Raw genomic sequence first — 53,632 nt, 5'->3', positions numbered from 1 at the left:
TCGCCCGACGCGGGCGACGCCGACGACCCTCTCTGGCGGCTCTGTGCGACAGTGCCCGACCTCGTTCTCGCGCCCTCCGAAACCGTCAAAACCCGCGTTCGGGAACTCGGTGCCGAGGACGACGCGGTTTGGGTCGTGCCCAACGCCATCGACGTGGACGCCATCCGCGCCATCGAACCCCGAGAGGTCGCCGACATCGTGTACTCGCGGCGACTCGACGCCGACGCCAACCTCGAAAGCCTCCTGCTGGCGCTCGCCGAACTCCGCGACCACGACTGGTCGGCGGTCGTTATCGGCGACGGTCCCGAACGCGAGGTCTACGAGCGACAAGTCCGGGACCTGCGAATCGAGGACCGCGTTTCCTTCGCGGGCGACCAGCCTCTCGAAAACCGACTCTCGGCGTTCAAAGGTGCCCACGTCTACGCCCAGACCGCCCGCCGGGAAGCCTTTCCCACCGACATGCTCCGGGCGCTGACCTGCGGGTGTGCTGGCGTGGTCGAGTACCACGTCGAGTCGAGCGCCCACGAACTGGTCGAACAGGAGGAGCGCGCGTTTCGGACCACCAGCGAGCAGGAACTCACCGACGCGCTTGTCACGGCCAGCGAGATGGAACGCCTCGATTTCAACGAGAACTTCTCGGAGTACGACGAGGAGGCCGTCCTCGACACCTACCTGACCGCCTACGACGAGGCCGGAGAGCGCATGAGTTGGGTCGAACCCGCCGCAGTCGCCGGTGGCCTCGTGCTGGTCGTGGCCGTCGTCGCGCTGTTGGTCGTCCTGCTGTGAAGCCCGCTCCGGCGTTCCCTTAGATAATTAACTCATTTCGAGCCTAGAAAAATATTAATGCCCCCGGCGAGTCCGTTAGTTTAGATTTCGCGTGACAGAACGAAACACTCGACGCAGTTTTCTAAAGGCCATCGGCGCGACTGCGACCGTCGGTGCGCTCGCAGACACCGCGGCGGCGTACCACACCCAAGACCCCTACGTTGACGACTTCCGACCCGCGGATTCGAGCAACTACACCAGCGCCTCGCGGGGCGCGGAAGCAATCGACTGGGTGGTCATCCACGTCGGCGAGGGCGATTACGGCGGCATGGTCGGGTGGTTCCAAGACCCGTCAGCGGACGTGAGCGCCCACTACGCCATCCGGAACTCCGACGGGTACGCATCCCAGATGGTCCACCACGAGGACAAGGCGTGGCACGCTGGCGGCCAGAACTACAACTACTACTCCATCGGCATCGAACACGGCGGCTACACCGACCAGACCCAGTTCACTGACGCCCTCTACAAGAAGTCGGCCAACATCGTGAGTTCGCTCTGCGACCAGTACAACATCCCGAAGAATCACCCCTCGGGCGTCGCGCCCTGCGACGCCAGCACCGACGGCGGTATCATCGGCCACCATCAGGTCCCCGAGTCCGACTGCGGACCCAACAACCACACCGACCCCGGTTCGACGTGGGACTGGGACTACTACATGGACCTCGTGGGCGGCACGAACAACGGCGGTGGCGGTGACGGCGGTACGTCCTACAGTTGGCCCACCTACTCCTACGGCGACCAAGCCGAAGCGGTCTACTCCATCCAGTACCTGCTGGAGGAGAACGGCTATCCCCTCGACTACCACGACGGCATCTACGGGACCGAAGTCGAAACCACCATCGAGCAGTTCCAGAGCGACCGCAACATCACCGTGGACGGCATCGTCGGCCCGGAGACGTGGAACGAACTCTACGTCGTCGTCTGGGACGCCGAGGACGACCCATGGTGGGCGACCTACGGCGCACAGCATCACCTCAACTACGGACAGGGCTACGACATCGCGGTGGACGGCTACTACGGCCCGGAGACCCGGAGCGCAATCGAGGACTTCCAGACCAGCGCCGGTCTCACCGTGGACGGCGTTGTCGGCCACGACACGTGGCAGGCGCTGATGGACATCTGAACTGAGAGGTCCAGCAGACACTCTTGGACCGTTTCATACAGTTCTTGGAAACAGAGAGGAACCCGAAGCAACAGAATTTCTTTCTCAAACACGGAATTAAGAGTCTATTCTTCGAACCGCTCGGGAGTGTCCGCCGCTTCCACCGCGTTCACCGCCGCGACGTTCTCCGCAACGTCGTGGACTCGAACGATGTCGGCCCCACGTTCGGCCGCAATCGCGGTCCCGGCGACTGTCGCCGCGGTTCTGTCGTCGTCCTCGCCGAGGAGGCCGAACATCGACTTGTGCGAATGCCCGACCAGTACGGGACACTCCAGCGCGTGGAACTCGTCGGTCCGGCCCAGTAGTTCGAAGCTCTCGGCGCTCGACTTGCCGAACCCGAGGCCGGGGTCCACGATGATTTGCTCGCGGTCGAGTCCGGCCTTCTCGGCCAGCAGGACGCGCTCCTCCAGTTCGTCGATTACGTCCTCCACCACGTCGTCGTAGTGAACGTCCCGGTCCGGAACCACCGGGGCGTCGATGCTGTGCATCACGACGATGGGCGCGTCGTACTCGGCCGCGACGAAGCGCATCTCGGGGTCTTCGAGGCCCGACACGTCGTTAAGAATGTCCGCGCCCGCTTCGAGGGCGGCCTCTGCGACCGGGGCCTTCCGGGTGTCGATGGAGACTAGCAGGTCGAGGTCCGAAATCTCCTCGATGACGGGCACCACGCGGTCGATTTCGTCCTCGACCGAAATCTCGTCCGCGCCGGGGCGAGTGGACTCGCCGCCAACGTCGATGATGTCCGCGCCTGCTTGGGCCATCTCCTCGGCGCGCGAGATTGCGTCCTCGACGGCCTCGTACCGGCCGCCGTCGTGGAAGGAGTCTGGCGTGACGTTCAGGATGCCCATGACCGCGGTGCCGTCCTCCCACGGGTAGCCACGGCGGTCGGGGTCGGTCTGGATGCCCAGCGCCTCGCGCACGTCGTCGGCGAACACCGAGAGACCGTAGGGTTGGCCGTCGAGTTTCCCGGCGAGGCGCTTGAACTGGGCCAGCGTGCCCATCAGCACCACGTCCACGTTCTCGTCGTCCTGCTCGTTGGTGCCCGAGACCGCACACTCCCCGCCGAGGCTCAGCATCTCCTCTTTGAGGTAGCGGGCCTGTCGGACCTGCACGCGGGTCTTCAGGACGCGGTGGACCGCCTTGCCGCGCATCCGCCAGACGCCGGGACTCGTCACGTCGGCACCCTCCAAGGCCTCGCGGGCGTCGTCCAGATTTCGGATGCGCTTGGGAATCTCGGCGCGGGTCCACCGGGTCCGGGCCTCGGCGACGGCGTAGAGCGAGCCCGTGACCACCACGAGGTCGTCAGATTCGGCGGCGTCGAGTGCGTTTTCGAGCGCGCCTTCGACCGCGTTCCGGGTCAGGACCTCGTTCGCTCCGGACTCCTCGAAGGCGCGGGCGACGACCTCCTCGTCCTCGGCCCGGTCGAGGTTCGGTTGGCAGGCGACAACTCGGTCGGGCGTCGGCAGGGCCTCGGCCATGCCGCGGAGGTCCTTGTCGTGCATCGCGCCGAAGACGAGGTGGAGGTCCGAAATCTCGTCCTCGAACTCCGCGAGGGTGTCGGCGAGGGCCTCGCACGCGCCGGGGTTGTGCGCCCCGTCGAGAACCACGACGGGGTCTCGGCCCATCACCTCGAATCGGCCGGGCCAGTCGGCCTTCCGGAGGCCTCGGGCCAGTTGCTCGTCGGTCACGTCGCTGACCTGCCGGGCCAGCGCGGCCGCCACGCCAGCGTTCCGGGCCTGAAACTCGCCGAGGAGCGGAATCGCCGTCTCGACCTCCCAGTCCGGCCCGGAGAGGGAGACGGCGGCCTCGGTGTGGTTGGTTCGCCCGCCGTACTCGACCTGCACGTCGGCGTCGTCGTCCTCGCCGACTCGGACGACCGCTCCGGCCTGCTCCGTCACGGCGTCCAGCGCCTCGCCGGTCGTCGCGGTGACGAGGGGTGCGTCCTCCGGCGCGACGTGGGCCTTGTCGGTGGCGATTTCCGCGATGGTCTCGCCGATGATGCCGGTGTGTTCGAGCGTGACGCTGGTGACTGCGCTGGCGACCGGATTCACGACGCTCGTGGCGTCGTACTTGCCGCCGATGCCGACCTCGAGGAGCGCCACGTCCACGTCCTCACAGCCGAAGTGCCAGAGCGCCAGTCCGGTCACGACCTCGAAGAAGGTGGGGGCCTCGCCGTCCGCCGCGCGGTCGTTGACGTACTCGCGGACCGACTCGACGTACTCGGCGAGGGCGGTCTTTGGAATCTTCCGGCCGTTCACCTGCACGCGCTCCCGAACGTCGTCGAAGTGCGGGGAAGTGTAGAGTCCGACATCGAGGCCGGCCTCTCGCAGGGCGCGCTCGGCCATCCGGGCCGTCGAACCCTTCCCGTTCGACCCCGCCACCTGCACGAAATCGACCTCCTCGTGAGGGTTTCCGAGGTGGGCGAGCAGGTCCGCGGTCGATTCCGTCCCCGGTTTGGGGCGGAACCGCCGCAGGTCGAACAGAAAGTTCGCCGCCTCGTGGTAGTCCATGTCTGCGTGAACTAACGCGGCGCGCTTTAGAGTGTCGGACCCTCACCGGAGGTGTAAAATATCCTTAGAAAAGAATTTTTAATTAATGTTTTATGGTGTGGGTGGAGGTGACAAAGAATGTTCCTGTTCAGCATCTCGCCGATGGATTGCTTCTGCAACGACGACGGCTGTTACTGCGAAATGTAACCGACCGTTACGCTTTGCGGTTTCCGAACTGGAGCCGTTTTCTGGACCCGACGAGACCGGAGGAGACCGATTAACAACGAATATCCTTTGCCTGAGAATCGTACCTGTTTCTTTAAGATATCTGTCGGTGTCTCTCCGGCGGCGACGAGTCGCCGTCTCACCACTCGAACTCGCGTTCCCGACTGTTCCGGTCGGTCCGCTCGTACTCGCGCCGGACCCGCTGGTCGCTCATGCTGTCGTCGGCCATCAGGTCTTGCAAGCGGCGTTCGTACTCCAGCTCGGTGATGTCGCCCTCGACGTACTCCCGTTTCAACTGGTCGATGCGGTCCTCGGTCGTGGGTTCGAGGCGCTCGGACAGTCGGAGTTCCCGCGCTTCGGACGAGTACCGCTCCACCAACCGGGCCAAGCGCGCGAGGCGATTACTCCGGGGGACCGAGGCGCTCCGGACCGCCGTGACGACGAGGCCGACCAGCAGGAACAGCGAGAGCATCCCGACCAGCGCCGACGCGACCAGATACGGCGCGACGGCGCTCAGGACGGCGAAGACCAGCGAGGCCCCCGCAGGCGGCCCAGCGAGCGTCGAGAGGCCAGCGACGAGGCCGAACCCGACGAGACCGACGAGCGCGAACAGCGAGAGCGCGAATCCGCTGGCGAGGAGTTTGACCTTCGGGTCGTCTGCGAGTCCCATCACCGGTTCGTTGGCGGCGGTCGCACTTGAATCTCGTCTTCCGAGAGGCGACCGCCGAGAGTCGGATGGGGCCGGTGGCGTGACTCGGAACTCGGTCGCTCCCGACCACGCGAGGGGCACACAGTCCGCGAGCGAGTATCTGTCTGGCCTATCTCTCGTCGAGGACGGTCGTTACCGTCTCGACGGGATTCTCGACAGGCGTGTAGAAGTCGCCGCTGTTCTCCCGGTAGTATTCGCGGTACTCGCGCCCGACATCGGCGAGTCTCACCGACGACCACTCGCCGAGGTCCGTCTCGCCCGGCGGTTCGGCACCGTGGTCGTAGGTGACGCGAACGTTCTCGTCCGGCGTGTAGGATTTGGCCATGTGTTTCGGCCCGAACACCGCGTGGGCGAACGACCCAGTTTCGACGGCCGTCGAGTCGTCCCACGTCGTCAGAATCAGCGGGGCCGAGTGAATCACGTCCCGCCCGATGTCGATGACGTACACCTGCCCGCCGTGGTCCACTTTCGCGGCGATGTACTCTAACCCGGACCGCACGCAGTCAGTCGGTACCGACACGACGAGAACCGAACAGCGTGACGGCGATAAAATTTCCGCTGTCCGAACCGTCCTCAGAAACGAGTTCTGACGACTCTCTCGCTCAGTCGTCCCGGAAACGCCGGAAGACAAACCGCGTCTTCCGAGCTTCAGACGACTCCTTCCCTGCGGTCAGTCGTCCCGGAAACGCCGGAAGACAAACCGCGTCTTCCGAGCTTCAGACGACTCCTTCCCTGCGGTCAGTCGTGTCTAAAGCACCGACTCCCAGTAAAGACCATCGCCATGTCGTGTTCGTCGGCGGCCTCGATTACGTCGTCGTCGTTGACCGAGCCGCCCGGCTGGATGACCGCCTCGATGCCCGCCTCGGCGGCGGCCTCGATGGCGTCCGGGAAGGGGAAGAAGGCGTCCGAGGCCATGACCGCACCCTCGGCAGACTTGCCCTCGGCGTCTTTCTCGGCCTTCATCTTCGCAATCTCGACCGCATCGACGCGGGAGACCTGCCCCGCGCCGACCCCGACTGTCTCGGTGCCGTCGGCGAACAGGATGGCGTTGGACTTGACGTGCTTGATGGTCTGCCACGCGAACAGCAGGGAGTCGAGTTGGTCGTCGGTCGGTTCTCGCTCGGTCACGACCTCCAACTCGTCGCGAGTCGGGGCCTGTAGGTCGCGCTCTTGGACGAGTCGGCCGCCAACGAGGTCCTTCTCGGTCGTGGTCTCGGAAATCTCGCCGAAGTCCTCCTCGTCGCCAACGTCCAGCACTCGCAGGTTGTCCTTCTCGAACAGCGTGTCGAGGGCGGAATCGGTGTAGCCCGGCGCGACGACGACCTCCTTGAACGAGTCGATGACCTGCTCGGCGGTGTCCTCGTCGCACTCCCGGTTGAGGGCCACGATGCCGCCGAACGCGCTCTTGGGGTCGGTCGAGAGCGCCCGGTCGTAGGCCTCGGCGAGGGTATCCGCGGAAGCGCAACCGGCGGGGTTGGTGTGCTTGATGACCGCCGCAGACGGCCGGTCGAACTCCTTGACGAGGTTGAGCGCGGCGTCGGCGTCGTTGTAGTTGTTGTACCCCATCCCCTTCGCGCCCTCGTTGCGTTGCGGGGCGTCCACGACGCTGGCCTCCTCGCAGGTCGCGTCCCCGTAGAGCGCGGCGTCCTGATGGGGGTTCTCGCCGTACCGCAGGTCGGCAGTCCGGTCCGAACTCTCGACCGTCCGGGCAGGGAATTCGCCGCCCTCGTCGGCCTCGACGCGGACCTCGGACCGGTCGGCGGCGATTTCGAGGGTCTCCTCGGCGAACCACTTCACGGCGCGGGGGTAGGCTTTGAACTCGCCTTCGTAGAGGACCCGCTCTTTCAAATCGGCCTCGTCGTCGTCCTCGTAGACCGGAATCGGCTCTTGGGTGACGATGGGGCCGGCATCAACCTCGGCTTCCACGACTTCGCCCTCGTCGTCCGTCGCGTCCGTCACGACGTGGACCGTACACCCAGTGGTTTTGACGCCCGCGTCGAGGACCTGCTCGTGAACGTCCATGCCGGGGAAGGCTGGCAGGAGCGCCGGGTGGACGTTCAGGGTCGGCGGCATCTCGCCGAGGAAGGTATCCGAGAGGATGCGCATGTAGCCGTCGAGACACACGAGGTCGAAGTCGTAGTCGGCGAGGGCCGACACTACGCGCTGTTCGTGGTCGCGCCGGGACTCGTCCTCGTCGAGCTCCACGACTTCGGTGGGAATTCCGCGCTTCTGGGCCTTCTCAAGCACTGGCGCGTCGGCATCGTTGGTCAGGACGACACCGAGTTCTGCGCCGCCGGGGGTCCGGTCGGCGAGGTGCATCAGGTTTCGTCCGCGGTTGCTGGCGAGTCCAGCGATTCGGGTCATGTTCGAAACCGCGTCGTCTCGGCAAAAAGGCATTGCGGTTACGACCGAGGAGATATGCAAAAACGAGCATACTTCGCCGGCTCAAACCCATCTAACTCGCCGGAGTATGCACGACCGTGACGACTCGGACCGACACGCTTTTGCCGCGCGCCCCGGCAGATTCGGACATGAACTCCCTCTATGCGGTGTCGCCGCTCGACGGTCGGTACGCGGGTCGGACCGAACCCCTGCGAGAGTACGCCAGCGAGGCCGCCCTGATTCGGGCGCGGGTGCAGGTCGAAGTGGAGTATCTGATTTCGCTGGCCGACCTTGACGTGACGCCCCTCGAACTGGATGCGGGCGACCGCGAGGAGCTACGGTCCCTCTACGAAACCTTCGACGAGGAGGACGCCGAGATAGTCAAACGAATCGAAACCGAGGGCTACGGCGACTACTCGGCGACCAACCACGACGTGAAGGCGGTCGAGTACTTCGTCCGCGAGGGGCTTCCCGAGGACTTGGACGGGTCTGCCTCGTGGATTCACTTCGCGCTGACCAGCGAGGACGTGAACAACCTCGCGTACCGCCTGCTGGTGAAAGGCGCAGTCGAGGAGGTCCTGCTCCCCGAACTCCAGTCGATTCGGGAGGGCCTCTCGGACCTCGCCCGCGAGTACCGGGACGTGCCAATGCTCGCCCGGACCCACGGCCAGCCAGCGACCCCGACCACCTTCGGCAAGGAGATGGCCGTCTTCGCCTCCCGACTCGGACGCTCGATTGGTCGCGTGAAATCGGCCCGCGACGGATTGCAGGGCAAGCTTGCGGGGGCCTCCGGTACCTACGCGGCCCACGTCGCGGCCTACCCCGACGTGGACTGGCGAGCCTTCTCGCGGGAGTTCGTGGAAGGGTTGGGGCTGGAGCAAGCGCCCCTGACCACGCAGGTCAACCCCTGCGACGACCTCGCGGAACTGTTCGACGCGCTCCGGGGCGCGAACAACGTCCTACTGGATTTGGACCGCGACGCGTGGCGCTACGTCAGCGACCGGTATCTGGGACAGGAGGCCGCCGAGGGCGAAACCGGGTCCTCGACCATGCCCCACAAGGTCAACCCCATCGACTTCGAGAACAGCGAGGGCAACCTCTCGAAGGCCAACTCGGACTTGGTGTTCTTGGGCGATTACGTGACCGAATCTCGGCTTCAGCGCGACCTCTCGGACTCGACGGTCAAGCGAAACATCGGGTCCGCGTTCGCCTACTGCCTGCTCGGTTACGTCAAACTGCAGGCCGGTCTCGGCAAGGTCGTGCCGAACGAGCAGGTCATGCGCGAGGAGTTGGAGGAGACCCCCGAAATCATCGGCGAGGCGGTCCAGACCATCCTCCGGCGCGAGGGCCACGACGACGCCTACGAGCGAGTCAAGGACCTGACCCGCGGCCAGCGCGTGACCTTGGACGACTTCCGGGACCTGTTCGCGGACCTCGACGTGGACGAGGCCACCCGCGAGGAGTTGCTGGACCTCACGCCCGCCGGGTACACCGGCATCGCGGGCGAGATGGTGTCCTCGCTGGACGAGGCGGAGTAAAATCAGCAATCGCCGCACGAACCACCGACGGTCACGGTGCGGCGGGACTGCGTTCGTTCGAACCGCTTTCGTTCGGTAGCGACAGCGTGACCGCGATTTCGATTTCGTCGTAGGGCACGACCGGTCGCTTGGCGCGGCCGTTCTGTTCGAGGACGACGATTTCGTACTCCTCCAGTAGCGTCACGTCGTCGTGAACGTCGCTGACGTTTCGGTCGAGGCGGTCGGCTAGCTGTCGGATGCTCTCCGGTGGGTCCTCCATCACCGACCGGAGTAGTTCGAGACGCCGCGGGGTCAAGAGGCGCTGAATCTGCTCTGGGTCTTGGAAGCTCAGCACGCGAGGACCGCCTTCCTCCTCGCGGTCGAACTCCCGAGCGGATTCGAGTGCGCGCTTCTTGAACGACTCCCACGGGGCCGATTCGATTCGGAGTTTTTGGCTTTCTTGGGTCGCTTCGCCGTCGTCTGACATTTGGTGGGTTGTGATTGTTGGGTTGCGTTTGCTGTGCCGGTCTTCTGCCGCGTCAGAGTATGAGACTCGACTATATGGCTAAAGACTGGAAATCGAATACATTTATTTCCCTATATTACTAATAGCATTTTGTTTCCCTCCTTGGTGGTGTATCGTCTGATACTGCTCAAGAGGCGATTCGAGCCCCTCCGACTCAATACCCGACGGTAGCGTCTACCTACGCAAGTCCTCGACTTCATCGAAGAACCGCTCCAGATGTGCTTCCACGTTTCCCTCGTACTCGATTGGCACCCCATCCCCGTCGCCCTCGTGGCGCTCGTGGATGCCGTGAGCGTTGTCGTACCGCAGGACGGGCGTCCCGTCCGGGTTGACGAACTGAAACGAGTACTTGATTCCCAGGTCATGAATTTCGCTTTCTGGAACGCGGGTTACGCTGACTTCGACGAAACTACCGTCACGAAACTCGAAGCGTGGGTTGTTTTCCAAATTCACGCCTTCTCATCGACTTACATCGTTCTGCGAGCGACGTGTTCGACTACGGGTTCGGGGCGCATAATCGTTTGGGTTGGAGCCAAACATAGAGAAACGGTCGTCAATCGTTCCCACCCCAGCGAAAACGATATATAAGCCCGAGTACACCTCCGAGGCATGAGCGACTCCCTCCACTTCGGCCTCTTTTTCGTCGGCATCTTCCTGCTGACCGGCGCGCTGGTCGTCGGCGTCGGGGCCTTGGAGTACGAAGTCGCCTCCCTCGGGACCGCCGAGGAGATACCCGAGGACACCCAGTCGCTGGTCTCGTTCGGCGACCTCTCAGAGCGCGACCAGCGGACGGTGGACCGGGCCATCGCGGGCGAGAAAATCGTCGTCCGGGACCCCAGAGACCTGCCGGGGCCGCGAAAGACGAAGGGGAAATTCGCGGTCAAGCGCGGCGGCGAGACGTATCTCGTCACGCGCCGCATCTTCTTCAACTGGCGGACCACGTTCGGACTGGCCGCGATTGGGATGCTGGTCGGCGGCGTCGTGACCCTCAGCGAGGCCATCCGGCGACATCACTTCCCGCATCGGAGCGTGGTCTGGACCACGCGGTGAGGCCGCTGGCAGTCGAAATAGTTCGGTCGGAGACGCCCGTCGATTAGCGCCGACTGAGCGCGAGGAGGACGCCCGCAAGCGCCGACACCCCGAGGAGGTACGGCCCGACCGATTGCAACACGCCCGCGGTGGCCGCGCCGACGAACGCCAGTACGAGAAGCGCGGCGGCGAGCGTCCCCGCGGTCCGCGCCCCGTCAGCACGGGCGGCGTCGTCGGTCCCGACCGGGCGAGCGTCTGTTTCGTTCGAGGACACGTCTCCGGGAAGTCGCCCGGTCCCGATAAGTGCCGGTGGTTCGACTCGACAATCAAAACAGTTCTTAAAGACAACTATACAACCATCAAGCAAATAAAGAGTTGTCTACTCGGTCGTGGTCGCCGGACCCGACGAGGCCGAATCGGCGGCCCCGGACGATACCGACGTGTTCACCGACTCCGTGGGCGTCCGGGTCCGTTCGCGGGCCGCCGAGTTCGACTCGGCCGACGAATCGGTCTCGTCGTTGCCGAGGACCACGTGGGTCTCGTCGCCGTGGACCACGGTCAGGTCGAACGCCTCGGCGGGGACGAAGACCACGGCGCGGTAGTGGAGTTCGCCGGTGCAGTCCCGGTTCTCGTCCGCCGTCGTCTCGCGGGGCGTGAGCGTCAGGGTGTAGTCGCCGGTCTCCTCGGACAGCGCGGCGTCGAGGCCGTGGTCAGGCGCGGGGCCGACGAAAACGTCCTCGACGACGACGCGCGTCCCGCCGTCTGTGTGGCGCTGTTCGACGCGACTCTCGTATGCTCCGTCGTCGCACTCGCTGTCGATGACTTCGAGGCCACGCACGGTGGCGGGCGACTGGGACTGTGACCCGACCGCGAACGCGCCAGCACCGACGGCGACGGCGACGACGAGGAGGGCGGCAATCGCGTTCCGTTTCATGACAGTCGTACAGAAAGTTTCGGGGGTGAAGGGTTTTGTGGCGTTTCAGTAGTACACGTCCACGTGGAACGTGTGTTTGAGGGTGTGTCGACCGGTTCCCCACCCGGTGTCGTAGAACTGCCCTTCCGAGATGAGGTCCATCAGGTCGTAGTAGCCGCTTCCGCTCGACTGCTCGTCAATCCACGTCGTACTGCCGGGTTGCATCCCGTTGGTGTTTTCCTGTGCGTCGGTCGTGTTGAACTCCTCGGACCACTTGGCGTAGTTACTGCTGGGACTGGAGTTGTCGATGGTCGTGACCGCCGGCTGGGTGTACTGCCACCCGAGACTGACACCGCCGGTGCCGACGCTGACGTTGACCGTCTGGCTTCCGTCGAGGGTTCCGAGGGGGTCGTAGGTGTCTAAGTCCTCGCCACCCATGTTGTTCTGTCGCCAGTCGTGCATCGGGTAGCCGTACTCGTTGGCCCAGTTGCTGTTGTACTTCTGGACGCCCGGTTCCATCACGAAGAACTGGTGCATGCTGTAGGCGTCTTGGGCGTAGTCACCGTCGTCCTGTAGCTGGAGGAGGTCGAAGTTGTTGGTGACACAGCCGTAGGGGTCCGAGCAGAAGTCGGCCTCGTCGTGGAGGATGGTGTTCCACGAGGCGGCCTGCGTGCTTACGTCGTCGGAACTCGTGGTCGCGTCGCCGCCGAGCGTGTCCGCTCGCTTGTCGGCCTTGCCGTGGAGTTTGGCGACCGAATCGGCGTCACCCGCGATGCCGGTGTACTGGTGGGGAATCCCGTTCGCGTCGATTTTGTAGGCGTACGAGACGATGGTGCCGTCCTCGGCCTCGGGCGTCGAGCGAGCGGGAACGTCGTCGAGGTCGCCACCGCGAGCGTTGTACTCTTGGCGGGCGGCCCGGCGGACGCGCTCGATGTCGGAGGTCGAGATGCCTCGTTCGTAGTCGGCCTTGACGGTTCGCACGTCGCTACCCTTGCCCGGAGTGGCGCTGGCAGACCCGACTGCGAGAGTCGATGCGGCGGCCGCAGTAGTCGTTTTGAGGAATGTACGTCGGTCGAACGGTCGATAGCTGTCGTCTGTCATGCTACAGTTCCATGTCGAACAGAGCTGATTTTTATTTAATCATTGGAATGAGAATAAAATTTTCTGGGAGGTATTCAGAGTTTGAACACCCCCGAAAATGTTTATTTTGGAAAACAGAGTATGAACGTCCCCGAGTATGCCGGACTCACAAGGCTTCCCCGATTCCAATTCGATGTTCACCTGTCTAATCGAATACGCCGACCTCGTCGAAGCCCTCCGGGACGGTCCTCGCCGCAAACAGGCGCTCGTGGACCGACTGGGCGTCTCGCCCGAGACGGTCTACCGGCGGACCCGCGACCTCAGAGACGCCGGTCTCCTCGAACGCACTCAATCGGGGTACGCGCTGACCAACCTCGGTCGCCTCTACGCCCGAGAGTACGATTCGGTCCAGACCTTCGCTCGGCGACTCCACGAGGCACGAGACCTGCTGGAACACTTCGCCACCGACGAACTCCCGCCCCGTGCGGTATTTCGGAACGCCGACATCACGACGGTCGAGCAGTACGCACCCGACCGACCGTCCCGATGGGTCGAACGTGCGATACGCCGCACCCGCCGGTTCCGAGGCCTGCTCCCGGTACTTCCCCGGCGTCTCGCCGACGCACTCGGGGCGTCTCGGAGCAGTGAGACCCGAACTGACGTGATACTCGACGCGGACGTCGCCGACCACTATCGAGCGGACACCGACTTCGCCGAAACCTTCGACCGCGAGTCCGCCGGCCTCTACCTGACCGACGAGCAGATTCCCTACGGTATCTTGCTCGTGGATTGCGAGAACGGCGACGACACCACGCTCGCGCTGACCGTCTACGACGAGCAGGGGGTCCTCCGGGGCGTCGTCGTCAACGACGACCGTTCGGCGGTCTCGTGGGGCGAACGCCGCTACGAGCGCTATCGCGCCGAGGCCACGCCGGCCGGTAGCTAATCCTCAGTCACAGAGCGCCGCCAGCGTCTCTTCGAGCGCGTCGGCGGCAGACTCGACCTCTGCAATCCGGACGTACTCCCGAGGAGCGTGCGCAACTGCGCCCTCGTCGTCGGCCAGTGCGCCCGGTCCGAACACGACCGTCGGGGCCTCCTCGGCGAAGTACGACGCCTCGGTTGCGGCACCGAAGGGCCGGATTGCCCCGCCGCTGGCGTCTCGGAGTTCCCGGACCACCGCCGAGTCGGCGGGCGTCTCGAACGCGGCCAGAAACGGCGTCTCGCGCTCGGCCAGCGTCACTTCGACGCCGACACCCTCCGGGGCGTGGTCCCGAAGGTGCGACTCCAGCGCGTCCCGGAACCCCTCTGCGGTCTCGGGTGGAATCGACCGCCGGTCCACCACGAACGAGCATTCGGCGGGCACCTGATTCGTCGCGGTGCCGCCCTCGATGGTGGTCGGGACCAGCGTCGAGTCGCCCAGCAAGTCGCTCTCGTCCGGGCGGTCCTCGCGGTCGTCGAAGGAGTCGAGCGCCGCCAAGAGGTCCCCGACAGCGCGGACCGCGTTAACTCCCGATTCGGGTTCGGCGGCGTGGGCGTTCGCACCCCGGACCGTGACGGTCGCCTGAAACCGCCCCTTGCCAGCATTGCACACGTCGAGTTCGGTGGGTTCGCCCACGATTACGGCGTCGGGGTCGGGGGTCAGTTCGAGGTCCGCCGCGCCGGTCGAGTCGGTCTCCTCGTCGGGCGTGACCGCCAGCGTGACCCGGCCCCGTTCCGGCGAAGTGCCCAGAAAGGCCGCCAGCATGGCCGAAAGCGGTCCCTTGGCGTCGCAGGACCCCCGGCCGCGAATCGTGCCAGATTCGTCGTCGCGCTCGAAGGGAACGTGGGGCGGCACCGTATCGATGTGAGTGTTCAGCACGACGTGGGGTCCCACCCGGCCCGAATCCCTGACGGCGATGGTGTTCCCGGCGTCGTCCACCTCGACCGAGATTTCGGCGTCTTCAGCCCCGGTATCTGCGCTTTCCAGCGTCTCTACCAGCAGGTCGCGCATCTTGCCGACCTCCTCGTGGGAGGGCGTCTGGACCGCGCGTTCGAGGAAATCGATGGGGTCGAAACTCATGGTGGGTCTCCTCGCCGAATCATGCCTCGCTCACGTGCCGAGGGTCCGGCGTCGAGGTCACTTCGCCCTCGAACTCGCGTTCGACCGGACCGGTCAGGGTCGCCCGCCCGTCCCGGAATCCGACATCGAGGCGTCCTCCCGGCGGGAACACCGGAATCTCCTCGGCGGTGGTCTTGCCGAGTCGTCGCGCCGTGACGCCGATTGCGACCGCGCCGGTGCCACACGATTGGGTCTCGCCCTCGACGCCGCGCTCGTAGGTTCGCTGGTCGAACCCGCCGTCCGACCGGGGTGACGCGAACGTGACGTTCGCACCCTCCGGGAAGGCCTCAGCGTGGCGGACTTCGGGCGCGACCGCTTCGAGGTCCACCTCGTTCACGTCCTCGACGAAGGCGACGGCGTGGGGGACGCCCGTATTCACCGCGGTCACTTCGAGGCCCGCGACGGTCTCCTCCAGCAGGGAGTCGTCGCGGTCGTCTGCGAGCGGTACGTCGCACGGCGAAAACGAGGGATGCCCCATCTCGATAGTGACCTCGCCCTCGCGGAGTTCGGCCCGCCGGGTCCCGGCCTGCGTGTCGAGCATGATGGTGTCCGCGCCGGTCTCCTCGCCAGCCCACTTGGCGGCGCATCTCGCGCCGTTGCCACACATCTCTGCGGTCGAACCGTCTGGTTGGACCAGCGTCATCACCACTCGGGGCGGCGAGAACTGTGGTTCGAGCGCCAGAAAGAGTGTTCCGTCTGCGCCGACGGACTCGCTCTGGTCGCCCGCCGCGCCGCCGACGCTCACGCCGTCACGTCGGTCGCACACTGTTCTGGCGAACGCGCCCCGGTCGGGGACGTACTCGTTTGCGTCTACTACTACGAAATCGTTGCCGGTGCCGTGGTACTTCTCGAATTCGATGCTCATCGTTGTTCCTCCAGTTCGACCGCCGTCACGTCCGCAATCGTTTCGCGTCGCCGCGCCAGTCGCGCCTCGTCGCCCGAGAGGACGACCGACGCCGGGCGGGGACGGGAGTTGTACTGACTCGCCATCTCGTAGCCGTAGGCTCCCGCGTTGCCCACCGCCAGCAGGTCTCTGCGGGCGGGGTCGGGGAGCCAGTAGTCGCCGAAGGAGTCGCCGCTCTCGCAGACCGGCCCGGCGACCGTCACCTCGCGGTCCGGGCGCGTAGCGTCCTCGGCCGAGAGGTTCCGAATCTCGTGGTGAGCGTCATAGATGGCCGGGCGGGCGAGTGTGGTCATCCCCGCGCCGACGCCGACCACGACGCTCTCCGGTGTCTCCTTGACCGTGTTGACCTCGGTCAGCAAGACTCCCGCGTCGGCCACCAGATAGCGGCCCGGTTCGACCGCGAGGTCGGCCGAGATGTCGCCGAGGGCCTCGCGGGTCGCCGAGGCCACTGCGTCCAAATCGAGTGGGTCCTCGTCGGAACGATAGGGAACGCCGAAGCCACCGCCCACGTCCACGAATTCGAGGCCGAGGCCGCGGGATTCGACCTCCCGAGCCAACTCGCCCATTCGACCCACCAGTTCCCGGTGGGCCGAGAGGTCGTCACCCGAGATGCCGCTTCCGGCGTGAGCGTGGATGCCGACCACCGAAAAACGCTCGGCGGCGTCTTCCAGCAAATCGGCGGCCCGGTTGTCCGGCACCCCGAACTTAGCGTCCGCGCCGGTCGCCACCTTCTCGTGGTGGCCCGCGCCGACGCCGGGGTTGACCCGGAGACAGATTCGGCCCGAGTATCCGCGCTCGGCGAGTCTGTCGAGGGTGTCTTCCGCACCTGCGGTGACGGTCAGTTCGGGGTGGTCGTCTGCGAGTTGGACCGCGATGTCGAGGTCGCGGGCCGGCGGGTTGACCGCGGTGTAGTGGACGCGAGAGGCCTCGACGCCGGCATCGAGGACTCTGGCCAACTCGCCCGCCGAGGCGCACTCGACGCCGGCCCCCTCGTCGGCGAGGGCTTGGAGGACCGGCCGGGCGGTGTTGGCCTTCCCGGCGTAGTAGATTTCGGCCTCGGGGAAGGCGTCGGCCATTCGCCGGTAGTTCTCTCGCACGCGGTCCAAGTCCAGCACGTAGAGAGGCGTACCGTGTTCGTCGGCGAGGCCCCGGAGGCGACTCGCGGACCAGTCGGCGAGTCGGCGCACCGGGGGATTTCGGACCTGCTCGGCGCTCATTCTCGGAGGACCTCCTCGCGCTCGGTCGCTTCCAGCGTCTCGGCCTCGACGTCCATCGCCACGACTGCGGGCTTGTAGGCCCCGCCCTCGAACAGGTCGTGGTCGCCGACCGACGACTCCACGAACCGGGTGAACGCCCGGCGCTCGGGCGGGAGGCGACCGTGGAGAATTTCGTCGTCCACGAGGTCGTAGACCGGGATTCGGGGCGTCAGCAGGGTGTTCTCCCCGACCACCGAGTTCTCGCCGACGACGAATCCCGAGGTGACTCGGCATCCAGCACCGAGCGAGGCCCCGTCTTCCACGACCACCGGGGCGTCCTCGACGGGTTCCAGCACGCCGCCGATGAGGGTGTTCGCGCCTAACTTCACGTCAGCGCCGATTTGGGCGCAGGACCCAACCGTGTCGCACGAATCCACGAGCGTTCCGTCGCCGACGTGCGCGCCGATGTTGACGAAACTCGGACTCATCATGATGCAGTCTGCGCCGACGTAGGCCCCTCTGCGCAGGACCGTTCCGTCGGGGGTGTTGCGGGTGCCTCGGTCGGGCAGGTCGCTCGTGTCTCGGAGGGGAAGCACGTCGTGGTAGGTCACGTCGCCGTACTCCCGGCCCGCGATTTTCCGCAGGCCGAAGTTGAGCAGGATGCCCTGCTTGACCCACTCGTTGGATTGCCAGTCGCCGCTCTGGTCTCGCTCTGCGGCCCGGACCTCGCCGGTTTCGAGCGCGCCGAGGAGCGCGTCGAGGGAATCGCGCTCGTCTCTGCCCGCCGAGTCGGCGGTGAGGTCGCCGTCGTCGTATCGGTGCCACAGGTTCTCGATTTCGGACTGGAGGCTCATCTACTGGTCACCTCCTTCGACGACATCTGGGAAATCGTACCATCCCGGTTCGCGGTCCGCAAGCCAGACCGCCGCGTCGAGGGCACCCTCGGCGAAGACGCCGCGGTCCTCGGCGCGGTGGGTCAGGCGGACCTCCTCGTGGTTGCCTGCGAGGAGGACCTCGTGTTCTCCGGTGATGGTCCCGGCACGCCGGGCGTGGACGCCGATTTCGCCCTGCTCGCGGGGGGCCTCGCCCTCTCTGCCGTGGACGCGCTGGGGGTCGGATTCCTCTCGCGCGTCCTCGATGGTTTCGAGAATCGTCTTAGCGGTCCCGCTCGGGGCGTCTCGCTTTCGATTGTGGTGAGTCTCGGTGACTTCCGCGTCGTACCCCGGCAGGTCGGCGACTGCCGACTCGACTGCCGAGACGAGGGCGTGGACTCCTCGGCCGAAGTTCGCGGCCTTCAGAACCGGCGCGTACTGGGCCAACTCGCGGAGGGCCTGCTCGCCCTCGTCGCCGAATCCGGTCGTGCCGACCACGCTGGCCACGCCGGCCTCGGTGGCCACCGCGACGTAGTTCTGACTGCTCGCGGGACCGGTGAAGTCCACGAGAACGTCGGGGCGATGGTCGGCGAGGAGGGCGTCGAACTCGCGGGCGGGTTCGACGGCGATGCCTGCGACGGATTCACTCGCGTCGGTGGCGTCACGGTTGACCGCGAACGCGACTTCCACGTCGGCGCGGGAATCGGCTGTTTCGAGGACTGCACGGCCCATCTGGCCGGTCGCGCCGGTGACTGCAATCGAGACGGTCATCGGTGTACCCCAATCTGCTGGTCGGCTAACTCTCCGAGGATACCTGCAAGTTCTGCGCGCGGGGCCTCCGAGAGGCGCGTCAGGGGCGAGCGCAGGTGTGCCGGGCCGTAGCCCCGAATCTCCATCGCCTCCTTGACCGGGATGGGGTTGGTCTCGGTAAAGAGGGCGCGACAGAGGGGCGCGAGGTCCTCGTGAATCTCGCGGGCCTCGGCGAGATTTCCGGAGCGCGCAGACTCGACCATCGCAGAGGTGCGCTCGGGTTCGACGTTCGCGGTGACGCTGATAGTTCCGGTCGCGCCGAGCGCGAGTAGCGGAAGCGTGAGGAAGTCGTCGCCAGAGAGGACCGAGAACTCCTCGTCGCGGGTGCGCTCGATGACCTCGCCGATTCGGTTCAGGTCGCCGCTGGCGGCCTTGTAGCCCCGGATGTTCTCGTGTTCGGCGAGCGAGACTGCGGTTTCGACGGCGACGTTGCGGCCGGTTCGGGAGGGGACGTTGTAGACGATTTGGGGCACGTCCACCTCGTCGGCGACGGTCCGGTAGTGGCGCTCCATCCCCTCGGGTTCGGGCTTGTTGTAGTACGGCGAGATGAGGAGAAGCGCGTCGGCCCCGGCGTCGGCCGAGCGCCGGGAGAGTTCGAGGGCCTCGCGGGTGGAGTTACTTCCGGACCCCGCGATTACTGGTACGTCTACAGCGTCGGTCACGGCGTCCACGACTTCGACGTGTTCGTCGTGGGAGAGGGTCGCGCTCTCACCGGTCGAACCGACGGCCAGCAAGCCGTCTACGCCGGCGTCGGCGAGGCGTCGGGCGTCCGTTCGGAGTTGTTCGAAGTCGATACTGTCGTCGGCGTCGAAGGGGGTCGTCATCGCCGGGTAGACCCCGGTGAAGGGTTCGCTACTGCGTGTCATGGTGGATGGTCGATTGCGGACTGGTGGTCGATTCGAGGCTGACTGGTGAACGGTGCGAAAAACGAGTGCGGCCCGCGACGGGGTTGCTACGCCCGCCTCAAGCCTGTCGGTGATAGCGTTTTGTGCGTTTTAGCCCCGCAAAACCGACCGACCCACCGCTGGCCGAGGAGACGCGAACGGCCGCGGTGCGGTCGGAGTGCATATGCGACAAACCTTCGCCCTCGAACTTAACCCTTCCGCCGCGTGCGATACCTGCCACACGTCGGAGAACATTTATTTGATAGCATATACGAAACCGGTCATGGTCGATTGAGAACTCATGGCACGGTCCGGGGCGCGCTACACGGTGGTCTACGGCGGTGCGACCGGTCTCGTCGCGGCGCTGACCAACCACACCGTCTTGGAGGTTCTCGTCGTCTCCGCCGGCCTCGTCCTCTTGCTGTTCGTCGCGGGCGGCACCGGCATCGTCCGGATGGGAACGATAAAGACCAACTTCGGTTCGGCGGGTCTGCTGGGCACCACCACCGACCCCGTGGAGGACGACGCTTTCGCCGAGGCCATCTCTGCCGACCTGAAACTGTTCTTCTACGCCATCGGACTGGTGGTCTTCGGATTCACAGCGCTGGTCGCGGGGCGTCTCGTCTGAACCGCGGCGACGAGGACCGAGCGCATCGCCCGTGACGCGCCGACGGTCTCCGACGAGCGCCGCTTGAACCGCGGTTTTATCTTTCCGCCGGCCGAATCCGTGATTAATGCTCGTTCTCGGAGACGCTCACGCCGACGACCCCGACAACCGGCGGGCGCTGTTCGCCGCCTATCGGGCCGCCGACGCGGACGTGGCTCTGCAGTTAGGCGATTTGCTTCACTACGACCTGCCGATTCCCACCTACTTCATCGCCGGCAACAACGAGGACTTCGACACCATCGACGCCCTCCGCCACGGCCGGGTCGAGAGTTCCGCGGTGCGAAACGCCCACCTCCTCGCCGGTGCAGTCGAGGAGGTCGAAGGCCTGCGAATCGCGGGCCTCTCGGGTAACTTCGCGCCGACGCAGTACGAACGACCGCGACCGAACCTCCACGGCGAGCGCCGGCGACACTTCGTCCGGGGCGACGTGGCGGCGGTCAAGCAGTTGGAGGACGTGGACGTGCTGTTGACCCACGAGGCCCCGCACGGCCTGCCGGTCTCGGAGGACTACGAGGTCGGATGTCAGTACATCGACGAACTCATCGAGGCGGTCGAACCCCAGTTGTGTCTGGTCGGCCACCACCACCAACACGCCGAGATGACCTACGACAACACCCGCGTCGTTAGCCTCGCGCCGGTACAGGAGCGGTACTACCATCTGAACCCCGAGACGCTGGAACTGTCCTCGTACACGACGCCGCCCTCGTAAGCAACGTCCGCGCTACCGAGACTGCGGCGACGAGAATTGCAGAATTAGGGGTCGGACGAAGACGATTCGTCTCCGCCGGTGACAACGCCGCTAATCGACCGGAAGAACCGTCGAACTCCCGACGTACTCATCTCGATGCGCTCGCCCGAGAGTTCACGATTGCTCTTTTTCGAGTCCCGGCGAGTCCACTCGAACGCCTCAGTAAAAAGTTCGTCTGCCGACGGCGACTCCCGAAGTTCGTTCGCTTCGGCCACGAGGTCCTCGACTTCGGTGACCTCTCGGAAGACCTCCTCGTCGTCGGACTCGGGTGCCATCTATCCGTCGAAAGCGACGAATTCGTCATACAAAAGTATCCTGATACGGTTTACAGGAGACGGGAAAAGTGCCTTCGGAAATATATGTGTGCCTTTAAGCAATGAAATAGATTTAGATAGAATTAATTTGATTGTTTGGGGGCGACCTCCGTCAGCCACAGCGTTTAGGTCCGTTCCGACCGCACATCCGGCGATGCTCGTCCTCGGAGACGCCCACGCCGACGACCCCGACTTCTGTCTGGTCAGCCACCACGAGCGCCACGTCGAGGCCGAGTACGGCGATACTCGGGTCGTCAGCCTCGCGCCCGCGTGGGAACAATACTACGTCCTCGACCCCGAGACGCCGACGGAGTGAATGGCTCCTCCTGCGGGACCGCGGTAGCGGCTTGCAGTCGGTGGTCGTGGTGCGGTCGCAGAGGCCGTTGCGGGTCAGAGCGCGTCTCCGGCCGTGCTTTTCATCGACGGGTCCCAGCGAGGGGGCCGAGAACCCCCGATTCCGGGCCGAGCGACCGCAGTAAAAGGTTGGCATGGGTTTTTATCGCAGGAGGTTCGAAGTGTAGCTTATGACCGAAATACACCCCAACCAGCGGGTTGCGGTCCTCGCAGACGCTCAGAACCTCTATCATACCGCACAGAGCGTCTACAGTCGGAACATCGACTATTCAGCTATTTTGGAAAAATCGGTGCAGGGTCGGGAGCTGACCCGAGCCATCGCCTACGTGATTCAGGCCGACAGCCCCGACGAGGAGCGATTCTTCGACGCGCTCGGCGACATCGGCTTCGAGACCAAAATCAAGGAACTCAAGACGTTCGGCGACGGTTCGAAGAAGGCCGACTGGGACGTGGGAATGAGCTTAGACGCCGTGACGCTGGCGAATCACGTCGATACGATTATCCTGTGTACCGGCGACGGCGACTTCTCGCGGCTCTGCTCGCACCTCCGCCACGAGGGCGTCCGGACGGAAGTCACTAGCTTCGAGGAGTCCACGTCGGAAGAACTGATTCAGGCCGCCGATTCGTTCGTTGATATGTCCGAGCGACCCGATACGTTCCTACTCTGAACCACCGAAGCGACGGATTAGACCGGGCGGCCGTCTTCGTCGGCGGTGCCGCTCAGGAGCGCGCCGCCGGCCATGACGAGGACGGCGACGGCCGACAGGACGTTAGTCGTGAACGACTGGGTAGCGGCGACTGCGAAAATGGCGAGGCCGGCCACCAGCACGAGCGCCAGACCGAGGTTTGCTTTCATTGTAACCGACCGTAGACGCTCCAAGATTATAAATCAAACCGTAATCGCCGGCTAATATTATGATTAATCGTTAAATTGTTTTTAGGTATCTGTTCTCATGGTATCGTTCCACAATTGGTCTCGGCGCTCCGCCCGGCGTCGGTCCCCGCCGCTCCGAACCCGAGAACGAAGGCTTTTCGCCGGGCGACGCGAAATTCCGGGCAATGAGTACGAGCGACGACGGCGGCGTGCCGGACGACCTCCCGCGACTCCGGACCGTGGCCGACTACCAGTTCGGGGCGGGCGTCGGCACGGCGCTGTTCCCCGACGACGAGCGCCTCGAAATCAAGCGGTCCTCGTCGGGCCGGCCCCAGCAGGTGATGGCCGACGAGGGTCGCCTCGTCACCTACGGTACCGACGGGCGATTCACGCTCGGCCTCGCCGGCGGACGGCGAATCGCGGACGCGCTGTCTGGTCCGGCGGGTCGGGTCGTGGTCGGCGACGAGAGCGAACCGTTCGTCCGCGAGGGCAAGAACGTCTTCGCTAAGTTCGTCTCCGCGGTCGGTCCCGAGATTCGCCCCGGCGACGAGGTGGCTATCGTCCACGAGGAGGGCGCGCTCCTCGGGGTCGGGCGGGCGGAACTCTCGGCCGACGCGATGGCCGACTTCGACACCGGGATGGCGGTGATGGTCCGCGAGGGCGCTGGCGACGAGTAACGTCGCTGTTCCGGCGGCGTACCGTTGCCGACCGCTATCCCGGCCGCGAGCCACGTCTCTTTCCGTGTCGCTCCGGACTCGTCCCGGAAGGTCGCGCTCCCCGCGACGAGATACGTCCCCGACAGCGCGGCGTCGTCGGCCCCCATCCTGACCGCGAGCGTCTCGCTCTCGCCCGGCGCGAGCGACGGGACGTAGAATCCGACCGACGACTGGCGGTCGAGTCGCGTCCCGAAGTAGACCGACCCGTTGTCGGCCGAGAGCCGAACCCCCACTTCGGAGGCGCTCGCGCTCCCGACGTTCGTGACCGCGAAGCGGACGACCCTGCTCTCGCCGGGCGACAGCGACTGATTCGGCGCGGCGGTGAGTCGGAGACGCGGGCGACCCGCCACGACGAGCGTCGCGGTCAGGGTCTCGGTTCTGGTCCGAACGACCGCCGACTCGTTCGCTCGGACGAAGGCGACGTAAGAGTAGGTCACTGCGAACGGGACCTGATACCTGCCGGGCGGGAGCGACTCGCCGACCGCGACCCGGAACTCGACCGGCCCCGTGACCCCCGCGGGAACGGTGCCGACCGACACGCGCTCGGTCCGGAATTCGAGACTGCGGGCCAGTCGATTCGAGAAGGCGTCGGTCCGAGGCCGGACCGAGACCGAGCGGGCGGTGGTGACGCGCTCCTCGGTTCGCGGGTCGCCGCCCCGGAAGACGCGGGCGTCGTTGACGAGATACGCCGACAGCGTCGCCGTCTCGCCGGTCTCGACCCGGTTGTCCGGAATCTCCATCGAGAGGTTCGGCCGGCCGGTGACGGTGCCCTCCTGTGCGGGGACGGGGAGCGCCGAGAGACCGAGTGCGAGCAAGAGGACGAGCGAAACCGCGACGGCGAGTGCGGCCCATCGGGCCATGGGTGCTCCTCGACGGCCGAGACAAGAAAGCTGTCGGCGATTCGGAGGGGCCGCGACGAGATGGCGTTGGCGACGGCCTCGTCGGTCTCCGGCGACAGCGGAGCGCCGAGGCCCGGCGTTCGGGCAGTCCGACGCGACTGGTCCGCCAACCTTATTTCTTCACGCTCCGACGGCTTGAGTATGTTCGGAGGAGGCGGCGGGGGACTCGACCCTCGCAAGATGAAGCAGATGATGAAGCAGATGGGTATCGACGTAGACGAACTCGACGCCGAGGAGGTCGTCATCACCAAAAGCGACGGCGAGCAACTCGTCTTCGACAATCCCGACATCACCGTGATGGACGCCCGCGGGCAGGAGACCTATCAGGTCGTCGGCGAACCCGAGACCCGCGAGGCCGGTTCGGGCGGGGCCAGCGCGGTCGAATCCGGCGACGAGAGTAACGCCGGTTCGTCCGGGATTCCCGACGCCGACGTAGAAATCGTCGCGCAACGAGCGAGCGTGACCGAAGCCGACGCCCGCGAGGCCCTCGAAGCGACCGACGGCGACCTCGCGGCCGCAGTCGAGCGCCTAGAGTGACGGTCCTGCTGGTTCACGGCGACCGGGAGTATCTCCGGGAACCCGGCGACGAACTCCAGACCGACCTCGGGGTCCTCGACGTGCCCGAGGACGTCGAACCCGGCCAGACGCTCGAAACCCACTTGGGCGAACCGTTCGAGGTCCGCGGTCTGCGCGGTCCCGACCTGTTCAACCACTTCGAGCGCACCGGCGCGCCGATGATGCCCCGCGACGTGGGCCTCATCGTGGGTCACACCGGCCTCTGCGCCGGGGACCGAGTGCTGGACGCCGGGACCGGGACGGGCGTCCTCTCGGCTTATCTGGGCCGAATGGGTGCGGACGTGACGACCTACGAGCGCGACCCGGACTTCGCCGAGGTCGCCCGCAGGAACATGGAACTGGCCGACGTGGCCGACACGGTGGAGGTTCGCGCCGGCGACGTGACCGAGGAGATTACCGACGAGGACGCTCGCGCCGACCTCGGACAGTTCGACGTGCTGACCCTCGACACCGAGGACGCGCCCGAAGTCGTCGCCCACGCGCCTGACCTACTGGTCCGCGGTGGCTTCCTCGCGGTCTACTCGCCGTTCGTGGAACACACCCGCGACGTGGTGGAGTCCGCCCGCGAGGCCGGTCTCACCGACATCGAGACGCTCGAAACCATCCAGCGCCGGATGGACTTCGACGACCGAGGCTCGCGGCCCTCGACCGCTGGCGTCGGCCACACGGGCTATCTGACGTTCGCGCGTCGGCCCTGACTCGTTGGGCCGGGCGTCACCGGGCATTCCCGGAGCGGTCGCCCGTTTCGTCTGAAACACGTTTTCAATTGTTTTGGAAGTGTATTTGATGGCTAGAGAATGGTGTAGTTGGCTCCAACCCGCATTCGAGACGGGTCGTCCGTCGAAGTTCGTTCTTCGGAACCGGCATGTCGCAGGGCCGCCGACCGCCACCACCTCCCGGTTAGGCCGCGGAAACCCCGAGTCAGTAGCCCCATAACAAAGCCGAAGTCGGTCGTTTCCGGGGACGACGACTCTCATGTCAGAGACGCTTTCAGTCGCACTCCTCGTCAGAGGTACCGACGTGCCGGCGTGGCAGGCCCGCGCAATCGAGGCGATGGTCGAACGGACAGACGCCGACGTGTCCCACGTCGTGATGAACGCCGAGTCGGGCGGGTCGGGCGGACTCGGCCACTACCTCCAGCGCGCCAGAGAGTACCCCCTCTGGACCCCGGTCGGCGCGGCGGTCCAGTTCAGCGACCGACCGGCCTACCGCGAACCGGTCGCGCTCGACGCCATCGCTGGCCTCGGCGACCCAGAGACGCTGGCGGTCGAACCCGAACCCGCGTCGGACTTCGGCAACGTCCTGCCCGACCACGCGGTCGAACGAGTCGCCGAGGCCGACGTGGCAGTCCGGTTCGGGTTCGGCATCCTGAAAGGCGACGTGCTGGACGCGCCCGAGTACGGCGTCCTGAGCTTTCACCACGGCGACTTGCGGGAGTACCGCGGGATGCCCTCGGGCTTCTGGGAGTACCTCCACGACGAGGACACCGCCGGCGTGACCCTCCAGCGCCTCTCGGAATCGCTCGACGCCGGGGAAATCACGGCCTACGAACCGGTAGACATCGCCGACGCCCCCACGTGGTCGGCGGTCCGGAAACGCCTCTACGCGGTTTCCGACGACGTGCTGGTCAAGGGCATCAGCAACGTCTCGCGGGGTGTCGAACCCCAGTCGCCCGAGGTCCTCGGGGACCTCTACTCGCTCCCGGAGGGCGGCGACGTGCTGAAGTACGTCGTCAAAGAGGGCAAGGGCCGGGTTCGGCAGGTCGTGGGGTAGCCCAGAGCGAACCTGAATCACGCTGTCACAGCGAGCCTCCGGCTCGCGCACCAACTACTCCCCACACGCTAGCAGTTCTACCGCGAGCGAGGGAGCGTAGCGACCGAGCGAGCGGACCAAGGAATCCCTCGAACGAGGTCCGAGCGAAGCGAGGTCCGAGTGAGGGGGTGACGCCGTGTTTTTGGTCGAGCTTTTTATCGAGAGCAGTCGCCCGCGGCGACTGCTCTCGCAATAAAAAGGTCGCTAGTTATCGTCTTCGCGCCACTTGTGTTCGCACTCGGTACAGATGAAGAAGCGCGTCTCGCTCTCGTCGGCGGCGCGAATCTGTTGCATGTACCACCGGGCGCGGTCGTTGCCACACTCCGGGCAGTGGGCCTCGGTGGTCGGCAGGGCGGTGTTCTCCTCGTCGCCGGTCTCGATGACCTCGCTGACCTCTTGGTCCTCGGTCACGACGTAGTTGGCGTCGGGGTCCTTCGGCGTCTTGTTGTCACAGCTACCGCAGACCCAAAGCTCGTCCTCGGCTTTCATCATCGAACCGCACTCGTCACAGAACTCCATTGTTGTCACGGGGTAGCCGACGAGGCAAGTTAAGCCCCGTGCTTCGTCGATTCGGGCGACTCAGGTCGGCTATCCCTCGCCTTCCGACTGATAGGGTTCGCCGACGGCCTCTCGCGGAAGCGTGTTGTTGATTTCGTCGCGTAGCTCCTCGAAGGACGCGAACTCGTCGGCGGGCGTCTCCGAGATGAGTTCCCCCAAGTTGGCCTCGCCGTCGGCGAAGGTGACGGTGACGTCCTCGAACGACTCGGCCGCAACCTCCCGACTGACGGGGTACGAGAGGTCGGTCAGCGTCGAGTCGATTCGGCTCAGTTTGACTTCTCGTGACATGCAGATTGGTACGACGGACCATACCTTAGGTGTTGTCGGCGATTTCCCGCCCGGCCCGAACAGCAAAAATTTGTGGCGTGCGCCCGAAATCCCGAGCATGACCGAAGTCGTCGTCGCTGGCGGTGGACTGGCCGGACTCGTCGCTGGGCGTCACCTCGCCGACGCGGGCGCTGACGTTCGACTCTACGAGCGACACCACGAACCCGGCGGGCGGGTGCGGTCGCTCCGCCGGGACGGATACGTCTTCGACCGCGGGTTTCAGGTGCTTTTCACCGCGTATCCCGCTGTCAAGCGCGAGTTGGACTTCGACGCGCTGGACCTCCGGTACTTCAAGCCCGGTGCGGTGGTGGCCCGGCCCGACCACCGCTCGACGCTGGGCGACCCCTTCCGGGACGTGGACGCCGCGCTCGAAACCGCGCTGAACCGGGACGTGACCCTCCGGGACAAACTGGAGGTGTACCGACTTCGCACCGAGATGGCCGAGAAGTCCGACCGCGAGATTTTCGGTGGACGCGACCAATCGACCAGCGAGTACCTCCGTGACCGCGGGTTCTCCGAAAAGTTCCTGCGAAACTTCGCCGCGCCCTTCTACGGCGGCATCACCTTGGACCGGAGTCTGGGCACCTCGAAGAAGGTCTTCGAGTTCACCTTCAAGATGCTGACGGTCGGGCGCATCGCGGTCCCGGCCCGCGGGATGGCCGCAATCAGCGAGCAGTTGGCCGACTCGGCCCGCGAGGCCGGCGTCGAACTCGTGACCGACGAGACCGTGACTGGTCTGGACGCCCGTTCAGGCGACCCGGAAATCGAACTCGGCCGGGAGTCTTTGAGCGCCGACGCCGTAGTGGTCGCAACCGACCCCAAGCAGGCCCGCGAGTTGACCGGTGTCGAGTCGATTCCGACCGAGGCCAAGGGGTGTGTCACCCAGTATCTGGCGTTCGACGGGCCGGAACTCGACTGCGGCAAGCGCCTCCTGCTCAACGCCGAGGAGGACGGGGCCGAGGTCAAGGACGGAGACGCCCCGAACCAAATCGCCCAACTCTCGGCGGTTGCTCCGGAGTACGCCCCGGAGGACCGGACCCTCCTGAGCGCGACCTACCTCGGGGTGCCCGACGACCCCGATGAGGTCCTCGCAGAACGCACCGCCCGGACCCTCGAATCGTGGTATCCCGAGCGGCGATTCGATTTGGACCTCCTGCACACCAGCAGGGTGGAGTTCGCGCAGTTCGCCCAACCGCCGGGTATTCACGACCGCCTGCCGGACGTGCGAGCGCCGGAGGGGCCGGTCTACCTCGCCGGCGAGTACACCGACGCCTCGTCGCTGAATGCCGCGATGATGAGCGGCCGGACCGCGGCGAAGCGCGTGGCCGAGGACTTCGATTTGGACCTCTGAGAACGTTGAACGGACGTATCAGCTCTGCTCGGAGCTAACTGACCGTTTCACCTCGGCGCGTGCTGGCGCGGCGTTTTATCGCCGCGCCATTGTCGCGCGAGGTCGTCGGGAGCGTAGTCGTTCGAAAATCGAAGATTTTCGTGATCACGAGAGCGTCGCTCTCGGACGACGACCGACTGCTCGGCAGACGCGGTTTGTCTGCCGGTGGGTGAGTAGCGCAGGAGCGAAGCGACGAGCAACGCAATCGGTTGGGGAGGGTGTGGTTCGCGGTTGCAGTGCTGTGCGGGGCGGTGCGAGAAACGGCGATGCTCAAGCCTGAAGCTAGCTTTTTCTCGACATTCTCCGTGGTTCCACGACCGCGATACAAATCACAAATCCAGAGTCTCCACCGGTAATATTCAAATACGCTGTGAGAGGAACAACGATGGTTTCGAAAGCCCTCGCGCGGTTCGCGGTCGCTCAGCGACATATCCGACGGACGTCGTTGCGACGGATAGGGGTCGGCTGAGACGACCACGCCCTTCGGGCGCGAACCGCGCTCGCCCTTTCAGTCCGCCAAGGAGGTCGATTGCTCCACCGGGCGAAACACGTGGTTGGCCGCACGTATCTGAACACCGCCATCTCCACCAACTCAGAGCATCCGTCGAAACTCGCCAAGCGGCGGAAACGAAAGCACCTCCTCGCTCTCAGAGTCCCAGACCACCGGCCGTAACGAATCCGCGTCCGTCACCAGCGGCGACTGGAAGTCCCGCGCCCGCATCCCGTTGACCGTCGCGCCGGGCGCGAGGCGGTTGAACGCCGGGAGCATCACTACGTCCGCGCCGCGGTAGGTCCCTTCGCCGTAGAGGAGACACGGATGCCTCCGGCCCTCGATTTCGATTGCCGGGTGGTCGTGGCCCACGAGGTAGCGGTCGGCGTCGGCCTCGGGGTCGGCGTGGCCGTGGAGGACGAGCGTGTCGCCGAGGCGGTACTCCTCGACGGTCGTAACGCCGACCGACTCCGCCGCCTGCTCGCCAACCACCGCGTCGAGCATCGAATCGTGGTTCCCGCGGACGACGACCAGTTGCGCGCCCGCGGCCTCGACGGTTTCGCAGAGCGCGGCCACCGTCTCGCGGACGCCCTCGGGCACGCCGTCGAAGGCGTGGAGGAGGTCGCCGGCCACGACGACCGCTGTGGGACCGAACTCGGCGAGGAGGCCCGCCAGTCGCTCGGTCAGGTCCTCGCGCTCGCCCAGCGGGAGTTCGACCGCGGACTCGGCGTCCCGGCCGACGTGGAGGTCTGCGACGACGAGGACCTCCTCGGCGGGGAGATACGCCGACCGGTCGCGGAACTGGACGTTCATCGGCGCGGGGTTGGACCGCTGTGGCCTTGCCGGTTGCGGTCGGCGTTCGGGGACCTCGGTCCTAATCCCGGTCCCGTCTCCGCGTTTCGGCCTCGACAGTCGCCCCGTCGAGGTTACGGAATCTCCGATGATTTACCCGAGTAGAGAAACCCATACAATCCCTAGAGACAGAATATCATAGTTAAAGGAAATAATATCAGTTCTCTATCGCGCTAATCTCCGTTTTCGCCCGCAGTTCAACTCATCGGTATATTTAAGTGCCAGTGTAAAGCATACTTTACTGTAAAGCGTACTTTACGACAGACCTACTTTACACCAGCCATGACACGAACACAAACCGCCGGAAACAGTCTGCTCGACCAACGACGCAAGTACCGACGCCTGATGTACGGGTTCGTCCTCGGGGGCGTCGCCGTCGCGCTCCTGTTGCGCGAGGTCCTCGGATACCCCCTGCTCAGCGAGGCCGTCTACTGGATCGGCATCCTCGGGTTCCTCGCCGTCTGGCAGGGCACGTCGCTGACGCTGTTCGACGAGCGCGACCGGTCGCTCGAACGCAGAGCCAGCCACCTCACCCTCCAGTTGTTCGCAGTGGTGCTGGTTCTCGCGGCGTCGGCGGCCCGCGTGATTCCGAGAGTGACCGCCTACGAGGTCCCGTCAGCGGTCTGGCCCGCGCTCTACGGCTTCGTCGCGCTGTACGTCACTTTCGGCGCGGTCTATCTCGCGCTCCGCTACCGGCCATGAAGAACGAGATTCGGGAGCGACGAGACGCTGTGGGGTTGAGTCAGGCCGACCTCGCCGAAGCGGTCGGGGTCACCCGCCAGACCATCAACGCCATCGAGCGCGAACGCTACGACCCCTCCATCGAACTCGCGTTCAAGTTGGCCCGCCACTTCAACTGCCACATCGAAGACCTGTTCGACCCGGAACTCGACGGCGACGGCGATGTCTGACCTGCCCGCGTCCGGGTCGCGGGCACTCCTCACTCGTCCCGGTCGGCGTACCGGTCGAGGAAGGCGTCCCGCGTGAGGACTTCGACGCCGCCGATGCCGTCGAGTGCCGTGAGGTGCGCGTCGTCGGAAACCACGCGCTCGGCCCCCGCCGAGAGCGCGCATTCGATAACGGCGTCGTCGTTCGGGTCCTCGGTGGCGTCTACCGACACCGCAGGTTCGACCACGCGGGCCGACTCGACGACGCGCTCGACGACTTCAGCGTGGCGCTCGGCCGGGAGGCGGAGACGGTCGTAGTCGAGGACAGCCGAGAACTCCCGGACGAGAGGCGGAGAGACGGCGAGTTCGACCGCGCCGGCCTCGGCCAGCGCGACGCAGACCGGTGGCTCGTCGGGGAAGCCGAGTTCGGCGACGAAGACGTTGGTGTCGAAGACGACGGTGGGGGAGCGGGCGGTTCGGGACACGTTACGAACCGTCAGCGAGCAACCCGTCGAGGAGGCGCTCAAACCGGTCCACCAGTCGCTCGGGAAGCGAGGGTTCGACCGCGTTCAGCAGTTCGACGGTGCGCTCGGGGGCGACGAGTTTGAGCGTCACCCGATTGGCGCTGTCCCGTTCCTTGCGAACCACGTCCTGTTCCACGAGGTGGCCGACGTGCCACTCCAGCGTACTCCGGGCGACGCCCACTCGCTCGGCCACCGCGCCCGGTCCGTCCGGTCCGCGCTCCAGCAGGTCGAAGAGAACGTCGCGGGAGGTCTCGCGCCGGACCAGCGCCAGCACGCCGCGCTCCCACGGGTCCCAGTCCGGCGGGTAGTAGTGGGTCTGGCCATAATACTGCTCCTCGACCACCGCGTCGTCCTTCCGGAGGCGTCTGAGGTGGTACTGGACCTGCCCCGGTGCCAAATCGAGGTCCCGGACCAGCGCGTTGAAGTGCCGACCGGGGTTGCGTTCGACGTGCGACCGAAGCGTCTCGCGGGTGGTTCCGGCCATCTCAGGTCCCCTCCGAGGTCCCGCGGCGTTCGACGCTCCGAGCGTAGTAGACCGCGCCGATGACCAGCGACGCCATCGTGAGGTCCAAGCCGTGTTCGAGCAGATGGTGCCACGAGTCGGCCAACATCCCGGTCATCGAGAGCGCGGCGACCACGGTCCGGGCGAACAGCGCGACCAGCGCCAGCGCCACGAGGAGGTACGACCGCGACCGACGCCGGGCGAACGAGGCGAGCGCGAGTCCCGCGAGAATCGCGGTGGCGAGGCCCGCGACCGACAGCACGGCCGCCAGCCACGGTTCGACCGCCGCGGTCGTCGTCTCGTGGAAGCCCCCAGTCATTCGGCTTCGAATAGGCGCTGGAACCGGGTTAAGCGTTCGCTTCGCCGCGACCAGCGGGGCGCGTCCTCGGTTCTTCGTGTCGAGTCTGCGCGTCGAACGCCGACGTTTTTAACGCGCCGCCCGACAAGTCAACACATGGCCGACGTTCTGGAGAACAAGCGGGCCGCGACCCGGTTTCGCATCCTCGCCGAAATCGCGGACCGCCAACCCGCGGTGAGTCAGGGCGAAATCGCAGAGGCGGTCGGCGTGACCAGTCAGGCCGTCAGCGAGTACATCCGGGCGCTGGTAGACGACGGTCTGGTCGAGAAGGAGGGCCGGTCGCGCTACACCGTCACGAAGGAGGGCGTCGATTGGCTCCTGCAGTCTGCGGGCGACGTGCGACGGTACGCCGACCACGTGACCGACGACATCCTCGGGAGCGTCCAAGAGGAGGCCGCCATCGCCACCGACGACGTGGCGGAGGGCGACTCGGTGACGCTCTCGCTCCGGGACGGCCTCTTGCACGCCACGCCCGGCGAGGAGGGACCCGCGACCGGGGTGGCGACCACCGACGCCGAGGCCGGCGAGGACGTGGGCGTCACCGGGTTCGAGGGCATCATCGACTTCAATCCCGGTAGCGTCACGGTGTATCAGGTGCCGCCGGTCCGGTCCGGCGGGTCGTCAGCGACCGACGCCGAGACGCTCGCTGACGCCTGCGAGTCGGCCGACCTCGTGTCTGCGACTGGGGTCGAGGCCGTGGTCGCGCTCCGGCGGGCCGACTGCGAACCCGCGACGACGTTCGCCGGAGGCGAGGTGGCCGCCGAGGCGGCCGGACGAGGACTCGATGCGGTGGTGGTCGCTACGGCGGACATCGTGGGCCGCGTCACCGACGCGCTTCGGGACGGGAACGTCGCCTACGAGGTTTCGGAGTTGGGCGCGAACTAACTGACCTGATTCTTCGCCGTGGTGTAGGCCTCTCGGACCTGTTGGAACTCCTCGCGGTCGCCGCCGTGGTCGGGGTGGACCTCCTTGACCTTCTCCCGGTAAGCGCGCTTGACCTCGGCGAGGGTCGCGCTATCGGGGACTCCGAGGACGGCGAACGCGGCGTCTGCCGGGTCCATCTGGTCGTCGTCGTCTTCGATGTCGGGCGTCTCGAAGGGCAAGCGGTCGCCCAAGTGCATCCCCGGCATCTCGTGTTCCACGAGGACCGCGAAGGTGGGCGAACGCTCGATGCGGAAGTAGGCCCGCGCATCGAAGGTGATGGCCACGTCGCGCTTGGGGAGGTAGAACGCGACGTGCTGGCCCTCCACGAAGTGGTCCTCGGCGAACTCCTCGCCGATGGTCGAGAGGTACTGGCGAATCTCGGTTTGGCGGCGTCCCTCGCCGGTCGCGCGGGTCGCGGTGGGGGTCTCGCTCGGGTAGAGGCGCGCCCCCGCCACGAAGATGACGCCGATGAGGACGCCGACGCCGACCGACAACCAAGCGCCGACCACGAGCCATTCGGGCAACACGGACGGCGTTACGGGCCGTGAGATAAAGAAACTCTCGCCGAGCGCGATTGTCCGATTCGTATCGGAACGGGGACAAGATTAATATTCGTCGGCTTAGACTGGGGGAATGCCATATCCGTCGGTGACATCACGACAATATGACAGCTCAGGACCAACGCCCGGACGCCGAGGACGAACTCGACCCCGGCGAGATTCACAACGTCCTCCGGAACGACCGACGCAGACACGCCATCCAGCACCTGCGAGACGCCGACGGACCGCTCTCGGTGGACACGCTGGCCGAACACATCGCCTCGGTCGAAACCGGCGAGGAGCCACCGCCGCGGGACGTGCGCAAGAGCGTCTACGTCTCGCTTCACCAGACCCATCTCCCGAAACTCGACGATTTGGGCATCGTGGACTACGACCAGCGCGAACAGGAGTTGGAACTCCGTGACCGGGCCGAGCAGGTCGAGGTCTACATGGAAGTCGTCTCCGAGGGCGACATCTCGTGGGCGACGTTCTACCTCGGGGTGAGTCTCCTCGGCGCGCTGACCCTGCTCGCGGTGAAGTTCGATTTGCTCTTTGCCTCCTCGTTCGGCGTGGAGTTTTGGGCGTGGTACTTCCTCGTGCTGGTGGGCCTGTCGGCGAGTTACCACTGGTATCTGGACCGCAAACAGCAGATTTTCGGGTCGTGAGTTTCGGCAAGGTTTTTATATCTTAGAGAAATAGTCGGGTTGTTTTAGACAACGTATTTATTTCTCTGATGGTTCGTCGTCCCGACGTGACCGCGAACGGCGCGAGGGCTTTCGAGGCCGTCTCGCTTCCCTCGACAAAACGCCAAAATCAGCTGAATCCGATTGCTAGCCGATGTACCGCAGGTCTTCGTCGGTCGGCATCCCGGACTGCTGGTTCTCCATCTCCTGAATCTTGTTCGCCACGTCCTCCATCTCGTCGGCGCGCTCCTCCAGCGACTCGAAGTCGATTTCGAACTCCAGCACGTCTTCGAGGACCTTCAACACTGCGCGGGCGCTCTTGGGGTCCACCAAGTAGCCGCTGGTCTCGCCCATCAGACAGGTCGCCCGGAAATCGCGGCGCTCGCCGAGGCCCAGAAGCAGGCCGCTGGTGCCCACGATGCCGCCCGCGGGTTCGTCCTCGCGGAACTCGACGCCGATGTCCTCTAACTCCGCCACGAACTCGTCGTCGGTGGCCGCGCCGAGGACCGCGTACTCGTCCATGAGTTCGCCGGTCGGGACGCCGCCGAGCGCGTAAATCGTCTCGACGCCGAACTCGTCGGCGATGTCGAGGAAAGCGTCAGTGACGCGGTAGTGGCCCGCGCCGTCGCTGGCCTGATGGTCGCCGGTCAGGACCAACAGGTCTCGGTCTTCGAGTTCGACCGCATGAATCTCGGCGCAGACGAGTTCGGTCGTGCCGTCGTCGCCGACGCTGACCTGCGGCGGGAAGTGTTCGGAGTAGACCCGCCGCACGAGTTCGCTATCCTTCTCTTCGACGAGGTGTTCGCCTGCGAGCTTTCCGACGTGGCCGACGCCCGGTAGGCCCTCAACGAGAACCGGGTCCCGCAGGTCGGGGTCGGCGACCGCCTCGATGTCGAGTTCGTCCATGTGGACTACTCGCGGGCGCGCTCCTTAAGTGCCCGTCGGTACTCGCCGTGGGGGTCGTCGGGGTTGAACGGAGCGGGCGCGCTGTTTACGGCCTCGGCTCCGCACTCCGGACACGTCGCAGAAAGGGTGTAGACCGGTCGGTCGTGGTGGTCTCGCCACGCCGAACAGACGAGAATGTCGGAGTTCATCGTCGGGTCGGTCCGACCGTCGGCATTCGAGTCACTCCTCTTCGGTCTGGCGGTCGCGGTGGAACGAGCCACTGCCACCGACCGATTCGATGGCGGACTCGGCGCGCGCCGCGCTGTCCTCTAACTGGGACTCGGCGGTCTTGTAGTTGGGCGCTTTCACCCGGATGCGGTACTCGGGCGCGCCGACGTAGGTCACTTCGAGTTCGACCTCGTCGGGGATGTCGCCGTTGCCCTCGGCGGCCTGTAGGGCCTCCTTGATGTCGTCCACGCCGCTTTCCGAGGCGCTTTCGAGGTTGACGTACCCCGTGACCGTGACGTAGGGCACCGAGACGTTCTCGCGGGCGGTGTCCACGATGGCCTCGACCTCCTCGTCGGTGAGGTCGGTCGATTCGAGGGCCTCGGGGCCGTGAATCGCCGCCTGCTCGAAGCCACCGTAGAGGCCGCCGAACTCCGCGAGGAGTTCGTTGGCGACGTGAGTGTACTTCTCGTCGCCCATGTCTTCGCCGAAGGCCAGTTCCATCCAGTTGCCGGCCTTCTGTTCGTTCTTCCACTCCTGAATCTTCTCGGAGTGCTGGTGGTCGTTGACGTCCTTCAGCGAGAGGTCGATTTGCTGGGCGCTCTCGTCCACGTCCAGCACTTTGGCAACGACCGTCTGGCCCTCGTTGACGTGGTCGCGGATGTTCTTAATCCATCCGCTGGCGACTTCGCTCACGTGGACGAGGCCTCGCTTGCCTTCGTACTCCGAGAGGTCCACGAAGACGCCGAAGTCCTCGATTTCGTCTATCTTGCCGACGACGAGTTCGCCGGTGTCGGGCCAGCCGCTGTATTTCATCGGGCTTCCACTGTGTCAGTCACTTCGCCTTCGAATTCGGCGTCGCCGCCGGTCGGCCGGGCGAGGGTCGCGCCGCAGACGGCGCAGGCGACCTCGGTCGCGGCTTTCCCGAAGACGGTCTGTTCGTTGTCGCAATCCGGACACTGAACGGTGTAAAAGTTTCCTGCCATGTTAGTCCTCCAGTTCGAGTCGGCCGGCGCGCCATCCCTCTCGGAGGTGGGCCTTGCCGCACTCGCTACAGCGGTACTTGAGGTCCGTCTTCTTCGTGGGCTTGTCGCCACCGGGCACCTTGGAGAACCGACCGCGGTTCCCGATACCCTTCGAACCTTCGCGCTGTTTGCGCTGGTCCCACTTCATGCCGGACGAGCGTCCGGTTCGGACTTTCTGGACTTCGTGCTCTTCGTGTGCCTTGCAGTGCGGGCAGTACGTGTTGAACCGTCGTGGCATCTGCATAGATATCTACCTTGCCGTGGTGTAGGGCCACGGGGCTTAAAACCCGTTTGGTTCACAACTGCCGTCGGCGAGTCCGAGCGCCGACGCAGTTTTACTTTCACCGCGGACAGCACGAGTTTAAGTCCCTCGGGAACAAATTATACGATACGACCGTGAAAGAAAGGGCGAGTGGTGGTGTCCGCGACTACGCCCGGCGTTCACGGTCTTCGGAGGAGACCATGAAAACCTGTCATTCGACCGGGTTCCCGACGCACGGAATGGACGGTACGGGGTTTCACGAGGACGAACAGTTGTCCTCTCTCGCCGGAGGCGGTATCCCGGCGAGAAGCGACGACCCGACACGGAGAGCCGACCTGACGGGAGGACGAGCATGACCGGCGTCGCACAACTGCTCGCCGCTGGCGGCGAGAGCGCACCGGTCCAGCGCGTTCGTAACTACTACCTGACCGACCGGACGGCGAGTCCTCGGCCGCGGGACTTCCTGACCGCGATGCGTCGGGCCGACGACCTCTGCCTGCGCTGGACCGGCCCGGCGGGCAACCGCTTCGTCCGGAAGGTCGACGCCGGATGGGAGTGCGCCGAGTACGATAGGGTCTGCGGTCGGAAAGCCGTCACCGACCTCGACGCCGACCGCCTGCGGGAGTGGCTTCGGGAGCGCCCGCCCGAACTCGTCGCCTACCACGAGGTCCAGAGCGCGTTCGAGGAGACCGGCCCACCCGGTGACACGCTCCCGGCGTCGGTCGCTACCGACGGTGGTCCTCGGCCGGACGAACCGGTCCGGGTCGAGAGCTATCTCGAACTGCTCGGGGACCCCGGTCTTGGCCGACCGGACGCCGACGCACTCGCCGACGCGCTTCCGGCCGGACCGGGCAGAGTCGTCGTCAGCCTCCCGCTGGCGCTGGCCGAGGAGGTGCCCCTCGAATCGGTGGCCGGGAGCGACCGCGTGTTCACGGCCGAAGCGGTCGCCGACCGAGAGACCGAACAGGCCCGCTACCTCCGGCAGGATGCTCGGGGGTGTCTGGTCCCCAAGCGCGAGGCCAGATACTACGAACTCGCCGAGGGGGCGAGCGTAGACTCGGACTGTTCCGAATCGGGGTCGGAGGCGGCCGGTTCGCTATGACGGTCCAACATCGCTTCGAGTGCGTCCACTGCGACCACCGCATCCACGCGACCGGCGAGGACAGCGAGCAGGCCCGGCAGGTCGCCCGGAAACGGGGAGCGTCTCACGTCAACGAAGCCCACGCTGACTCCCTCGTCCGGTCCGACCGCTGGCCGGACGAACTCACCCGCGACGACCTGCTGACGGGCGAGGCGGCGTATCGCGCGCTCCGGGGATGGCTCGCGCCCGCCGACGACCTGCTGGTGTGCGCCGACTGTGGCTACTACTTCGGGCGAGACGACGCGAATCCCGACCGCGACCCGGTTGGTGAGGCCGGACTGGTCTGTACAGTCTGCTACGAGCGCCGCGTCGAGAAACGGGACGATTCGGTCGCCGAGGCCATCGAGGACTTCGTTCGGTGAACGTTTGGGTATTTATTCCAATGTTAGTAATTACTAAGTGAAAGCAGTAGAAATAAAGATGCGATGACGACCAATCGACGTCAGTTCCTCAAGCGTAGTGCAGTCACCACCACCGGCCTCGCCGCCCTCGTCGGTTCGACGGGTACCGCGGCCGCCTCGGACGTGCCCCTCCTCTCGACGCGCGGGCACTTCGACGACAACGGCGAACTCAAGGACAGCTACGGCACCTTCGAGTACGAGACCAGCGGCGACGTGCCCGGCGTTGACACCGGATGCGCGGGCGACCTGACCGTGTTCGTCCACGGCTGGCACAAGAAAGGCGACGACGCCCCCCAGAGCGCCCACGACAAAATCAGTCAGGCCCAAAGCGAGTTGACCGGTGCGGGCTACGACGGCACCGTCATCGGCCTCACGTGGGACAACGACGTGGGCGGCGGTGCGGACTACGGTTGGGGCGAGGCCCAGAAGGCGGCCCAAGGAAACGGCCCGAAACTCGCTCAGTTCCTCGTAGACTACAAGTACAACTGTCCGAGTGCGAACGTCCGCCTCGTCAGTCACTCGCTGGGCGCGCAGGTCGTGTTGAGTTCGCTCCGGTCGCTGAACGGTTCGTGGTTCACCGACAACGGCTACGAAGTCTACTCGGTCCACCCGCTCGGTGCCGCACAGGACAACGAGGCCCCGACCCAAGAGTGGCCCGACACGTACAACGCCATCAGCAACGTCGTCGGCGAGATGTTCAACTACCACAGCCACGAGGACGACGTGCTTCAGTGGATTTACAACACCATCGAGTTCGACCAAGCCCTCGGCGAGACGGGCTACGAGGACGGCAACACGCCCGCCCCGAACTACACCGAGTTCGACGGGACCTCGCAAGTCGGCGACAACCACTCGGGCTACCTGACGAACCTCTCGGACGAAGTCGTCTACCACATGGAACACGTCGGTTCGTACTGAATCGGGTCGTTGCGGTCGGTTCGTTTCCGGCTTCGAGAAGTCGAGTGCCGAAAGCCCGACTGGCTCGGGTCGGAAAGAAAACAACTATTTATTTCTTTAAATAATAAAAAGGTTTTCTTGAGACTTCTAAATAATGCTCTATTGCCGAGGAGACCGACCGTCTCCGTCTGGTTCCGAACCCCCACGACGACCCCCGAACGCGCGCCGGATTCCGGAACCCGCGCCGGTCTTTCCCGAAGCGCTTAAACACGCTCCTTCCGAATCGGCGAGCATGAAGCGACTCATCATCCACGGGGACCCCGGTATCCGGAAGGACGCCACCATCGAGTACGACGGCGGCGAGCGCGTCTGCTTCTCCATCAGTCGGCAGGGCGACTGGCACGGCCCGGACGAACCCCAGTTGTGGTGCATCATCGGGACCGAGGAGGAACGCGACGACTTCGACCGCCAGAACTTCGTGCCCCACTGGCTCGAAACCGAGTCAATCGACGCCGACGCCGTGGACGTGATTCAGGGCACCAGCGAGATGACCGTCTGACGACGGCGAGACGCTCCTCGATTCTCTGCCCGCCGAGTGCGGTTTTTCCCGGTCGTTTCGACTCGTCGGACAGTCAGTCGTCCGCCGGTGTCGCGGCGTGTTCCGGCGCGGGTTCCATCGAAAACAGCAGGGCGAACACCACCGACGAGACCACGATGAACCCCGCGGCGGTCCAGAACGCCACGAGGACCGACGTGGCGTCCCAAATCGCCCCGACCAACACAGGGCCGCCGACCTGTCCGACCTTCCACGCGATGGAGCGGAGCGAGAGGCTAGAGCCGACTGCATCGAAGTGTTCGCCCTCCTCGACGAACAGCGCCATGCTGGCGGGAAGCCGGAGGCTGTCGGCCACCCCGAGGACGCCGTAGGCCGCGAACAGCACGAAGAAGGCTCCGGGGAGCGCCAACTCGCTTCCCAGCGCAGAGAGGGTCACGCTGGGGACGTAGCCCTCGGCGAAGCCTGCGAGGGGAATAAGCGCGGTTCCGACCGCGTAAGTCAGCGCCCCGGCGAGGATGAACTTGTACTTCTCGCCCACCCGGTCGGTCAGGTCGCCGACCTTCCCCTGCGTGAGCGATTTGGTCAACTTGCCGCCCGCCATGATGCCGCCGATGACCAGCGCGTTGATGCCGAACTCGGTCCGGGCGTAGATTGGCAGGAAGATGATGACCGCCATCTTCCCCACGCTGAACGCGCCGCGGAAAAAGACGAGCGCCTTGATTGCCCGGCGTCCCATCAGGTCCACGATGGTCTCGTAGCCGGAGGCCTCGTCGGGGTCGGCCTTCCCGCCGGGGTTGTCCCGGAGGAAGGCGAACACCGCGAAGAACGCGCCGATGGTGATGGCCGACAGGACCGCGTAGGTGACCTCGAAGTCGTAGAGAAACAGGAGGAGGCCGCCGAACAGGTCGCCCAGCAGACTGGAGAACGCGCCGACCTGATTGTAGGTGCCTATCCAGAGGCCGCGCGACTCGTCGGGGCTGATTTCCCCGACGACGGTGGTGCCGGTCAGCCAGAGGATGCTGGCCGAGAGGCCCTGCACGACCCGGAGCAGGATGACGTGTTCGACGCTGGAGACGAACGCGAACCCGACGAACACGACGACGTTGAGCGCCAAGCCCACCAACAGGAACTTCTTGGAGTCGCGCAAGTCCACGTACCGACCCAGCGGCAGGACGATGAGCAGTTGGACCGCCGCGAACGCGGTGCCGAACAGGCCTTCCACTGTCCCGGAGGTCTGGAACATGTCGGCGTAGAGCGCCAGCGCGATGAGAATCGTCGAATACGCCTGACTCCGAGCGAACGCGGTGCTGGCGAGCGCCACGAACTCGCGGTTCCCGAACAGGCGGAGCGACCCGCCGGTCTCCTCGGCCACTGTTACGATTCGAAATAGCCGGATTCGCGCTAATAAATCCACGGCTCCCGGAAACTGACGAACCGCCGATAGAGACGCGAACCGACCGGCGAATCGCCGGCGGGCGCGGCGGTCTCGCGGACCGCCACAGTACGCTCGCTGGAACCAACTACCGGGACGCCCCCGGAACCGCGCACACCGGCAAACGCTCGGTGAAAGCAACTGCCGGAACGCGCTCGACTACTCGACCAGCATGGGTGGGATGAAGGGGCCGGGCGGTCGCGGTTGTCGTGAGCGAAGCGAACGACTGCTCGGCGGACGCGGTTTGTCCGCCGGTGGCCGGAGGCCCATGGTCGCCTCAGCCGACCGCTATCGCGGGCCGGGTTGTGCGGAGAGGCCCGCGATATGTCGCTGAGCGACCGCGACCGGCCGGGGGCTTCGTAAACCATCGTCACCGATTCTGTTGCTGGTGGTTTGGAACCTCACAGGAAGTCACAGCTACCCGAACCGACCACCAAAAACGAAAAAACCGAGGACGAACCTCGACGGATTCAGTCGTCCAAGTCTTCCACGGCGTCGGCGATGCGCTGGAGCTGACGGGTCGCATCCCGCACTTCGTCGCGGAGTTGGCGGACCTCGCGGACGAGTTCCTCGTTGCCGCCGGACTCCTCTTCTCGGCCGCCCATTCCGGGCGGGCCGCCGCCCATGCCGCCGGGGCCGCCGCCGCCCATCATGCCGCCCATCATCTGCGCGAAGGGGTTGCCGCCACCGCCGCCCATGCCGCCGGGGCCGCCGCCACCCATCATCTCCTCCATCTTCTCGCGTCGGTCGCCCTCGTCGCCTTCGCCCTCCTCGGCGCGCTTCTCTCGAATCTCCTCGACTCGCTCGCGGAAGGACTTCTCGTCGTCTCCGCCTTCGGATTCGGTCTCGTCAGGTGCGTTCTCGCTGGAGTCGTCGTCTGCCATGCACGGGGGTTCGGGAGCAAAGTGGAAAAGGGTGGTGACTTGGCGGAGCGACTGAGATGTCCGCCGGCCGGGAGGTCCTCGACCGGCGCTCCCGCCCGGTCGGTCATCGTTCGTTCCGGACGGACAGCGGTTGTCGGCGACGTATCGCCGATTGCTTGCATCGCCAGTCGAGACTCCTCCGAGAAAATGACCGAAATACTGAATCTACAGCAACCAGAGGTTTCAGACGGGCGTCTGACGTAACGTTTACTTGTTCGCGTGCGATTGACCGTACATGACGAGTCTCGCGGAGGCCTACGAGGAGAACGTCGGAGAGGTCGGCAACGTCCGGCGGCTCTACCTCGGTGTCGGCCTGTTCGCCGCCGGGGCACTGCTCGTCGTCCTCGGAATCGTGATGTCCACGACGAGCGTCCACGCCGCCTTCGGTCTCACGTACTGGCAGGGCCGGGAAATCGCCGGGGTGTTGGCAGGCCTCGGCGTGCCGGCGGTGTTCGTCGGCATCTTCAGCGTCCTGCCCGCGAGCCAGCGCGTCCGGGCCGCCGCCGCAATCGGGGCCGGCATCGCCGTGTTGGGAGTCGCACTGTTCACGAGCGCCTACCCCTATCGCTGGGCGGGCGTCGGCGACGGACCCGACTTCACCTTTCAGGTGGTCGTGGTCTACTTCCTCGGGGTCCTCGTGACTTTCGGGTGTCTGTTCGTCGCGGTGGCGAACTTCAAGACCAGAAACGACCCCGGCGGGACGGTCACGCTCGAAATCTCCCACGAGGGCGAGGTCCGGACCGTCGAAGTCGAGAAGGGCGAGTTAGAGGACTTCGACGACTTGGACAACCTGCGGGCGCTCCGGACCGGACTGGCCGAGTCGGCCGCCGGCGACCCCGAAAACGACCCGACCCCGACCCAACCGCCGACCGAGGCCCCCGCCGAGGCAGGGACCGGAGGAGACCCCGAGACCGGACTCGGCGGCGTCGGCTTCTTCGGCGACACGCCGGACGGCGAGACCCCGACCCAGACGAACCAGACGAACGAACGCAGGGCACAGTCGAACCGAGGCGCGACCGGCCGAGGTGCCGGAGGCGGGCAAGGCGTCGCCACCAGTGATGGCGGGACTGCAAGTAACGACATCTCCTCGCCGCTGGACGACCCCGACGCGCCGGCCCAACCCCGCCAGCGGACCACCGACGCCTACTGCGGCAACTGCAAGCACTTCGAGTACGTCCGGACCAACGACGGGATGCAACCCCGGTGTGGCTACTACGGCCGGACGATGGACGACATGGACGCCTGCGACGAGTGGGAACCCAACAGCTAGAGTGCTGAAAGCGTTTCTTCGACCGACTCCCAGTGACTTCCCTTCCAGAAGTGCTGTCCGCAGTCCGGGCACCGCCAGACTTGCATCTCGCCGGCATCGGGCGCGTACTCCGGCGTCGAATCGCCAGACTCGACTGCGACCAGCGCCCCGTTGCACTCGGCGCACCGCGCCGGTTCGGAGAGTTCGAGGACGAACCCGGCGTCGGCGAGTTCGCGCAACTGGTCGGTCACGTTGAGGGAGTAAATAGGTAGTCCGTCCGCGCGCGAGGCCAGTGCTACGTCCCGCGTCACCAGCAGGCGGTCCTCTGCCCGAGCGAGTTCGAGGAGCGCGTCGTCGGCCTCGATGCCTCGCGGGTCGTCGCATCGCTCCTCCCCGCTCGTCTGTTCCGAGGCGCTTCGCGCCTCGCGGTCCAGCGCGTAGGCCGCGTCGAACCCGCACATCCGGAGGTAGGTCGCCAACTTGCCGAGCATCACGTCGAGCAGAAGCGGAGTGTCCGGCGGTGAGCGAGTCACAGTTAGTGCAGGAACTCCCGCACGTCCTCGGCGTCCCGCGTGTTCAGAATATCGTCGGCCTGCGCCCACCCTCTCCGGGCGGTGTGGACGCCGTACCGGACGTTCTCGTACTCCGGCGGCGAGTGGGCGTCGGTGTCGATGGCGACGGTTGCGCCCTCCTCGACGGCCTGCTTGACCGCGCTCCCCCACAAATCGAGTCGATGGGGGTTGCTGTTGATTTCTAAGGCGGTGTCGTTCTCGGCGGCGGCGCGGGCCACCGCGTCGATGTCCAACTCGACGCCGGGGCGCTGGTGAATCATCCGGCCGCTGGGGTGGCCGATGATGTCCACGCTCGGGTGTTCGATTGCGGTGACGAGGCGGTCGGTGGCGTCGCCCTCCAAGGCGCTGTGGGGCGAGGCCACCACGCAGTCCAGTGCTTCGAGCAGGTCGTCGCCGACGCTGATTGCGCCGTCTTTGTCGATGTTGGCCTCGACGCCCGCAAAGACCGTGACGGGCAGGTCGTCTTCGAGGTCCCGAATCTCGGCCATCTGCTCGCGGAGTTCCTCGTCGTCCAGTCCGACGCCGCCGACCATCCCCGGCCCGGTGGCGTGGTCCGAGACGCAGATGTAGTCGTGGCCGAACTCGTCGGCGGCCTCGGCCATCTGCTCGATGGTGTACTCGCCGTCGGACCACTCGGTGTGGAGGTGCAGGTCGCCCCGGACCTCGCCCTCTGCGAGGAGGTCGGGCAGGTCGTCGTTCACAGCGGCGTCGATTTCCCCGCGGTCCTCGCGCATCTCGGGTTCGATGAAGGGCAAGCCGAGGGCGTCGTACATGCCCTCCTCAGTCTTGCCAGCGACTCGCTCGCCGACTCGCTGGCCGGAATCGGGGTCCTCGACGCCACTCACGTCGAACACGCCGTACTCGTTGACCTTCAGGTCGCGCTCGATGGCGTAGTTCCGCAGGCGGATGTTGTGTTCCTTGCTCCCGGTGAAATACTGGAGTGCAGAGCCGAACTCGTCGGGCACCACGACTCGAAGGTCTACGCGCTGGCCCTCCGAGCGGACTGCCGCTTTGTCGCCCCCGGCCTCGATGATTTCGTCGGCCTCGTCCCAGTCGGTGAAGGCGTCGATGACGGCCTGTCGGTCGTCGCTCCCGACCAACACGTCGATGTCGCCGATGGTGGGCTTCCACCTGCGGAGAGAGCCTGCGAGTTCGCACCTGTTGGCTTCCGGGATGGCTTCGAAAAACTCCAGTGCGGCCTCGCCGACCGGCCGAGCGTTCCCGAGGAGTTCCCGGCCCTGCGACTGGCGGGCGAACTCGATGCCCTCCAGAATGTTCTGCTCGGTCTTCTCGCCGAACCCGGAGACATCCCGGATGCGGCCCTCGCGGGCGGCGTTTTCGAGGTCGTCTAAATCCCGCACGTCGAGGGCTTCGTAGAGGTCCCCGACCGTCTTGGGACCGACGCCCTCGACGCTGGTGAGTTCGGCTATCTCGACCGGCAGTTCGGCGCGGGCCTCGTCCAACTGCTCGAAGGTGCCGGTCTCGACCGCTTCCACGACCTTCTCCGAGATGGACTCGCCCACGTCCTGAATCGCTTGGACCGCCTCGGGACCGTCGCCAGCGAGGTCAGCGATGTCCTCTGGCGAATCCCGGATGCTCTCGGCCGCCCGGCGGTAGGTCCGGTGCTTGTACTCGACGCCTTGGGCTTCGATTCGGTCGGCGTACTCCTCGAGGAGCGTGGCGATTTCGTCGTTGCGAGTCATGGTTACAGTCGTCCGCGACTGCCGGCATCTTCCCTGCCCAGCGCCTGCTTGAGGAAGGACATCCACCGCTTCTGGTCGGCGGCCTCCTTGGCGTCTGCCTCGCGCTGGAGGTCGGTCGGTCCCAGACTTTCGAGCGCGTTGAGCGCCCGGTCGATGCCGATGATGGCACCCACGAGGGCCTCGCCCTCGTCGCGGGAGATGTCTGCCTCCTCGAGGCGCTGTTTGCGCTGAAGGCGCTCGCGCCGGAGGTTCTTCTTGGCTCGGTCCACTCGCTCGCGCTCTCCGGCGGGGACGGTCTCTCTGCGCTTGATTTCGAAGACGAACTCCCGGAGGTCTATCTCGTCGCCCTGCACGTCGATGGTCTCGGGGATGTCCGCGCCGACCGTCGCGCCCTCGCGCTCGACGCGCTCCAGCAGTTGTTTTCGCTCGTACTCCTTCACGTCTCCTTGTCGGTTCGCCAGCGTCAAAAATTCGCCGGGAGCGGTGGCTCAGTTGGGGGAGTCGAGGACCGAGGCCGAGCGCTCGGCGTCACAGATTCGGGCGGGGACTGCCGGAGCATGCGCCCAAGAAATATTCGCCTGCTGGCGGTATGATTCGATTCAAAGCATACATAGGAGTAGCGTTTACGGGGGTTGCATGAAGAAGCCCGGAGAAGTCTTCGCCGACGCGAGTGTCTACGACCCCGGTATCGAGGCCATCGTGCCCCGGTACGACGAACTCCACGACGCAATCCTGAACGCGCCGCCCCACGACCGGAGTGACGAGATTCGGGTCCTCGAACTCGGCGCGGGGACCGGCGAACTGACGGCGAAACTCCTCACCCGATTCCCCAACAGTTCGGTCCGGGTGGTGGACCACAGCGACCAGATGCTCGGGCAGGCTGAGCAGAAACTCGATACCTTCGGCGACCGGGCCACCCTCGAAACCGGGGCCTTCCCCGACGACTACCCCGAGGAGACCGGCGAGTACGACTTGGTGGTCTCGTCGCTGGCGGTCCACCACCTCGACGAGGACCAGAAGCAGGAGCTATTCGATGCGGTCCACGAGTCGCTGGCCCCCGGCGGGTGGTTCATCAACGGCGACGTGGTTCAGTTCGACGCGCCCCACCTCGAAGCCCTCTCGGGCGACATGATAGAAAACTGGGTGCGCTCGAAGGGGTGGCAGGAGGAGGACTTCATGGACGAGTGGGAGGCCAGCGACGACTACGACAACCCCTCGACGCTGACCGACCAACTGGTCTGGCTTCGGGAGTCTGGTTTCGATGCGGTCACGTCGATTTGGCAGTACTACAACTTCGCGGTCTACGGCGGCCAGAAGGGCGAGTAATCGGCCATTTCGGCATCGCTCGACGCGGACGCCGCGGGCGACGACAAAAACCGTTACGGATAGAATTTTAATCTTCTAAGAGACGTTATTGTTGCTTTTAGAAATGTAATTGATTCTCTAGCCGAGCGAAAGCCGACCAGCAGACCCCGGATTACCCATCGACCCGCCACTGGCCGACCGACGACGCTCGCAGGAGCGCCACGGAACGTTGGACTGCCGACAGTTCCGACGCTGAACACCGTTGCCTCGCCACGAACGGGAAGGACCCAAATCCCTTTCAGGTCCGGCCCCCAAGGCATCGACAATGGCGCAGTGCGACGAGTGTGGCGAACACGAGAACATGCCGTACAACTGCCGACGTTGCGGCGGCACTTACTGCTCGTCCCACCGACTCCCCGAAAGTCACGACTGTCCGGGCCTGAACCAGTGGAACGACCCGGACGGCGTGTTCGACAGCGGCTTCGACGACAGCGTGGACCAGAGCGGTGGCTCCGGCGGCATCGCCAGTTCGCTCGGCGTGAACACCGGCGCTGGCGGCCCGCTGGGTTACTTCCGCGGGAACATGACCTACGTGTTCCTCGGAATAATGTGGCTGACCTTCGTCGCCGAGATGATAGTCATCCACGTCCTCCAGAGCGCCCAACTGTTCCAGATGCTGTTCGTCCTCGAAGCGAGCAACGTCGAGTACGTCTGGACGTGGGTCACGTCGATATTCTCCCACAGTCCGTTCAGTTTCTTCCACATCGCCGGTAACAGCATCGCGCTGTACTTCTTCGGCCCGCCGGTCGAGCGATACATCGGGTCGAAGAAGTTCACCGGGTTGTTCCTCGTGAGCGGGATGGTGGCGGGCCTGAGCCAAATCGGCACCGCGATGGCGCTGGGCACCGCGGGCGGCGGCGTCCTCGGCGCGAGTGGTGCGGTGATGGCCATCATGGGCGTGCTGACCATCCTGAACCCCAACCTCCGGGTCATGCTCATCTTCCCGCCGATTCCGATGCCCATCTGGGTGATGACCGGGGGCTACGCCCTGCTGTCGGTCATCGGCGGCCTCGGCCCGGTCTCGGGCGGCATCGCCCACTTCGCGCACCTCTCGGGCTTGCTGATCGGCTTCGCCTACGGCAAGCACGTCAAGGGCAAGCGCCGCGCGCCCCAGCAACTCGGCTCCGGCGGCGGATTCGGCGGCCGAGGACCCGGCGGCCCCGGTGGTCCGGGCGGTCCGGGCGGACGTTTCTAAGTCCTCGCGCTCTTTTTTCCTGCCATCGACAATGACACCAGTTCGTCCGGAGTTCGCGCCCGACCCCTCGCTGTCCCGCGCCGAGATGGAGCAACTGCAACTGGACCTCGCCGACGAGGCCGTCTTCGAGGACGACTTCGATTTCGACCCGAGCGCCGTCGCCGGGCGGTCCGACGCCGGCCAGACCACACTCGGCCAGACGACCGACTCCGAATCGGGAGACGCCGAGACCCCAATCGTCGCGGGCGTGGACCAAGCGTTCACCGCCGACGGTGACAAGGCCGTCAGCGCCATCGTCGTCACTCGCAGAGACGAGGTAATCGAGCGAGTCCACGCGGTCGAACCGACCGAGATTCCGTACATTCCGGGCCTGCTGTCCTTCCGCGAGGGCGGGGCCATCCTCTCTGCCTTCGAGCGACTCTCGGCCGACCCGGACCTCGCGGTGGTGGACGGAAGCGGGCGCATCCACTTCCGGCAGGCCGGCATCGCCACCCACATCGGCGTGATGCTCGACCTGCCCGCGATTGGCGTCGCCAAGAACCTCCTCTGTGGGCGGCCCCGCGAATCGCTTTCCGAACCCCGGCCGGAGGGTACCCGCGTCGCCATCGAGGCCGACGACAACGTGACCGCGCCGGCGGGCACCGTCATCGGCTACGCCTACCAGTCCCGCCAGTACGACAACCCCGAGAAGCGCCACGTCAACCCCCTCTACGTGAGTCCCGGCCACCGCGTGAGCGCCGAGACCACGACCGACATCGTGGGCCTCCTCTGTGCGGGCTACAAACTCCCGGAACCCACTCGCCGGGCCGACGGCTACGCCGACGAGGTGAAGGCCGAAGTCGGAGACTGATAGAGACCGCGAAGCGACGAAATTTAACTGCCCCCGCCCCGACGTGAAAGTGTGACCGAAACCGTTCTCATCACCGGTTGCTCGTCGGGTATCGGACGCGAGACGGCCCACTGCTTCCTCGAAGACGGGTGGGAGGTCTACGCCACCGCCCGGAATCCCGCCGACATCGAGGCGCTGGGCGAGGCCGGGGCCAACATCGCCACGCTCGACGTGACCGACGAAGACGACGTGGAGCGCGTGGTAGACCGCATCATCGACGAGGAGGGCCGAATCGACTGCCTCGTCAACAACGCGGGGTACGCCCAACTCGGCCCCGTCGAGGACGTGCCCGTAGAGCGCGTCAAAGACCAGTTCGAGGTCAACGTCTTCGGCCCCCACCGACTCGCCCGCGAGGTCCTACCCCACATGCGAGAGCGCCGGACCGGCACCATCGTCAACGTCTCCAGCCTCGCCGGTCGCGTCGCCACCCCCGGCATGGGCATCTACAACGGTTCGAAGTTCGCCATGGAGGGCATCTCGGACGCCCTCCGGCCCGAGGTGGACGACTACGGCATCGACGTAGTGCTGGTCGAACCCGGCCCGGTCGATACCGCCTTCATGGACCGCGTGAGCGACGAAATCGACGGACTGGAGCGGTCCGGAGCCTACGAGTCGCTCTACGACGTGCTTGCGGACACCGAGGCCATCGGCGGCGGCGGTCCGGGCGCAATCCCGCCCCGGCGCGTGGCCGAGACGATTCTCGACGCCGCGAACCTGACTGACCCCGCGGCGCGCTACCCGGTCGGGCAAATCGCCAAAGTCTCGGTGCTGGCCCGGTTCCTCCCCGCGAAACTGCAGGACAAACTCTACGGACTGGTCTTCTCGCTGGCGTCGAAAAATCCTCTCGGGGACTAACCTACCGCGACCGGCGCGCGAGCATCGCCGCCGCGAGGAGGGCGACGAGTGCGCTCCCGAGGGTGAATCCGGGCGTCCCACTGCTCGACTCGCCGTCGGCCTTCGTCCTCGATTGCTGGTCGTCCTCGAGTGCGGCGTTCGCGGTCGAATCGCCGCGGACCTCGAAGTCCAGCGTCAGGTCGTCGTACTCGCGGGCGGCGCTCTTGTTGCCGACCGGGAAGTAGGTAATCGCGGCCCGGAGGGTGTAGGTGCCCGGCGCGGACCCCGTGACCTGCGCCGAGATGTCCTTGGTCTCGCCGGGTTGGATGACGAACGTCGTGGTGGGCAGACCGCCGCCGCTACTCTCGATGTCGCTCCCGCCGCTGATTTGGATGCCGCTGGGAACTTGGAGCGTGATTTGGACCTTGGTCGCCTTGTCGTTGGTCACGTCCGCGGTGAACGCTCCGGCGAGTCGGCCGGGACTGCCCGGTTCGATGACCTTCTCGGGGGCGTAGAGTCGAGCGACTTGGAACAACTCGCCGTTGGCGAACGAGTTCCCGTCGGTGGAATCGACCGACGAATCCCCAGACGTATCGTCCGATTCGCCCGACTCGTCCGAATCATCTGCTGAGTCGGTCGATTCTCGGGATTCGGCGTCCGGGTCGGTCGCCGCAGTGGTCGGGTCGGGTCGAGTCGTCGGGTCCGGTTGCGTGGTCGCCACGTCGCCGACAGCGACGGTGTAGGTCTTCTTGACGGTTCGGTCGCCGTTGTCGGTGACCCAGAGCGTGACGGTGTGTCGGCCCTCGTCCTCGAAGGTGTGGGTGATGCGAGACCCGTACTCCTCGACGTAGCCGTCGTCGTCCACGTCCCACTCGTAGTCGTCGATTTTGCCATCGGGGTCCGACGACCCGCCCGCGTCGAGGGTGACGCTATCGCCCGGCGAGGGGTTCGACGGCGTGTGGCTAACCGACACCTTCGGAGCGGTGTTCTCGACTTCGATGGTCCGGACTTTCTTGACGGTTCGGTCGCCGTTGTCGGTGACCCAGAGCGTGACGGTGTAGGTCCCCGCGGTATCGAACGAGTGGGAGGTCTGAGAGCCGTACTCCTCGACGTAGCCGTCGTTGTCCACGTCCCACTCGTAGTCGGTGATACGACCGTCTGCGTCCGAGGAGTCCCCGGCGTCGAAGGTGATGGTGTCGTCGGGGGCGGGGTCGGTCGGCGAGTAACTGAAGGTGGCGTTGGGCGCGTCGTTGCCCACTTCGACGGTGCGTATCTTCTTGGTCGTCGCGTCACCGTTGTCGGTGACCCAGAGCGTGACGGTGTACGTTCCGGCAGTCTCGAACGAGTGAGAGGTCTGAGAGCCGTACTCCTCGACGTAGCCGTCGCCGTCTACGTCCCACTCGTAGTCGGTGATGCGTCCGTCTGCGTCCGAGGAGTCCCCGGCGTCGAAGGTGATAGTGTCGTCGGGGGCGGGGTCGGTCGGCGAGTAACTGAAGGTGGCGTTGGGCGCGTCGTTGCCCACCTCGACGGTGCGTATCTTCTTGACGGTCCGGTCGCCGTTGTCGGTGACCCAGAGCGTGACGGTGTAGCTTCCCGCGGTGTCGTAGGAGTAGGTGGTCTGAGAGCCGTACTCCTCGACGTAACCGTCGCCGTCCAAGTCCCACTCGTAGTCGGTGATTCGGCCGTCGCTGTCCGAGGAGTCCCCGGCGTCGAAGGTGATGGTGTCGTCGGGGGCGGGGTCGGTCGGCGAGTAACTGAACGACGCTTTCGGCGCGTCGTTCTCGACGGAGACCGAGACTGTCTCCTTGTCGGTCTCTCCTTCGCCGTTGGTCACCCAGAGCGTGACGGTGTAGGTCCCGGCGGTGTCGTAGGAGTAGGTGGTCTGAGAGCCGTACTCCTCGACGTAACCGTCGCCGTCCACGTCCCACTCGTAGTCGTCGATGGTGCCGCTCGCGGTCGAACCCGAGGCGTCGAACGTGACCGTCTCGTCGGGTGCGGGCGAACTCGGCGAGTACTCGACCGAGGCGGTCAGCGTGTCGTTGGCCGCGGCGGCCGTCGCCGGTCCGGTCGTCGGACCGTCGAACCCGAGGGTCGCGCTCGGCGCGGAAACAATCACAAGAAATGTAAATAATACTGCCACTGAGCGTCCGATTTTCATCTCGTTTCGAAATACTAGCTTCTATATATAAAAATCTTTAAAAGGAGACGGCGTGCGGAAACCGCCCGGCGGTCACTCCAGACAGGACGCCACGAGCGCCAGCATCCGCTCTCCTCGCACCTCGTCGGCCAGCAGGGGAACGCGCTTCACGTCGTGGCCCCGGAAGACCTCTTGGGCCTCGGCGAGGGCGTCCTGTTGCACGTCCCAGCGTCGCTGGCAGAACTCGCAGGTGTCGAGGTTCGGCGAGACGAAAGCGTCGGTGTCGGTGGCCTCGCCCGCAACGTCCGAGAGGTCCTCCATCACCTTGTTGACCACGACGGTTCCGACCGGAATCTCGAACTCCGCGAGTTGGCCCAGCAGGCGCTTGGACTCGAAGACACTCATCTCCTCGGGGACCATCACGACCCGGAAGTCGGTCTTGGAGGGGTCCCGGAGAGTGGCCCGCAGGCGCTCGATGCGGTCGCTGAGTTCTTCGAGGTCGGCCAACCCCTGCTCGGGGTCGGCGTCCTCACCGCCGAACATCCCCTTCATCCCCTCCATCATGCCTTGGAACTTCTGCTTGAGTTTCATGATGCGCCCGACCATCGAGTCCATGAGTTCCGGGAGTTCGAGGAGTCGCAGGGTGTGGCCGGTCGGCGCGGTGTCCACGATGACGCGCTCGAATCGCTCGTCGTCCATGTACTCCAACAGTTTCTGCATCGCGGTGGCCTCGTCCGAACCCGGCATCGGCCCGCCGAGCATCGACTCCAACGGGTTCTCGCCGCCGAGCATCCCGCCGAGGCCGCCCATCGGACCGGCCTCGTCGCCGGTTGGTCCGCCACCCGCCGGTCCCGAGTCGGCGGCCGTGCCATCGGCGTCACCGCCGACGGCACCACCGAAGACGGCGTTGCCCTCGTCCATCGCCTCCTCGGGGTCGATTTCGGCGGCGTAGAGGGGCACGTCGTCGCGGATGCGCTCGGGACTCGCCGGCACGTCGGTCTCGTAGGTGTCCGACAGCGAGTGGGCGGGGTCGGTCGAGACCACCAGCGTCGAAGTCCCGCCGCGGGCGCTTGCCAGTCCCGTCGCGGCCGCCATCGTGGTCTTGCCGACGCCGCCTTTCCCCCCGTAGAGGACGTACTCGGGCGCGTCCACGCCAGTCGGCACGTCGCTGTCCTCGATTCGTTCGACCGCCTCCACGTCGAGTTCGCTCATTGGACGGGGGTAGTGAGTCGGGACTTACGTACCCGTCGGTCTGGGGAATCGCTCGGCATGAATTTACCAACAATTGTTTTTAGCAACTAAATTATTTCTTTAGCGATTGCAGAG

63 protein-coding genes and 1 pseudogene (1 of these 64 cut by a window edge) are annotated in these 53,632 nt (G+C 65.6%); 27 read left to right on the top strand and 37 right to left on the bottom strand.

The window, feature by feature from the left end; genetic code table 11:
* Nucleotides 1-786, top strand: the 3' portion of a protein-coding gene (locus tag P2T57_RS00315; protein WP_276300484.1) for a glycosyltransferase. The gene continues 351 nt to the left of window position 1, outside the view; the window shows 786 of its 1,137 coding nt (coding positions 352-1,137); its start codon lies off the left edge, out of view; its stop codon occupies nt 784-786.
* A gap of 91 nt (nt 787-877) precedes the next feature.
* Nucleotides 878-1,948 (top strand): peptidoglycan recognition protein family protein, encoded by a 1,071-nt coding sequence (locus P2T57_RS00310; protein ID WP_276300483.1) that lies wholly within the window; start codon nt 878-880, stop codon nt 1,946-1,948.
* Between the two features lie 104 nt (nt 1,949-2,052).
* Here P2T57_RS00310 and folP read toward each other — a convergent pair whose 3' ends face one another.
* The 4 genes from folP to purN all read right to left on the bottom strand — a co-directional run bounded on the left by folP (nt 2,053) and on the right by purN (nt 7,774).
* Nucleotides 2,053-4,497 (bottom strand): dihydropteroate synthase, encoded by a 2,445-nt coding sequence (gene folP / locus P2T57_RS00305; protein WP_276300482.1) that lies wholly within the window; start codon nt 4,495-4,497, stop codon nt 2,053-2,055.
* Nucleotides 4,498-4,840: 343 nt separating this feature from the next.
* Entirely contained in the window at nt 4,841-5,371 is a 531-nt protein-coding gene (locus P2T57_RS00300; protein WP_276300481.1) for an inorganic phosphate transporter, read from the bottom strand.
* A gap of 148 nt (nt 5,372-5,519) precedes the next feature.
* Entirely contained in the window at nt 5,520-5,930 is a 411-nt protein-coding gene (locus tag P2T57_RS00295; RefSeq protein ID WP_276300480.1) for a hypothetical protein, read from the bottom strand.
* Nucleotides 5,931-6,148: 218 nt separating this feature from the next.
* The gene (gene purN / locus P2T57_RS00290) at nt 6,149-7,774 is read right to left on the bottom strand and encodes a phosphoribosylglycinamide formyltransferase (protein ID WP_276300479.1); all 1,626 of its coding nucleotides are present in this window, start codon (nt 7,772-7,774) and stop codon (nt 6,149-6,151) included.
* Between the two features lie 167 nt (nt 7,775-7,941).
* Between purN and purB the strand changes: the two genes are divergently transcribed.
* Entirely contained in the window at nt 7,942-9,330 is a 1,389-nt protein-coding gene (purB, locus tag P2T57_RS00285; RefSeq protein WP_276300478.1) for an adenylosuccinate lyase, read from the top strand.
* Nucleotides 9,331-9,361: 31 nt separating this feature from the next.
* Here the strand turns inward: purB and P2T57_RS00280 are convergent, their stop codons facing one another.
* Together P2T57_RS00280 and P2T57_RS00275 are read right to left on the bottom strand one after the other, a co-directional pair.
* Nucleotides 9,362-9,796: an HVO_A0114 family putative DNA-binding protein gene (locus tag P2T57_RS00280; RefSeq protein ID WP_276300477.1), complete on the bottom strand. Its 435-nt coding sequence runs from the start codon at nt 9,794-9,796 to the stop codon at nt 9,362-9,364.
* Nucleotides 9,797-10,009: 213 nt separating this feature from the next.
* Nucleotides 10,010-10,288 carry a toxin-antitoxin system TumE family protein gene (locus P2T57_RS00275; RefSeq protein WP_276300476.1) on the bottom strand — a complete coding sequence of 93 codons (279 nt, stop codon included), beginning with the start codon at nt 10,286-10,288 and terminating at the stop codon, nt 10,010-10,012.
* Between the two features lie 156 nt (nt 10,289-10,444).
* Between P2T57_RS00275 and P2T57_RS00270 the strand changes: the two genes are divergently transcribed.
* Entirely contained in the window at nt 10,445-10,885 is a 441-nt protein-coding gene (locus P2T57_RS00270) for a DUF7979 domain-containing protein (protein ID WP_276300475.1), read from the top strand.
* Between the two features lie 43 nt (nt 10,886-10,928).
* On the opposite strand, the gene P2T57_RS00265 is transcribed toward P2T57_RS00270, so the two are convergent.
* The 3 genes from P2T57_RS00265 to P2T57_RS00255 all read right to left on the bottom strand — a co-directional run bounded on the left by P2T57_RS00265 (nt 10,929) and on the right by P2T57_RS00255 (nt 12,878).
* The gene (locus tag P2T57_RS00265) at nt 10,929-11,138 is read right to left on the bottom strand and encodes a hypothetical protein (RefSeq protein ID WP_276300474.1); all 210 of its coding nucleotides are present in this window, start codon (nt 11,136-11,138) and stop codon (nt 10,929-10,931) included.
* A gap of 105 nt (nt 11,139-11,243) precedes the next feature.
* On the bottom strand, nt 11,244-11,798 hold the full coding sequence (locus tag P2T57_RS00260) for a hypothetical protein (protein ID WP_276300473.1): 555 nt from the start codon (nt 11,796-11,798) through the stop codon (nt 11,244-11,246).
* 45 nt (nt 11,799-11,843) lie between these two features.
* The gene (locus P2T57_RS00255; protein ID WP_276300472.1) at nt 11,844-12,878 is read right to left on the bottom strand and encodes a hypothetical protein; all 1,035 of its coding nucleotides are present in this window, start codon (nt 12,876-12,878) and stop codon (nt 11,844-11,846) included.
* A 136-nt stretch (nt 12,879-13,014) separates the two neighbouring features.
* Between P2T57_RS00255 and P2T57_RS00250 the strand changes: the two genes are divergently transcribed.
* Nucleotides 13,015-13,803 (top strand): helix-turn-helix transcriptional regulator, encoded by a 789-nt coding sequence (locus tag P2T57_RS00250; RefSeq protein WP_276300471.1) that lies wholly within the window; start codon nt 13,015-13,017, stop codon nt 13,801-13,803.
* A 3-nt stretch (nt 13,804-13,806) separates the two neighbouring features.
* Here P2T57_RS00250 and P2T57_RS00245 read toward each other — a convergent pair whose 3' ends face one another.
* Genes P2T57_RS00245 through dapA form a run of 6 tightly spaced genes read right to left on the bottom strand, consistent with a single transcriptional unit; the run spans nt 13,807 to nt 19,603 of the window.
* The gene (locus tag P2T57_RS00245; RefSeq protein WP_276300469.1) at nt 13,807-14,916 is read right to left on the bottom strand and encodes a M20 family metallopeptidase; all 1,110 of its coding nucleotides are present in this window, start codon (nt 14,914-14,916) and stop codon (nt 13,807-13,809) included.
* Between the two features lie 19 nt (nt 14,917-14,935).
* Nucleotides 14,936-15,820 carry a diaminopimelate epimerase gene (gene dapF, locus P2T57_RS00240; protein WP_276300468.1) on the bottom strand — a complete coding sequence of 295 codons (885 nt, stop codon included), beginning with the start codon at nt 15,818-15,820 and terminating at the stop codon, nt 14,936-14,938.
* On the bottom strand, nt 15,817-17,076 hold the full coding sequence (gene lysA / locus P2T57_RS00235; protein WP_276300467.1) for a diaminopimelate decarboxylase: 1,260 nt from the start codon (nt 17,074-17,076) through the stop codon (nt 15,817-15,819). Before lysA ends, dapF begins: the two co-directional genes overlap by 4 nt.
* On the bottom strand, nt 17,073-17,909 hold the full coding sequence (locus P2T57_RS00230; protein WP_276300466.1) for a 2,3,4,5-tetrahydropyridine-2,6-dicarboxylate N-succinyltransferase: 837 nt from the start codon (nt 17,907-17,909) through the stop codon (nt 17,073-17,075). The genes lysA and P2T57_RS00230 overlap by 4 nt, the downstream gene beginning before the upstream one ends.
* On the bottom strand, nt 17,910-18,698 hold the full coding sequence (gene dapB / locus P2T57_RS00225; RefSeq protein ID WP_276300465.1) for a 4-hydroxy-tetrahydrodipicolinate reductase: 789 nt from the start codon (nt 18,696-18,698) through the stop codon (nt 17,910-17,912).
* Complete coding sequence (gene dapA, locus P2T57_RS00220; protein ID WP_276300464.1) at nt 18,695-19,603, bottom strand: 4-hydroxy-tetrahydrodipicolinate synthase; 909 nt, start codon at nt 19,601-19,603, stop codon at nt 18,695-18,697. Before dapA ends, dapB begins: the two co-directional genes overlap by 4 nt.
* A 319-nt stretch (nt 19,604-19,922) precedes the next feature.
* Between dapA and P2T57_RS00215 the strand changes: the two genes are divergently transcribed.
* On the top strand, nt 19,923-20,249 hold the full coding sequence (locus P2T57_RS00215; protein ID WP_276300463.1) for a DUF8070 family membrane protein: 327 nt from the start codon (nt 19,923-19,925) through the stop codon (nt 20,247-20,249).
* Nucleotides 20,250-20,355: 106 nt separating this feature from the next.
* Complete coding sequence (locus tag P2T57_RS00210; RefSeq protein WP_276300462.1) at nt 20,356-20,997, top strand: metallophosphoesterase family protein; 642 nt, start codon at nt 20,356-20,358, stop codon at nt 20,995-20,997.
* Nucleotides 20,998-21,041: 44 nt separating this feature from the next.
* Here the strand turns inward: P2T57_RS00210 and P2T57_RS00205 are convergent, their stop codons facing one another.
* Entirely contained in the window at nt 21,042-21,311 is a 270-nt protein-coding gene (locus tag P2T57_RS00205; protein WP_276300461.1) for a hypothetical protein, read from the bottom strand.
* Nucleotides 21,312-21,504: 193 nt separating this feature from the next.
* Here P2T57_RS00205 and P2T57_RS00200 point away from each other — a divergent pair, with 193 nt between their 5' ends.
* On the top strand, nt 21,505-21,666 hold the full coding sequence (locus tag P2T57_RS00200; RefSeq protein ID WP_276300460.1) for a hypothetical protein: 162 nt from the start codon (nt 21,505-21,507) through the stop codon (nt 21,664-21,666).
* A gap of 208 nt (nt 21,667-21,874) precedes the next feature.
* Entirely contained in the window at nt 21,875-22,372 is a 498-nt protein-coding gene (locus P2T57_RS00195) for a LabA-like NYN domain-containing protein (RefSeq protein WP_276300459.1), read from the top strand.
* 17 nt (nt 22,373-22,389) lie between these two features.
* Here P2T57_RS00195 and P2T57_RS00190 read toward each other — a convergent pair whose 3' ends face one another.
* Entirely contained in the window at nt 22,390-22,560 is a 171-nt protein-coding gene (locus P2T57_RS00190) for a hypothetical protein (protein ID WP_276300457.1), read from the bottom strand.
* Between the two features lie 203 nt (nt 22,561-22,763).
* On the opposite strand from P2T57_RS00190, the gene P2T57_RS00185 reads away from it, so the two are divergent.
* Entirely contained in the window at nt 22,764-23,255 is a 492-nt protein-coding gene (locus tag P2T57_RS00185) for a PUA domain-containing protein (protein WP_276300456.1), read from the top strand.
* A gap of 146 nt (nt 23,256-23,401) precedes the next feature.
* On the opposite strand, the pseudogene P2T57_RS20280 reads toward P2T57_RS00185, so the two are convergent.
* Nucleotides 23,402-24,034 (bottom strand): annotated as a pseudogene (locus P2T57_RS20280) (COG1361 family protein); the annotation flags it as partial.
* A 300-nt stretch (nt 24,035-24,334) separates the two neighbouring features.
* On the opposite strand from P2T57_RS20280, the gene P2T57_RS00180 reads away from it, so the two are divergent.
* The 3 genes from P2T57_RS00180 to P2T57_RS00170 all read left to right on the top strand — a co-directional run bounded on the left by P2T57_RS00180 (nt 24,335) and on the right by P2T57_RS00170 (nt 26,542).
* Entirely contained in the window at nt 24,335-24,730 is a 396-nt protein-coding gene (locus P2T57_RS00180) for a nascent polypeptide-associated complex protein (RefSeq protein ID WP_276300455.1), read from the top strand.
* Nucleotides 24,727-25,467, top strand: coding sequence for a tRNA (adenine-N1)-methyltransferase (locus P2T57_RS00175; RefSeq protein ID WP_276300454.1), 741 nt, complete (start codon nt 24,727-24,729; stop codon nt 25,465-25,467). The genes P2T57_RS00180 and P2T57_RS00175 overlap by 4 nt, the downstream gene beginning before the upstream one ends.
* Before the next feature lie 277 nt (nt 25,468-25,744).
* Entirely contained in the window at nt 25,745-26,542 is a 798-nt protein-coding gene (locus P2T57_RS00170) for a formyltransferase family protein (protein WP_276300453.1), read from the top strand.
* Nucleotides 26,543-26,785: 243 nt separating this feature from the next.
* Here the strand turns inward: P2T57_RS00170 and P2T57_RS00165 are convergent, their stop codons facing one another.
* Both P2T57_RS00165 and P2T57_RS00160 read right to left on the bottom strand, forming a co-directional pair.
* A complete protein-coding gene (locus P2T57_RS00165) occupies nt 26,786-27,100 on the bottom strand; it encodes a transcription factor S (RefSeq protein ID WP_276300452.1) in 315 nt (104 codons plus the stop codon).
* A gap of 69 nt (nt 27,101-27,169) precedes the next feature.
* A complete protein-coding gene (locus tag P2T57_RS00160; RefSeq protein ID WP_276300451.1) occupies nt 27,170-27,427 on the bottom strand; it encodes a DUF5789 family protein in 258 nt (85 codons plus the stop codon).
* Between the two features lie 97 nt (nt 27,428-27,524).
* Between P2T57_RS00160 and P2T57_RS00155 the strand changes: the two genes are divergently transcribed.
* Complete coding sequence (locus P2T57_RS00155; protein ID WP_276300450.1) at nt 27,525-28,817, top strand: NAD(P)/FAD-dependent oxidoreductase; 1,293 nt, start codon at nt 27,525-27,527, stop codon at nt 28,815-28,817.
* A 631-nt stretch (nt 28,818-29,448) separates the two neighbouring features.
* Here P2T57_RS00155 and P2T57_RS00150 read toward each other — a convergent pair.
* On the bottom strand, nt 29,449-30,159 hold the full coding sequence (locus P2T57_RS00150; RefSeq protein WP_276300449.1) for a metallophosphoesterase: 711 nt from the start codon (nt 30,157-30,159) through the stop codon (nt 29,449-29,451).
* Between the two features lie 321 nt (nt 30,160-30,480).
* Between P2T57_RS00150 and P2T57_RS00145 the strand changes: the two genes are divergently transcribed.
* Together P2T57_RS00145 and P2T57_RS00140 are read left to right on the top strand one after the other, a co-directional pair.
* Entirely contained in the window at nt 30,481-30,900 is a 420-nt protein-coding gene (locus P2T57_RS00145) for a DUF2178 domain-containing protein (protein ID WP_276300448.1), read from the top strand.
* Nucleotides 30,897-31,109, top strand: coding sequence for a helix-turn-helix transcriptional regulator (locus P2T57_RS00140; RefSeq protein WP_276300447.1), 213 nt, complete (start codon nt 30,897-30,899; stop codon nt 31,107-31,109). The genes P2T57_RS00145 and P2T57_RS00140 overlap by 4 nt, the downstream gene beginning before the upstream one ends.
* 29 nt (nt 31,110-31,138) lie before the next feature.
* Here P2T57_RS00140 and P2T57_RS00135 read toward each other — a convergent pair whose 3' ends face one another.
* Genes P2T57_RS00135 through P2T57_RS00125 form a run of 3 tightly spaced genes read right to left on the bottom strand, consistent with a single transcriptional unit; the run spans nt 31,139 to nt 32,430 of the window.
* Complete coding sequence (locus tag P2T57_RS00135; RefSeq protein WP_276300446.1) at nt 31,139-31,570, bottom strand: putative toxin-antitoxin system toxin component, PIN family; 432 nt, start codon at nt 31,568-31,570, stop codon at nt 31,139-31,141.
* 1 nt (nt 31,571) lies between these two features.
* The gene (locus P2T57_RS00130; protein WP_276300445.1) at nt 31,572-32,093 is read right to left on the bottom strand and encodes a winged helix-turn-helix transcriptional regulator; all 522 of its coding nucleotides are present in this window, start codon (nt 32,091-32,093) and stop codon (nt 31,572-31,574) included.
* Between the two features lies 1 nt (nt 32,094).
* Complete coding sequence (locus tag P2T57_RS00125) at nt 32,095-32,430, bottom strand: DUF7471 family protein (protein WP_276300444.1); 336 nt, start codon at nt 32,428-32,430, stop codon at nt 32,095-32,097.
* 135 nt (nt 32,431-32,565) lie between these two features.
* On the opposite strand from P2T57_RS00125, the gene P2T57_RS00120 reads away from it, so the two are divergent.
* A complete protein-coding gene (locus P2T57_RS00120) occupies nt 32,566-33,354 on the top strand; it encodes a DUF7839 domain-containing protein (protein ID WP_276300443.1) in 789 nt (262 codons plus the stop codon).
* Here the strand turns inward: P2T57_RS00120 and P2T57_RS00115 are convergent.
* Nucleotides 33,351-33,917: a J domain-containing protein gene (locus P2T57_RS00115; RefSeq protein WP_276300442.1), complete on the bottom strand. Its 567-nt coding sequence runs from the start codon at nt 33,915-33,917 to the stop codon at nt 33,351-33,353. The two genes, P2T57_RS00120 and P2T57_RS00115, sit on opposite strands and share 4 nt — an antisense overlap.
* Before the next feature lie 140 nt (nt 33,918-34,057).
* Here P2T57_RS00115 and P2T57_RS00110 point away from each other — a divergent pair, with 140 nt between their 5' ends.
* Nucleotides 34,058-34,597, top strand: coding sequence for a DUF7344 domain-containing protein (locus P2T57_RS00110; RefSeq protein WP_276300441.1), 540 nt, complete (start codon nt 34,058-34,060; stop codon nt 34,595-34,597).
* A gap of 165 nt (nt 34,598-34,762) precedes the next feature.
* On the opposite strand, the gene P2T57_RS00105 is transcribed toward P2T57_RS00110, so the two are convergent.
* Genes P2T57_RS00105 through P2T57_RS00085 form a run of 5 tightly spaced genes read right to left on the bottom strand, consistent with a single transcriptional unit; the run spans nt 34,763 to nt 36,994 of the window.
* The gene (locus tag P2T57_RS00105; RefSeq protein ID WP_276300440.1) at nt 34,763-35,521 is read right to left on the bottom strand and encodes a proteasome assembly chaperone family protein; all 759 of its coding nucleotides are present in this window, start codon (nt 35,519-35,521) and stop codon (nt 34,763-34,765) included.
* Nucleotides 35,522-35,526: 5 nt separating this feature from the next.
* Nucleotides 35,527-35,709: an RNA-protein complex protein Nop10 gene (locus P2T57_RS00100; RefSeq protein WP_276300439.1), complete on the bottom strand. Its 183-nt coding sequence runs from the start codon at nt 35,707-35,709 to the stop codon at nt 35,527-35,529.
* A 31-nt stretch (nt 35,710-35,740) separates the two neighbouring features.
* Nucleotides 35,741-36,541 carry a translation initiation factor IF-2 subunit alpha gene (locus P2T57_RS00095; RefSeq protein ID WP_276300438.1) on the bottom strand — a complete coding sequence of 267 codons (801 nt, stop codon included), beginning with the start codon at nt 36,539-36,541 and terminating at the stop codon, nt 35,741-35,743.
* Nucleotides 36,538-36,711: a 30S ribosomal protein S27e gene (locus P2T57_RS00090; protein ID WP_128477829.1), complete on the bottom strand. Its 174-nt coding sequence runs from the start codon at nt 36,709-36,711 to the stop codon at nt 36,538-36,540. Before P2T57_RS00090 ends, P2T57_RS00095 begins: the two co-directional genes overlap by 4 nt.
* A 1-nt stretch (nt 36,712) precedes the next feature.
* Nucleotides 36,713-36,994 carry a 50S ribosomal protein L44e gene (locus P2T57_RS00085; RefSeq protein WP_135826568.1) on the bottom strand — a complete coding sequence of 94 codons (282 nt, stop codon included), beginning with the start codon at nt 36,992-36,994 and terminating at the stop codon, nt 36,713-36,715.
* Between the two features lie 370 nt (nt 36,995-37,364).
* On the opposite strand from P2T57_RS00085, the gene P2T57_RS00080 reads away from it, so the two are divergent.
* The 4 genes from P2T57_RS00080 (at nt 37,365) to P2T57_RS00065 (ending at nt 40,010) form a co-directional block, all read left to right on the top strand.
* Nucleotides 37,365-38,114, top strand: a complete 750-nt coding sequence (locus tag P2T57_RS00080; protein ID WP_276300437.1) for a hypothetical protein — start codon at nt 37,365-37,367, stop codon at nt 38,112-38,114.
* Nucleotides 38,111-38,515: a hypothetical protein gene (locus P2T57_RS00075; RefSeq protein WP_276300436.1), complete on the top strand. Its 405-nt coding sequence runs from the start codon at nt 38,111-38,113 to the stop codon at nt 38,513-38,515. The genes P2T57_RS00080 and P2T57_RS00075 overlap by 4 nt, the downstream gene beginning before the upstream one ends.
* A gap of 63 nt (nt 38,516-38,578) precedes the next feature.
* Entirely contained in the window at nt 38,579-39,472 is an 894-nt protein-coding gene (locus P2T57_RS00070) for an alpha/beta hydrolase (RefSeq protein ID WP_276300435.1), read from the top strand.
* A gap of 271 nt (nt 39,473-39,743) precedes the next feature.
* Complete coding sequence (locus P2T57_RS00065; protein WP_276300434.1) at nt 39,744-40,010, top strand: HAH_0734 family protein; 267 nt, start codon at nt 39,744-39,746, stop codon at nt 40,008-40,010.
* Between the two features lie 73 nt (nt 40,011-40,083).
* Here P2T57_RS00065 and P2T57_RS00060 read toward each other — a convergent pair whose 3' ends face one another.
* Together P2T57_RS00060 and P2T57_RS00055 are read right to left on the bottom strand one after the other, a co-directional pair.
* Nucleotides 40,084-41,379, bottom strand: a complete 1,296-nt coding sequence (locus tag P2T57_RS00060) for an MFS transporter (protein WP_276300433.1) — start codon at nt 41,377-41,379, stop codon at nt 40,084-40,086.
* 530 nt (nt 41,380-41,909) lie between these two features.
* Nucleotides 41,910-42,323 (bottom strand): hypothetical protein, encoded by a 414-nt coding sequence (locus P2T57_RS00055; RefSeq protein ID WP_276300432.1) that lies wholly within the window; start codon nt 42,321-42,323, stop codon nt 41,910-41,912.
* Nucleotides 42,324-42,597: 274 nt separating this feature from the next.
* Between P2T57_RS00055 and P2T57_RS00050 the strand changes: the two genes are divergently transcribed.
* Nucleotides 42,598-43,632 (top strand): cell division protein CdpA domain-containing protein, encoded by a 1,035-nt coding sequence (locus tag P2T57_RS00050; RefSeq protein WP_276300431.1) that lies wholly within the window; start codon nt 42,598-42,600, stop codon nt 43,630-43,632.
* On the opposite strand, the gene P2T57_RS00045 is transcribed toward P2T57_RS00050, so the two are convergent.
* Genes P2T57_RS00045 through P2T57_RS00035 form a run of 3 tightly spaced genes read right to left on the bottom strand, consistent with a single transcriptional unit; the run spans nt 43,629 to nt 46,326 of the window.
* Nucleotides 43,629-44,144, bottom strand: coding sequence for a Mut7-C RNAse domain-containing protein (locus tag P2T57_RS00045; RefSeq protein ID WP_276300430.1), 516 nt, complete (start codon nt 44,142-44,144; stop codon nt 43,629-43,631). The genes P2T57_RS00050 and P2T57_RS00045 overlap by 4 nt on opposite strands.
* 2 nt (nt 44,145-44,146) lie before the next feature.
* Nucleotides 44,147-45,886 (bottom strand): DNA polymerase/3'-5' exonuclease PolX, encoded by a 1,740-nt coding sequence (gene polX / locus P2T57_RS00040; protein ID WP_276300429.1) that lies wholly within the window; start codon nt 45,884-45,886, stop codon nt 44,147-44,149.
* A gap of 2 nt (nt 45,887-45,888) precedes the next feature.
* On the bottom strand, nt 45,889-46,326 hold the full coding sequence (locus P2T57_RS00035) for a DUF5788 family protein (RefSeq protein WP_276300428.1): 438 nt from the start codon (nt 46,324-46,326) through the stop codon (nt 45,889-45,891).
* A gap of 196 nt (nt 46,327-46,522) precedes the next feature.
* On the opposite strand from P2T57_RS00035, the gene P2T57_RS00030 reads away from it, so the two are divergent.
* From P2T57_RS00030 to P2T57_RS00015, 4 genes are all read left to right on the top strand, one after another.
* The gene (locus P2T57_RS00030) at nt 46,523-47,212 is read left to right on the top strand and encodes a class I SAM-dependent methyltransferase (RefSeq protein ID WP_276300427.1); all 690 of its coding nucleotides are present in this window, start codon (nt 46,523-46,525) and stop codon (nt 47,210-47,212) included.
* 304 nt (nt 47,213-47,516) lie between these two features.
* Nucleotides 47,517-48,446, top strand: coding sequence for a rhomboid family intramembrane serine protease (locus tag P2T57_RS00025; protein WP_276300426.1), 930 nt, complete (start codon nt 47,517-47,519; stop codon nt 48,444-48,446).
* Between the two features lie 31 nt (nt 48,447-48,477).
* The gene (locus P2T57_RS00020; protein WP_276300425.1) at nt 48,478-49,296 is read left to right on the top strand and encodes an endonuclease V; all 819 of its coding nucleotides are present in this window, start codon (nt 48,478-48,480) and stop codon (nt 49,294-49,296) included.
* Nucleotides 49,297-49,347: 51 nt separating this feature from the next.
* A complete protein-coding gene (locus P2T57_RS00015) occupies nt 49,348-50,190 on the top strand; it encodes an SDR family oxidoreductase (protein WP_276300424.1) in 843 nt (280 codons plus the stop codon).
* 1 nt (nt 50,191) lies between these two features.
* Here the strand turns inward: P2T57_RS00015 and P2T57_RS00010 are convergent, their stop codons facing one another.
* Nucleotides 50,192-52,285 (bottom strand): PKD domain-containing protein, encoded by a 2,094-nt coding sequence (locus P2T57_RS00010; protein WP_276300423.1) that lies wholly within the window; start codon nt 52,283-52,285, stop codon nt 50,192-50,194.
* Between the two features lie 114 nt (nt 52,286-52,399).
* Complete coding sequence (locus tag P2T57_RS00005; protein WP_276300422.1) at nt 52,400-53,518, bottom strand: ArsA family ATPase; 1,119 nt, start codon at nt 53,516-53,518, stop codon at nt 52,400-52,402.
* Nucleotides 53,519-53,632 lie beyond the last annotated feature (114 nt).

The sequence above is a fragment of the Halorussus lipolyticus genome, assembly GCF_029338375.1.
In the GTDB taxonomy this organism is placed as follows: domain Archaea; phylum Halobacteriota; class Halobacteria; order Halobacteriales; family Haladaptataceae; genus Halorussus; species Halorussus lipolyticus.
Note: the sequence above shows the minus strand (reverse complement) of the source record. Positions and strands in the feature narration are given on the sequence as shown.

Excerpts from the sequence above, each read along its gene's own strand:
- P2T57_RS00070 (WP_276300435.1), top strand. The coding sequence starts at position 38,579 with ATGACGACCAATCGACGTCAGTTCCTCAAGCGTAGTGCAGTCACCACC.
- P2T57_RS00095 (WP_276300438.1), bottom strand. The coding sequence starts at position 36,541 with ATGAAATACAGCGGCTGGCCCGACACCGGCGAACTCGTCGTCGGCAAG.
- P2T57_RS00050 (WP_276300431.1), top strand. The coding sequence starts at position 42,598 with ATGACGAGTCTCGCGGAGGCCTACGAGGAGAACGTCGGAGAGGTCGGC.
- P2T57_RS00300 (WP_276300481.1), bottom strand. The coding sequence starts at position 5,371 with ATGGGACTCGCAGACGACCCGAAGGTCAAACTCCTCGCCAGCGGATTC.
- P2T57_RS00055 (WP_276300432.1), bottom strand. The coding sequence starts at position 42,323 with ATGGCAGACGACGACTCCAGCGAGAACGCACCTGACGAGACCGAATCC.
- P2T57_RS00105 (WP_276300440.1), bottom strand. The coding sequence starts at position 35,521 with ATGGACGAACTCGACATCGAGGCGGTCGCCGACCCCGACCTGCGGGAC.
- P2T57_RS00195 (WP_276300459.1), top strand. The coding sequence starts at position 21,875 with ATGACCGAAATACACCCCAACCAGCGGGTTGCGGTCCTCGCAGACGCT.
- P2T57_RS00205 (WP_276300461.1), bottom strand. The coding sequence starts at position 21,311 with ATGGCACCCGAGTCCGACGACGAGGAGGTCTTCCGAGAGGTCACCGAA.
- P2T57_RS00190 (WP_276300457.1), bottom strand. The coding sequence starts at position 22,560 with ATGAAAGCAAACCTCGGTCTGGCGCTCGTGCTGGTGGCCGGCCTCGCC.
- P2T57_RS00150 (WP_276300449.1), bottom strand. The coding sequence starts at position 30,159 with ATGAACGTCCAGTTCCGCGACCGGTCGGCGTATCTCCCCGCCGAGGAG.
- P2T57_RS00245 (WP_276300469.1), bottom strand. The coding sequence starts at position 14,916 with ATGAGTTTCGACCCCATCGATTTCCTCGAACGCGCGGTCCAGACGCCC.
- P2T57_RS00145 (WP_276300448.1), top strand. The coding sequence starts at position 30,481 with ATGACACGAACACAAACCGCCGGAAACAGTCTGCTCGACCAACGACGC.
- P2T57_RS00100 (WP_276300439.1), bottom strand. The coding sequence starts at position 35,709 with ATGAACTCCGACATTCTCGTCTGTTCGGCGTGGCGAGACCACCACGAC.
- P2T57_RS00185 (WP_276300456.1), top strand. The coding sequence starts at position 22,764 with ATGAGTACGAGCGACGACGGCGGCGTGCCGGACGACCTCCCGCGACTC.
- P2T57_RS00085 (WP_135826568.1), bottom strand. The coding sequence starts at position 36,994 with ATGCAGATGCCACGACGGTTCAACACGTACTGCCCGCACTGCAAGGCA.
- P2T57_RS00210 (WP_276300462.1), top strand. The coding sequence starts at position 20,356 with ATGCTCGTTCTCGGAGACGCTCACGCCGACGACCCCGACAACCGGCGG.
- P2T57_RS00065 (WP_276300434.1), top strand. The coding sequence starts at position 39,744 with ATGAAGCGACTCATCATCCACGGGGACCCCGGTATCCGGAAGGACGCC.
- P2T57_RS00260 (WP_276300473.1), bottom strand. The coding sequence starts at position 11,798 with ATGAAACGGAACGCGATTGCCGCCCTCCTCGTCGTCGCCGTCGCCGTC.
- P2T57_RS00080 (WP_276300437.1), top strand. The coding sequence starts at position 37,365 with ATGACCGGCGTCGCACAACTGCTCGCCGCTGGCGGCGAGAGCGCACCG.
- P2T57_RS00270 (WP_276300475.1), top strand. The coding sequence starts at position 10,445 with ATGAGCGACTCCCTCCACTTCGGCCTCTTTTTCGTCGGCATCTTCCTG.
- P2T57_RS00170 (WP_276300453.1), top strand. The coding sequence starts at position 25,745 with ATGTCAGAGACGCTTTCAGTCGCACTCCTCGTCAGAGGTACCGACGTG.
- folP (WP_276300482.1), bottom strand. The coding sequence starts at position 4,497 with ATGGACTACCACGAGGCGGCGAACTTTCTGTTCGACCTGCGGCGGTTC.
- dapB (WP_276300465.1), bottom strand. The coding sequence starts at position 18,698 with ATGACCGTCTCGATTGCAGTCACCGGCGCGACCGGCCAGATGGGCCGT.
- P2T57_RS00030 (WP_276300427.1), top strand. The coding sequence starts at position 46,523 with ATGAAGAAGCCCGGAGAAGTCTTCGCCGACGCGAGTGTCTACGACCCC.
- polX (WP_276300429.1), bottom strand. The coding sequence starts at position 45,886 with ATGACTCGCAACGACGAAATCGCCACGCTCCTCGAGGAGTACGCCGAC.
- P2T57_RS00090 (WP_128477829.1), bottom strand. The coding sequence starts at position 36,711 with ATGGCAGGAAACTTTTACACCGTTCAGTGTCCGGATTGCGACAACGAA.
- P2T57_RS00215 (WP_276300463.1), top strand. The coding sequence starts at position 19,923 with ATGGCACGGTCCGGGGCGCGCTACACGGTGGTCTACGGCGGTGCGACC.
- P2T57_RS00180 (WP_276300455.1), top strand. The coding sequence starts at position 24,335 with ATGTTCGGAGGAGGCGGCGGGGGACTCGACCCTCGCAAGATGAAGCAG.
- P2T57_RS00255 (WP_276300472.1), bottom strand. The coding sequence starts at position 12,878 with ATGACAGACGACAGCTATCGACCGTTCGACCGACGTACATTCCTCAAA.
- P2T57_RS00280 (WP_276300477.1), bottom strand. The coding sequence starts at position 9,796 with ATGTCAGACGACGGCGAAGCGACCCAAGAAAGCCAAAAACTCCGAATC.
- lysA (WP_276300467.1), bottom strand. The coding sequence starts at position 17,076 with ATGAGCGCCGAGCAGGTCCGAAATCCCCCGGTGCGCCGACTCGCCGAC.
- P2T57_RS00230 (WP_276300466.1), bottom strand. The coding sequence starts at position 17,909 with ATGAGCCTCCAGTCCGAAATCGAGAACCTGTGGCACCGATACGACGAC.
- dapF (WP_276300468.1), bottom strand. The coding sequence starts at position 15,820 with ATGAGCATCGAATTCGAGAAGTACCACGGCACCGGCAACGATTTCGTA.
- P2T57_RS00005 (WP_276300422.1), bottom strand. The coding sequence starts at position 53,518 with ATGAGCGAACTCGACGTGGAGGCGGTCGAACGAATCGAGGACAGCGAC.
- dapA (WP_276300464.1), bottom strand. The coding sequence starts at position 19,603 with ATGACACGCAGTAGCGAACCCTTCACCGGGGTCTACCCGGCGATGACG.
- purN (WP_276300479.1), bottom strand. The coding sequence starts at position 7,774 with ATGACCCGAATCGCTGGACTCGCCAGCAACCGCGGACGAAACCTGATG.
- P2T57_RS00075 (WP_276300436.1), top strand. The coding sequence starts at position 38,111 with ATGACGGTCCAACATCGCTTCGAGTGCGTCCACTGCGACCACCGCATC.
- P2T57_RS00160 (WP_276300451.1), bottom strand. The coding sequence starts at position 27,427 with ATGTCACGAGAAGTCAAACTGAGCCGAATCGACTCGACGCTGACCGAC.
- P2T57_RS00025 (WP_276300426.1), top strand. The coding sequence starts at position 47,517 with ATGGCGCAGTGCGACGAGTGTGGCGAACACGAGAACATGCCGTACAAC.
- P2T57_RS00125 (WP_276300444.1), bottom strand. The coding sequence starts at position 32,430 with ATGACTGGGGGCTTCCACGAGACGACGACCGCGGCGGTCGAACCGTGG.
- P2T57_RS00110 (WP_276300441.1), top strand. The coding sequence starts at position 34,058 with ATGACAGCTCAGGACCAACGCCCGGACGCCGAGGACGAACTCGACCCC.
- P2T57_RS00250 (WP_276300471.1), top strand. The coding sequence starts at position 13,015 with ATGCCGGACTCACAAGGCTTCCCCGATTCCAATTCGATGTTCACCTGT.
- purB (WP_276300478.1), top strand. The coding sequence starts at position 7,942 with ATGAACTCCCTCTATGCGGTGTCGCCGCTCGACGGTCGGTACGCGGGT.
- P2T57_RS00165 (WP_276300452.1), bottom strand. The coding sequence starts at position 27,100 with ATGGAGTTCTGTGACGAGTGCGGTTCGATGATGAAAGCCGAGGACGAG.
- P2T57_RS00020 (WP_276300425.1), top strand. The coding sequence starts at position 48,478 with ATGACACCAGTTCGTCCGGAGTTCGCGCCCGACCCCTCGCTGTCCCGC.
- P2T57_RS00120 (WP_276300443.1), top strand. The coding sequence starts at position 32,566 with ATGGCCGACGTTCTGGAGAACAAGCGGGCCGCGACCCGGTTTCGCATC.
- P2T57_RS00130 (WP_276300445.1), bottom strand. The coding sequence starts at position 32,093 with ATGGCCGGAACCACCCGCGAGACGCTTCGGTCGCACGTCGAACGCAAC.
- P2T57_RS00155 (WP_276300450.1), top strand. The coding sequence starts at position 27,525 with ATGACCGAAGTCGTCGTCGCTGGCGGTGGACTGGCCGGACTCGTCGCT.
- P2T57_RS00200 (WP_276300460.1), top strand. The coding sequence starts at position 21,505 with ATGCTCGTCCTCGGAGACGCCCACGCCGACGACCCCGACTTCTGTCTG.
- P2T57_RS00140 (WP_276300447.1), top strand. The coding sequence starts at position 30,897 with ATGAAGAACGAGATTCGGGAGCGACGAGACGCTGTGGGGTTGAGTCAG.